Below are 57,671 nucleotides of genomic sequence, written 5' to 3'. Positions count from 1 at the left end.
AGTCACCAAAGACTGGTGCTTATACTTTTGTAGAGCGTATCATGGCTCCGGAAGATGTTAATGACTTTTTGAAAAAGTAGATTATATATTTTTAAAGAGATTCAAGTCGTTGTAGATATGCAACGACTTTTTTTTGTTTGAAATCAATAACTTAATCTTATATAATTCAATTTATTTAATAAATTTGCAACCAATTTCAATACTTGATTTTTAAGAATTTAAGTATCTAGTTATTTCTAAACGTATAAATACCTTTTAGTATGGGCTTGTTTAAAAAAATATTTTCAAAAAAGGAAAAACAAAAATTAGATGATGGTTTGGAAAAAACCAAATCCTCTTTTTTTGATAAATTAGGTAAGGCTGTAGCTGGTAAATCAAGCGTAGATGACGAAGTACTTGATGACTTGGAAGAAGTTTTAATTTCGAGTGATGTTGGTGTTGATACTACGATCAAAATAATCAATCGTATAGAAGCGCGTGTTGCTCGAGATAAATATTTAGGAGCAGACGAACTTAATGTTATTTTAAGAGAAGAAATTGCCGGTTTATTAAAAGCTTCTGAAAAAGAAAATCAAGTAGTTCAACCAAGCAACGAAGTTAAAACTCCTTTTGTTATTATAGTTGTTGGTGTTAATGGAGTAGGTAAGACCACTACTATAGGTAAGCTAGCTGCACAATTTAAAAAGGATGGAAAAAAAGTTGTTTTAGGAGCAGCTGATACATTTAGGGCTGCCGCTATTGACCAACTTCAAATTTGGGCTGAACGTGTAGATGTGCCCATTGTGAAACAGCAAATGGGAAGCGATCCTGCTTCTGTTGCTTTTGATACTGTTCAAAGTGCTGTTAAACAAGATGCCGATGTAGTTTTAATTGATACTGCCGGAAGGCTACACAACAAAGTTAATTTGATGAATGAATTAACTAAGATTAAGCGAGTTATGCAAAAAGTTATTCCTAATGCACCTCATGATGTGATGCTTGTTTTAGATGGTTCTACAGGACAAAACGCTTTTGAACAAGCCAAACAGTTTACTGCTGCTACAGAAGTAACATCCCTAGCCGTTACTAAATTAGATGGAACAGCAAAAGGAGGAGTAGTTATTGGAATTAGTGACCAATTTCAAATCCCTGTAAGATATATAGGTGTTGGCGAAGCAATAGACGATTTACAAACCTTTGACAAAATTGAGTTTGTAGATTCTTTTTTCAAACAATAGTTGTTTACTTTGTTGCATGGAAGATAAAAAACCACCCATCTTATCACAAAAATATGCCATTACGGGAACTAAAATTGTAGTTATCTTTTCTGCGATTTTTATTTTCATGAAATTCTTTGCTATCGTTGGTAAGGATTTATGGCTTATTCCTAATCTTTTGATTTGTCTTCCCTCACTTATTTTAGGTGCAATAGGAATAAATTTAATCCGAACACAAAAAACACATATTAGCTTTGTTATTTTTGCTCTACTTGTGTTTATTTTGGTGCGTATTTACGAAGAACAGCTTCAATTATTTTTTTATCAGATGTTTCAATCATAATCAAGTCAACCTTTTTTATTTTATCAATTGATAGCTTTTCGTTAAAGTCTGGCCATTTTTTAAATTTTTGTAAATTAATCATTCATATTTGACAAATGGTTAATCGCGAAATTATTGTTATAGGAGGAGGACTAGCTGGTTTAGTTACTGCTATTCATCTTCAGAACGAAGGAGTGAAGGTAACTTTAATTGAAAAAAAAGCTTACCCATTTCACCGTGTTTGTGGCGAATATGTTTCAAACGAAATAAAGTCTTACTTAGTCTCACTTGGTGTTCCTTTACATCATTTAGACTATAAGGAAATTTCTTTCTTTCAACTTACAGCATTAACTGGCAAACCTATTAAAAGCAAATTGCCTCTAGGAGGGTTTGGTGTTTCAAGATATGGTTTTGATGGGCTGCTCTATACCTACGCTAAGAACTTAGGCGTAGAATTTGTTTTTGATCAAGTCATGGACTATTCGTTTATTGATTCGCAGTTTGAAGTTACCACCAAGAACACCAAGTTTTTTTCTAAACTTCTTGTCTGTGCTTATGGAAAAAGATCAGTTTTAGATGGACAGCTACAACGTTCTTTTTTTAAAAATAAAACACCCTGGATGGGCGTAAAAGCTCATTATCAATTAGCTGAATTTCCAGATAATTTAGTTGAATTACACAACTTTGAGGGCGGATATTGTGGCCTTTCAAAAGTAGAAACAAACCACATCAATTGTTGTTATTTAATTCGTCTTCAGCAGTATCAAAAATTCAAAAACTTTGAAGACTTAGAAAAGAATGTGCTTAGCAAAAACGAATACCTTAAGCGTTTTTTTGAAAATGCAACATTGAGTTTTGAAAAACGCCTAGTTATTTCTCAGGTTTCATTTGAAAACAAAACCCGCATTGAAAAAAACGCTTTAATGATAGGTGATACCGCAGGTTTGATACACCCACTTTGTGGAAATGGAATGGCTATGGCAATTCATAGTGCAAAAATTGTTTCAGAATGTATTCTTGATTATCAAAGACACAAAAACAGATTAAAATTGAACTCAGACTTTGCCAAAAAATGGAAAATAAGTTTCAAGCGAAGGCTTTTTTTTGGAAATTTATTTCAGCACCTATTATTGCAACCAAAACTTACCAACTTCGCTTTACAATTGGTAGGAAACAATAAGTTCATTTTTCAACAATTAATTAAACAAACCCATGGAAAACCTTTGCAATGATTAGTACAAAATTTAGGTCTAAACTTCCTGAACTCATGGATGAATTTGATTTTCAAGGAAAAGAACTTGAAAAAGTGTTACGTTCAATAGACCGAGTAAACAATAATTTAGGTGGCTATAAAGTAACTATTCAAGGTATTTTGCAAATTTTTGACCAACAGTCGATTAGTGTTAAAAGGCCAATTAAGATTGTTGAGTTTGGCTGTGGAAGTGGAGCAAGTTTAAGAAAACTAGCTACCTATTTTAGCTCGTCTCCTTACCAAGTTGAATTAATTGGAGTTGATGCAAACCCACATATTGTTCAAATAGCAAAAAGTCAATCGGCTGATTATGAAAATATTAAATTCCTTGTGATGGATGTTTTTTCTGAAGACTTTAAACGCATCAATGCAGATGTTGTTTTTTCTTCGTTAACGATGCATCATTTTAAGGAAAAAGAAATCTTAAAACTCATTCGTGTTTTGTATGCAAACACTACATTTGGTATTGTTATCAATGATTTGCACAGAAGTGTTTTAGCCTATAGGTTATTTCAATTATACGCGCTTTTTTTTATTCAATCAAAAGTGGCTCACCAGGATGGATTGGTTTCTATTCTAAGAGGATTCAAAAAGCATGATTTCACTAATTTTGCTAAAAAACTACATTTACAAAATAAGCATCAAATCAGTTGGAAATGGGCTTTTAGATATCAATGGATAATACAACATTAAATGAAAGTAAAACTACAAGATGTACAAACAGTTCAACCTCCTTATTCCCGAAATACGGAAGACATTATTCCTTTAGTTGAATTTTGGTTAGCTAATGAAGATGAACGTTACCGAAGGAAGGCAGTTAAGATTTTTGAAGGTGCTCAAGTTAATAAGCGCTATTCTATTATGCCTCCAGAAACAGTATTTAGTGCGCTTTCTTTTGAAGAGCGAAATAAAATTTATACCAAGCAAGCCAAAATAATTGCGGCTAAAGCAATGAATAAAGCTTTGGCTAGTTCAAATTGGAAAGCTTCGTCATTAGATTATATAATTACGGTAAGTTGCACAGGAATAATGATTCCTTCTTTAGATGCTTTCTTAATTAACGAATTTGGCTTAAAACAATCAATAGTGCGTTTGCCAGTAACTGAAATGGGTTGTGTGGCAGGAGTTTCAGCAATGATCTATGCTTCAGAATTCCTTAAGGCTAACCCTGGTAAAAGAGCTGCAATTGTTGCTTTTGAAGCTCCCACAGCTACTTTTTTAATGGAAGACACCTCAATGACTAATATTGTTTCTTCGGCTATTTTTGGCGATGGATGCGCCTGTGTTTTGATGTCTTCTGAAGAAGAAGCTGTAGGACCAGAAATTTGTGGAAGTGAAATGTATCATTTTTATGACCAAACCCATATGATGGGATTCGATTTGACTAATCAAGGGCTTAAAATGGTACTTGATGAAGCTGTTCCTGAAACGATTACGGCTCATTTTCCTGCTATTCTTCATCCATTCTTAGAAAAATTTGGTTTAACTTTAGATGATTTGGAACATCTTATTTTTCATCCAGGAGGAAAAAAAATTGTTCAAACGGTAGAAACATTATTTAAGGATTTAGGAAAAGACATTAGCAGTACTAAAAAGGTGTTGCGAGAATTTGGTAATATGAGTAGCGCAACTGTATTGTACGTGTTGAAGGATGTTTTGGAGAAGCAACCTAAAGTAAATGATTATGGGCTTATGCTTAGTTTTGGTCCTGGTTTTACCGCGCAACGGCTCCTTTTAAAATGGTAATTACATGGAAATTAAAAAAGATTCGGTCTATAGTTTAGTATTGGGAGGTAGTCGAGGTTTAGGATGGGCAAGTGCTTGCAAATTAGCTTCATCAGGTAATTCGGTTATAATAATTTACCGGGATTCAAGGAGTTTTAGTGAAGAATTTCAGCAAAAGATTCAGCAAAAAAATGATGAAGGACTTGATTTAATGGCTTTCAATTTTGATGCCTTAAATGAAGAAAAAAGAGATGTATTTTTAGATCAGTTACTTGAAAAAAATTGTCAAATCAATCTGCTTTTGCATAGCGTTTCAAAAGGAACTTTGAAACCAATGCAAGGTAAGCATAAGTTGAGTTCAACTGATTTTAAAATTACCTTACAGGCAATGGGATATAATTTATACGAATGGGTAAGTGCTTTACACGTTAAAAAATTATTTGCTAAGCCTGCTAAAGTGCTAGCATTTACAAGTATAGGAAGCTCTAGGCCTTTACCCAATTATGCAGCAGTATCTGCTGCTAAAGCTGTTTTAGAGGCTACAAGTAGAAGTGTTGCTCTAGAATTTGCTCAATTTGGGATCACCTCTAATTGCATAGAAGCTGGTGTTTGTCTTACAGAATCTTTGAAACAAATTCCAAACATTGATCAATTGATTAAAGAAGTGCAAACAAAAAATCCTTTTCAACGGTTAACTACACCACAAGACGTAGCTAACGTAGTTTATTTACTTAGCCTTCCGGAGAGCAATTGGGTGAATGGAACTGTGATTAAAGTAGATGGCGGTGAAAGTTTGAATTAAGTTATCTAGTTTTTCAATATACTTTAATCTAGCATAGAACCTCCATTAAGGAATAATAGCTGCGTTTTTTACCCTAACATAAAAGATTAAGATCTGTTTAATTGTTCTATTTTTTTCTTTTCCATTCTTGCGTTCTATAAATAAAAGAGACATATCCTCTTACTTTTAGTATTGAAGCATCATCTTCATCTACCCAAATTTTTGAATCGTATGTTTTGTCGGCTTCAGGATCGGTAACTTTTCCATTTTCGTATTTGTCGCCTTTTTTTTCAAAACCGCTTAAGACTTCAAAGCCCATTAATTTTTTACCTTTCATACTTCCTTTGCAATGCTCACAGGTGTCGTCAGGTTGAGCTCCTTCTTCCAAAAATTCAATAATTTTACCATATAGTTTACCATCTTCTTTCTCGTAAATTTCAACTACCGACTTTTCTTTACCCGTATTATCATCAACTGTAATCCATTTTCCTACGATTTCTTGGGCATTAGCACTAATGCAGGTAAGCATTAAAAAAATAAACTGGTATTTCATTTCTTTTTCTTTCAAAAGTAAGTTTTTGATTTTTACTTTAACTTCTTTTAATAGCATTTTAAACTTTCGCTTTTAGATAGGGTCATCACCAAAAGATTTTTCCTATTTTTACTCCTAAAAAATGAGTGTATGCGTTTTATAATTCTTTCACTATTTAAACTATTTGTACTTTTATTTTTAATTTCTTGTGAAGAAAATAAACAAATAAAAACCAATGAAGCAGTAATAGAAAAAAAATCGTCTTCGGAGGTATCTTCTGAAAATGATGCTAAGAAGGGAAGTAAAGAAAATAGAGAATCTGATTTAACATCAACTTTATCTTCACATTTAATTCAATTTAAACTCAATATTGAAGTAGATGATTTCTATGTTAAGTTTAATGAATTGATGAATGCGAATCCTGGAATGATGGTAACAAATACCTTTGACCATCAAGAAAAGGCTGAATCTGTTGGTATGACCATTGATTTTTCCTCCTTTCATCACCTTTACACCAATCAATTAATCAATCCTTTAATCAACGAAAACCCTTTAGTAGCACTAGACCTTCCTTTGCGGATACATTTTTTTAAAGACGATAACAATGATTTTGCTCAATTTGTTGATGGTCATTATTTGATTAAAAGATATGGGTTAGAGGAGAGCATACAAACTGCGGAATCTAATTCAAGGGTATTGAATTCAATTGTGAAAAATCTTTCTAATCAGGAGAAGCCTTTTCAAAATTCAGATTTGAATTTCAAAGAATTAGAAGGTATTGAAATTCTTCAAAGTACATCTAATTTTGATGAAACAGCTAAAAGCATATTGCATGCAATTAAAAAAAATAAAGAAGTTGATTTGATTGCGGCTCATGACTTTCAAAGTTTTGCACAAGAAGCTAATTATTCAATAGGTAAATGTATCTTGCTGTTGTACGGTAATCCTGAAATGGGTTCAAGTTTAATGCAAGAACGCCCAAGTTTAGGAATTGATTTACCTCTTAAAATGTTATTATACGAAACTAAAGACGGAGTGACTCATGTAGCTTATAACAATATGGAATTTATATTTGGACTACATGATTACCAAAATACCGAAGCAGCAAATAAATTGAATCAGCTAACTGCAACCTTGATTACAGGTAAAAAATGAGTTTTCAACTCTCTTATTGGGAAAGAAAATAGTGGTTAAGAAATATCTTCTTTAAAATGGAGCGGAATTCTAGGAATAGAAGATAAAAAAGCCTATAGTAAAACAGCTTGTTAATCATTTATATCGTGGTGTTAGAATAGGAGGAATGGGCGTTGCTATTTTAGGTGCTGTAGGTTTTCAACTAGCTATTTAGTTACTTAACCTCAAGGCTAAAAGTCATTTCAAACTGTACTTCTCTTCCAAGTTTACTTTCTATTTGTTTTTTGATTAATGTAATATCTTCATCTCCTGGTTCATGTTTGGCTACCACTTGAATGGCTAGCTTCAAAGGGTTTTTGTTAATTACTTCTACTTGCTTTATCCTCATATCTTTCACCTCCATTCTGTTCACAGAATTAACAATTTTGTTTTCCTTTACTACTTGAAAAAAGCCGTAGCCAAGGGGTACACTAATAGAAAGTACAATAAGTAATGAAATAAATAAACCTTTTTTAGCTATTTTAAACGGGCTATATCCCATTAATAAAAAGGTAAAAGAGCCAGCTAGCACCATTCCTGTTAAGTTAGTGATAAGTAACAGAAAAGCACCAAGGAAAACTTTCCATTCTCCCCAACCTAGACCAATGGCAGAAACAGCTAAAGGAGGAACTAGCGCTACAGCAATAGCAACACCAGCTAAGGTTTTTGCGATGGCCGTGTTGGCATGCGCATAAGCACCTGCAATTCCAGAAATCACAGCAATTCCTAAATCAAGTAAATTAGGCTCTAAACGAGAACTGATTTCGCTATTAATGGCATATAAAGGTGTAATTAAAGTAAGGATGATAGCAGCTATATAAGAAAATAGAATACCTGAACCAATAGTTACCAAACTATCTTGCACGATTTTTTTTTCTTGTCTTAAAACTCCCATAGATAAAGATATTACAGGAGAAATTAGCGGTGCTAAAATCATCGCTCCAATAATTACAGGTGTTGAATCTGCAAAAAGCCCAAAGGTGGCTAAAAGCGTAGATAAAATCATCAAAATAAGGTAAGAGGATTTAGTTTTAGCATTATCTCTTAAAGTGGTAAAAAGCTCTTTATATTCTTCTGTTGAAGCGTGTTTAATAAGTGGTAATCGTTTACCAATCATTTCTGTCATAGCTTCACCCTTTGGTAGGTTTTCAGTTCGAAAGGTTTTTTTATTGTTTTTTTCTTCTTTGGTAAAAAGCAAACTTTTACTTGGAATAAGCTGAAAACTCTCTTGAATTTCAATAAGTAAATTCTCTGTTTCAAGAACTTCACCGTCTATACTATACTTTGTGCTTTGTTCAAATTTAAGCTTTAGTTGGTCGGTTTTGAGGTGGCCTAAAAAATGGAAAGCTTTAATCCCTTTAAATTGCCTTAAGCTAAATTTTGATTTGATAAAAGAAAAAATGACTTCAGAAAAACTTCTTGGTGCAAAGAGTAAAGCATGAAATAACCCATCATTAAGATAAGAATTTTCTAATATGAGCCTAGAAATAACCGAATTTTTCCCATGTTGAGTTATTAAAACCTCTGCCACAGCCGTACTAAAAGAGTCCTTTTTATCTGCGGTAATTTCAACTTTTTTAGGTTTTGTTTTGTTGTAATTTTTAAGTAATCCCCATAGTTGCTTGATAAAGGACACAAATCTATTTTGTGTTCTTTTTTTAGTAAACGTAGTAACTAAGCTTCCAATAATCAAATAATTAAAAACTACTTTCTCATTACAATAGAGTAAGTCTGAGTTGATTACTTTATCATTTTCTTTAAATTCTTCAAGGCAATTTGTTATACTTTCTGAAATTTGAAACCCATTTCTAGTTTCAAAATTTTGTTGATGAGGAAGAAAGCCTATTTTGAATTTTTTGTCTTTGGTTTTTTCAATAAACTCTTTGTTTTCCTTATCTGAAAGGAGGAGTATAACAAACGACTCTTCGGGGATGCTTGTTTTAAAATCCGATTCAAACTGATATTTCTGATAAAAAAAGTCATTTATGTTTTTCTCATCTACTGATGAGACTTGATTTAATTCTTCTAAATCATAAACTAAATAAAATCTTTTTTCATCCATAAGGTAAAAATACAATTCATTTGTTTTAAATTGTATTAAAACGAAAATTGTTTTCTTAAATTTGTACTAAAGATAAATTAGTTGTGGAGCATTTAAAACGAATTCTGAGATTAAATTACAATTCTTTTCAAATCCAAAATATTGATTATATTTGTATCTTAATGGATACAATTTTGAATGATAATAACTGAAAAAACATCAGAATTTGATAAGTGAATAAGAAAGCTGAAAGATATTCGGGCAAAATCCAAGATACTTTTCCGAATCCAAAAACTTGAAACGGATGAACATTTTGGAGATTGTAAACAGTAGGAGATGGGCCATGACTTATGAGACTATGATTTGGTAGTATTTTGTCGAGCGTGATTTGCTTTACAGCACCAAATCAGATTTGAGAAGACGATTTTTAAAGCCCGGGCCGTTTACCAAATTTTATCTCAAAATTGATAATGAAACGCCGCCAAGACTGGGGCAATATCTCGGGTGGCAAATCGTAAATGCTTATGCTGAGCGCCATCCGGAAAAGAGCATAGAAGAAATTATAAATACAGACGAACAAATCTTATTTTAGCAATCTAAATATAAACCTTAATGAATATGAAGAAGACCTCCGATATCATATTACGAGTAACAACCGATGAAAATAAAATCCCGGAAGCCATTAACTGGTCTGCCCAGGACGGTGGAGTTGAAAATGAAGAAGCCAAAGCCGCTTTTCTTTCGGTTTGGGATCATAAATCTAAAGAAAGCCTACGAATGAATAGACCTTTGGACCAAAGACATGCCGGTAGACGAAATGAAGCATTTTTTTCATCAGACTCTGGTCACGATGAGCGATACCTACTACCAAGCCACTCAAGATGAAAAAATGAGTGAAACCATGAAAGATTTTTGTGCCTATTTTGCTGAAAAATTAGAGTTGAATGATGACCACTAAAAGCGAAAAACCAAAATTAATTTTTGTTTACAACGCCGATTCGGGATTAAAAAATACTTTGATGGATTCTGCGCATAAAATGTTTAGTCCCAAAACCTATCCCTGTAAATTATGCGATTTGACTTATCATGCTTTAGGCGAAAAAAAAGCTTGGAAAAGATATCGAAAAAACGCCAAAGCAGAGATGAAGTTTTTACATGCCGACGAATTTCAACAATTGTATAAATCCAAATTTAGACCGGCTTTTGAGTTGCCGGTGGTTTTGGTTGAAGACCAATACAAGCTTGAACTATTATTAAGCAACAAAGCTCTTGATGACATCAATGATTTACAAACGCTTATCAACAGAATTGAAGGATATTTAGAGAAACATTCAACTTAATTTCAAAAATTTTCTATTTTTAAGCATTGAAAGAAAAAAAATCACATCCGGATGTTTGTAATGAAATAGTTTACAAAAAATTATTTTACAATATTGGTGAACAGCTGTTTCAGTTTTTGTTTTTGAAATATCAAAATACTGAAATTGCCAGAGAAGGGATGCAGGAAGCCTTCATTACACTTTGGAAAAATTGTAAAAAAGTGCCGGAGGCTAAAGCTAAAAATTATGTGTTTACGGTTGGCAGAAATCGGGTTGTTGATATTTTGAGAAAAAAGAACAAACACCTCAGCATCACCAACGAAGATTTTCTTAATGAAGACAAAACTGAAGAAGTTAGTGACCAGAAAAAGCAAAAAATGAATTATATTCTTTCAATTATGCCTGAGGCGAGTAAGGAAGCATTTTTGATGAATAGGGTACAGGGTCTGAAATATAAAGAGATTGCTGAAGAATTAGAAATTTCGGTAAAAGCCGTAGAAAAACGAATCAGCATAGCTTTACAGACCATTCGAAAAGAAATCGAAAAATAAGGTAGGGTTTTTTAAAGGCTGTGCGTTTAATATATAGATGAAGGATAAAAACATACATATCATCCACCAATACCTCAATAGAGAAATTGATATTGAAGAGGTAAAGCGTAAACTTTCTGAGGAAGAATTTCAGGCGTGGAAAAGCACACTGGAAGAAGTAGAAGATTTACCCAAACCAGATTTTGATGTTGAACAAGAATTTGAACGTCTTCAGCAGAAAAAGACCATATCCAAAAATAAATCAGAGTTTCCTTTTTTGAAAATAGCCGCTGTCTTAATCGTATTGTTATCAACTTCATTGTTTATATTAACCTATAACGGAACTGATCAAGACATGACCAGTATTACCAGTTCTGTGGCTAAAGAAGATTTTATAAAACTACCGGATGATAGCCAGGTCAGGTTAAATGCCATGTCTAATATTGCTTTCAATCAAGACAATTGGGAGGATGAAAGAATTGTTGCCCTTAAAGGTGAAGCCTACTTTGATGTAGAGGAAGGCAAAACCTTTACAGTAGAAACGCCTAATGGAAGGGTTCAGGTTTTAGGCACAACATTTAATGTAGCATCCAGGAATAGCCGATTTTCTGTGACTTGTTATACCGGAAAAGTCAAAGTCAATTTTTCAGATAGAGAAGTTGTTTTAGAGCCCGGACAGAGCATAGATAATGCAAAACAAAAAATTAGACTTGTCAATACTGCAAAGCCAAATTGGATAATGAAACGCTCAAGTTTTGAAAGTGCGCCACTGGCAGAAGTTATTGCTGACATTGAAAAGCAAAAAAATATCAAAATCAAGCTAAAACTTTCAGACAGCATAAATTTTACAGGTGCCTACAACCATGATATGGAAGCGGAAGATATTATAGATTTGGTCTGCCGTTCTCTTGACCTTAACTATAAAAAATTAAATAGTTCTACATTTGAAATCAGCTCAGCAAAAGACTAATGAAATTTCTAAGGTTCTTTTCTTTCGTCATATTCTTCTGCTGTTTCAATTTGTATTCCCAAAACATCCCTAATCAAATTTCCTGCACCACTATATTAACCAAGGCTGAAAATAAATACGGCGTTTCTTTCAATTATGCGTCTGAAGATTTAAAACAGCTGAATTGCACAGATAGTCTGCCCAAGACTTTCAGTCAATTCAGGAGACTGATAAAATTGACTAATGGGATAGACTTTAGTAAGTATTCCAACGGAATTTGGATTGTATCTAAAGCATATTCCCATAAAATAACACTTAAAACTTCTGCAAAAGAACCTATAGTCGGAGCTTATATAAAGCCTTATAATAAATCTACTAATGTTTATGGTCACTTGTTTTTAGATTTAAAACAGTTTCCTGCTCAATTTACTCTTTCTCATTTCAATCATGAAGATTATAAGTTGATAATTACTGAAGATTCCCCACAGCAAATCTCGGTAATAATGAATCCTAAGCAAATCAATTTAGAGGCTGTTAACCTGAAAGCCTTATACACCAATAGTATTTATATCAATCGGGATAATCATATTCAAGTTGATATCAAAAAAATGCCTCTATTGGCTGGTCAGACGCAACAGGATGCTTTTGTAAGCTTGTTAAATCTCCCTCAAATTTCAACTAACGTAGAATCCGTCGCCGAATTAAATATAAAAGGTGGAATCAATGATCAGAACCTGGTGCTCTGGAATGGCATAAGAATGTTTCAGAACTCCCACTTTTTTGGTTTGCTTTCAGCTTTTAATGAAAATTTAGTTCAAAAGATTAGCGTGATAGACAATGCCACTCCGGCAGAATTCGGGAATGCTCTAACCGGAACAATTAAACTAAACTTTGATGAGAAAATAGCTGATAATAATAGCTATGGTGTTGGAATAAATGCGCTTAGCAGTCAGGCTTTTACCCGTCTGGCTTTAGATGAAAATACCGAGTTTGCTTTTGCTATCCAAAGGTCGTTTACCGATGTTTTTGATTCACCTACGTTTCAATCTTACACCCAAAAAGCTTACAGAGATACTGATCTTGAGTTATCAGAAGATTCAGACCTGTCTGACAACATCACTCGCGAAGCTGATTTTTATTATCAGGATGCTCAATTTCAGATCAAACGAAAGTTCGGAGAAAAATTAAGAATTAATGTACAAGGCATCTGGTTTGAAAACAGGTTAGATTATAGAGAAAATATAAGTATTCAAGACACTAAAACAAGTGACTATAACAATCAAAATGCAGCTATTGGTTTAGACGCCACTTATTCCATAAATAAAAGTGAACGAGTTTTTTTGAAATCAAATTACTCCAGACATGCTTCTGAAGGCATGAACAATACGTTTTCGGGAAATTTAGACACGACTCAATCCAATACCGTTGAAAACTATGTCACTCAATTTATATGGCAAAAGCAAAACCCCAACAGTGTATTTAAAGTGGGTATAGACTTTGAAGGCAGCGTGGTTTTTAATCGTTTTAATAATACTGTTACCGAAGCTTTCCTCAATTTAGGACAGGTTAGTAATATTTATTCTGGTTTTGGTTCCTATAGCTTTCGTAAAGACAAATGGAAATTTTACACCGGCTTTAGGACTGCATATTTTCAGAGAGATGATAAATTGAGGATTGAACCACGATTTCAGGTCGATTACAACCTAAATAAAAATATAGGCGTAGTTCTTCGCGGTGAAGCTAAATCTCAAAACTTTAAGCAGATTATAGATTTAGATCAAAATTTTCTGGGCATTGAAAAGCGAAGATGGGTCGTAAGCGGAGATAGTATTTCACCTCCCTTGCAGCAAACCTATCAAGTTGAAGTCATGCTAAAATGGCGATTGAATAATGTTGGTGGTTACGCCAGTATCTATAATAGAGGGCTAAACGGTATTTCTACAAACGATCAGCGTTTTCAAAATGAAGATCAATTTGAAGATATACTTACAGGGGATTCAAGAATCTATGGGGTGTTGTTTCATATGTATTTTAAAAACAAATGGCTGAATACCTGGTTGAGTTACGCCCATACAGATGAACACCTGAGTTTTGGCAGTCAGGAATTCAGGGGTAATAATAATCTCAATCACCAAATCACTTGGGGTAATCATTTTAAATACAAAAACTGGAGCCTTTCCATAGCATTAAATTACCACACGGGTTTACCTTTTACGCCAACAAATACAAACTTGCCTTTAATAGAACTGTCTAATAGAAATCTAATTAATTTTGAACATGCCAATTCGGGTACACTTCCAGATTATTTTAGATTAGACTCATCGTTACAATATCGATTTAATACTGAAAGAGCGGGAAAATTTAAAATATCACTCGGTTTTATTAACCTCACCGATAAGCACAACTTATTAAGAAAGAACTTCAGGCTCAACAGAATAAATGAGCAAAACATTCAGCAAATCGATAATGTTGGTCTTGGATTTACAGCTAATTTGGGTATTTTATGGACTTTATGATTTTTTTAAGTTTTCTAAGTAGGGTATTTTAATCTTTAAACGCTTAAAGGGTGAATAATAACCTTAAAAATTAAAAATTATGTTAGGATTAAGAAGAATTACAAATTTAGTAGTATTTATTTTCATTTTAGCAACGACGTTTAGTTGCTCTGATGATAATGAAGTTTTAGAACAGCAAGACCCACAATCACAGATTTCTACCGAACTTTCGCAGAGGTTGGTTACAAATACAGGTGGCAATAGCGAGGAGGCAGAGGAATTTAATGATGACATCACATGGTATAAAAGCTCTGATATTGACCCCTCTTATTGCGGTGTTCAGGGAGCGCTCTTAGCATATGAATTGTTTGATGCTAATAATAACTCTTTAGATGGCATTCTAATTACTGGTTGGTCTTTGGAAAGCGGAATAAGCATAGAAGATACGGTTATCCTGTTAGAACAGATTGCTGAACAGGAATATGGGCAAGGAGTACAACTCATTTTTGTGGCTGCTGTGTTAGTAAAACCTATAGATGCAGATACTGCAGATGTTGCGCAAGTGTCTAACTATACCGTATTTGCCGATTATTTTAAAGATTGTCAGAGCTCCAACGTTATATTTGAAGAAGAAGATAATTCAATAGATGTTTCTTCGCTTATGCCTGAACCTGATCCGGTTGATTTTCCAGATGAGACTTTACCATGTGCCAGCTTAGAATTTCCAGTTGACATTATAATAGCAGATGAAAATGATGCTGCTGCTACGTCTCAAGTCACTGTTGATGAACAAGGTTTAATTAGCTATTTAACGGCTAATGTTTCTGGTCTTGTGTTTATTGACTTTGTTTATCCTGTAAATGTAAATCTTGCAGATGGTACGCAGGTTGCAGCCAATAGCGCAACTGAACTCGAACAAATATTTGACCAAAATTGTGACTAAAAAGTCCTGAGTATAAAAAAGCCGTGATCCACTCACGGCTTTTTTATTTTATTTTCTGAAGAAACAGTTTAATTTAAATTTAAAATCCTTTGCAAAACTACAAAGGATTTTGGTTGGTTTAAAATGGCTAAATGATTAGCACTTATTTGCTCTTGATGTTTTACTTTCAACTTGAGAAAGTTTATCTTTATTTTCAGCTAAGCATTCTTTGAGATTGGTTCTGTCTTTGGCGATACTTTCAGCTTAAAGAGCAGCAGATTCAGCTTCCCTGTAATCTGCGTTTTCTTCAAATGTCGGACCAAGCAGACCAAGCCTTTATAAAGCATTATCTGATGGAGCAAAGCCACAGTTTGGTACAATAATGAAAGTATTGAGGGCTATTGGTGGTCAAATCAACGTGAAACCAATGTCAGCGTAAAAAAACGCACCACAACAGCGGTTTGCAACAATGGCGGGGCTTTGGAGTTGAAACGAGAGGTTTAGGCTAATTTATTAACTTTGAGAATTGAAACGAAAGTGAATTGCTATTTTGCCCGCCACTATAGCAAGCCGCGAGACGTTTTAGTTAAATTCAAAAAAAGAAAAGCTAGAACTCCCGTACTTTCGTTTTTCTTTAAATCCATGTAATGAGTCCAGATTGGTGTGTTTTGAATGTTCTATAATTAACATGCCTTCTTCTTTTAGCAGTTTTCTTTCTTTAACTAGTTTTGTAATTTGTTCTACTTCTTCCACCTCAAAATTATAGGGCGGGTCGGCAAAAATTAAATCTGATATGATTGGAGTTTTGTTTAAAAAATCAAATACATCCGACTGAATTACTTGAATTGGGGCTTCAAGTTCCTCGGCTGTTTCCTTAATAAACTGGCAAGACCCAGAGTGGCTATCAACGGCTACTATTGTTTTTGTACCTCGCGAAGCAAATTCTAAAGAAATACTTCCAATTCCAGCAAATAAATCAATTACTTCTATGGTTGAAAAGAAGATTTGATTGTTGAGGATATTGAACAAGGCTTCCTTAGCAAAATCGGTAGTAGGTCTTGCGGGAATGTTTTTTGGAGCAGTTATTCTTCGGCCTTTATATTTTCCTGAGACTATGCGCATAATTTTTATCGAATAAAAGTTGAAATGATTTAAGCTGGATTTCAGTGAAGGTATATTCTATTTCACTAAATAAAAAATCTACGTGTTTGATGTAATTATACAAGTAGCTATAGGCCTTATTAGATTTTTCTAATTTGCCAAAAATTAATAGAATCATTTCCTCTCTATCTAATTTAGTTTGCTCTATACAAAAAAGAATATAGTAGGCTAAATCTTCTTGGGTTTGATAATTAAAGCTGTTTGCCATAATTAGTTTTTTTCCTTGAAACACACTAAGACTTATACAATTAGCTTCAACATAAACAAGCATCCGCTCTCTTTCTTGATCCAATTCTATATTGATTTTGATAAGCGGTTCTAGTAGGTGCTGGTAATCAAAAGTTCCTACAAGGTCAATAAAGTAGTTATTAATATTATTAAATGGTATGTAAGTAATTGTTAGGTTCGCTTCTTTAATTTCATCTGAAGCTAAATAGTCTCCAGGTAAAATTTTGGTGTTATATTTTATGATGTCTGAAGCTGATTTCTCATCAAAGTAGGTTGTAGGGCATAAGCTAAACAACGAATTATGGTAACATATATGAAGGTTTTCTATGGCATTAGCTTCAATGAAATCTTTGTCAATTTCTTGACTGATAAGCGAAAGAAGATTTTCAGGGGTTTTTGATTGATTTTCACCTAAATTAAAATGCAATAATTCTTCTCCATTTAAAGACTCTTTATAATTTAAAAAAGAAAATCCATCCTGACGAATCAGAATGGATAAATTGTTTTTTATGTGATTATGATTAATTTTGTTTTCCATAGGTTGTTGGCCAATTACCACTGGTGCTTATTTCGTCCATAGAACCAACAATAATAGACTCTCCGTTAATTCCATCAACAGATTTTGTTTGCATCTCTTGGTTTAATAAATCCTTGTCTTGGTCTGCTAAAATCCATTCTTTAGGAACTTCAACTTTAAAAACAGGTGTATTAACCCCTTTAATGTCTATTAAGCCTGCATTCATTTTCATTTGTTTTCCATCGGTAAACGGAACCTCCATCATAGTTTTATATCTATCTGATTTTCCGAATAAGGAATCCTTAACTTTTTTAAAGCCTAAAGTATCAACAACATAATCGTCTATATATTTATCAACCCCATAATTTTTAGCGTACTCTTTGTCAAGATAGGTAGTATCTCTTCGTTGTGTAATTACAAAATCAGCCGTATCTAAAAAGCGTAAAAGTTGATCAAAATTTTTGGCATAGCTACGGTTAATTTCTTGATGAGCCATTTGAACTTTTCGCACATCTCTCAATTTGTCAATAACTTCTGCATAACGTTTTTCTTTTACCTTGTTAAATTTTACAGGGCCGTAAATGGCTTTGTAATTCATATAAGCTAATACGCCAATTCCTACGATTAAAACAAAAGATAATATAGGTCTAAGTTTCTTGGGTAAGTAGTTGTCAATTACTTTAACTAATCCAAATACAATTAAAATACCTACTACAATGTAAATAGCAATTTCTAACATCAGTTTTGTTTGTTTGTTTCTTAATAAGACAAAACTACAATTTTTTTTGATTTAAGAAAGTTTCGCTTTGTAAATTCCACTTTAAATTTAATTTTTTTTTAAAAACCATTATTTAACTTGATCATTACCTATATTCTTAAGTCTTTTTTTTTGAATTAGTATAATAGGAGTTACTATTTTATCTTTATTCATTTTAAAAGATTAACTTTGAGTTTTTATCAATTTTATGGAAGAAAAGAAATTTTATCAACTTTTAAAACAAGATTTAGGTCATCCACCAACTTTAAAACAGGATTTAGGACTTCAGCTTTTAGCTAAATTTATTGTTCAAGAACACAACGATTATATTTATGTACTAAAAGGCTATGCCGGTACAGGAAAAACAACCATGATTGGAACTTTGGTGAAAAACATCGCTAAGGTCAAAAAAAAACTTGTTCTTACCGCTCCTACAGGTCGAGCAGCTAAAGTAATTTCAAATTATTCTAATCAGTCGGCTCAAACTATTCACAGAAGAATTTATTACCCCAAAAAAACAAGTGGTGGGGGAGTTAGTTTTGTGGCGCAACAAAATAAATTTAAAAACACTATTTTTATTGTTGATGAAGCTTCTATGATTCCAGATTTACCCACGGGAGACGAGCTTTTTAGTAAAGGTTCGCTGCTGGAAGATTTAGTTGAATATGTTTATGCTGGCGAAAACTGCCAACTAATTTTTATTGGTGATACTGCCCAATTACCTCCCGTAAAAGCTGAGTTAAGCCCGGCTTTAGATGAAAAATTACTAGCTATGCAGTTTCAAATGGAAGTAGTTGGTGTAGAGCTAGACGAAGTGGTAAGACAAGAATTGGAAAGCGATATATTATTAAACGCCACTAGAATTAGAGACGCTATTCAGGATGAAGTTTATGTTGATTTTCAATTTAAATTAACTGGAAAAGCCGATATGCAAAGATTGGTAGATGGCTATGAAATTATGGACGCCATTAATGATGCCTATCACAATAACGGGCATCAAGATACAGCTATTATTGTTCGCTCTAACAAACGAGCTAACTTATACAATCAACAAATTAGAGCGCGAATTTTATACCGTGAAGATGAAATTGCCCCAGGCGATTTTCTAATGGTGGTCAAGAATAACTACTTCTGGGTAAAACCAAATTCGGAAGCAGGTTTTATTGCTAATGGAGATATTATCGAAATTCTAGAGATTTTTAACTTTAAGGATTTGTATGGTTTTCGCTTTGCGGAAGTAAAAGTGCAAATGGTTGATTATCCTAAAATGCAAGCTTTTGAAACCGTATTAATTCTGGATACTTTAGACGCTAATGCACCTTCATTAACCTACGAGCAATCCAATCAACTTTACGAAGAAGTGATGAAAGATTACCAGAACGAACGATCAAAATACAAAAAATTCATGAAAGTGAAAGCGAATAAGTACTTTAATGCATTACAGGTAAAATTTAGTTACGCCATTACCTGTCATAAATCGCAAGGGGGCCAGTGGCCAACCGTTTTTGTAGAACAACCTTATTTACGTGATGGAGTAAATAAAGACTACTTAAGATGGCTTTATACCGCTATAACCCGAGCCCAAAATAAATTATACTTAATCGGTTTTAAAGACGATTTTTTTGAAGGTGAAGATTAAGAATTAAGTATAAAGAATTAAGAATTAAGAATTAAGAATTAAGATTTCTTGAACAGTAAACAAATTTCTCTGTGTGCTTTGCGTCTTTGCGGTGATTAAAGCGTAAAAAAAGAATTAAGTACAAAGAATTAAGAATTAAGAATTCTTGAACAGTAAACAAATTTTTCTGTGTGCTTTGCGTGAAATAAAGAATTAAGAATAAAGAAATTATAATGAAGAGGTTAGTAATTAGATATGAGAAATTTAGAATGAAGAGGTTAGAAGTTAGAAATAAGAAAACAGATAACCTACAACCGTCATCCGCCAACTGACAACTAAAATGCAAATAATATAAACAGATGAAACACGCATGTACAAATTTTCTACACACAAGAGGATGATTATACGTGTCGCATCTGACCATTGAAAAACAATAAAATAAACAGATGAAAATAATAGCAATGATTCCTGCCCGTTACGAAGCTTCAAGGTTTCCAGGGAAGCTAATGAAAGATTTAGAAGGTAAATCCGTTATAAGAAGAACTTATGAAGCTACATTAAAAACAAAACTTTTTGACCAAGTATTTGTAGTAACTGATTCAAAAGTAATTTATAAGGAGATCACAGCCCACGGCGGTAAAGCTATCATCAGTAAAAAAGAGCATGAATGTGGAAGTGACCGAATTGCAGAAGCTATAGAATCCATTGATGCCGATATTGTAATTAATGTTCAAGGCGACGAGCCTTTTACCAATAAAGAAGTGTTACAAGAACTTATTCAAGTTTTTGAGGCCGATTTCCAAAAAGAAATCGATTTAGCTTCAGTAAAAACCCCACTCACCACTAAAGAAGAAATCGAAAATCCAAACAATGTTAAAGTAATTACCGATTTAAATAATACTGCTTTGTATTTTTCAAGATCGCCAATTCCTTTTCCTAGAGAAAAAGGTTTGAAGGTAGATTACTATAAACACATCGGTATTTACGCTTTCAGAAAAAAAGCTTTGATGGAATTTTACCACCAAAATCAAACCCCGCTTGAAGCCACTGAAAAAATAGAATGTATCAGGTATTTAGAGCATGGTAAAAAAATAAAAATGATTACCACCACAACTCCTAATGTGGGTATTGATACGCCTGAAGACTTAGAAAAAGCAAAACAAATGCTTAACAAAAAAAAATGACTAAATCCTAACATCGATAAGAATGATTAACACCTTATCGCTAAGACTATCAAAACCTAACTCTCTTTTTGTTTATTTTGAATTTCTCATTTAAACCTATTAATACTATTAATCGAACTCAGGTTCGAAATAAATCAAATTTCTTAACCTGAGGTTAAATAGCGTAAAAAACTATCATTCAAATTTAATTGTTACAAAAAACAAACTAATTTAGAGCAAAATTTTTATTATGAACCAAAGATTTAGACTACTACTTACCTCATTAATAGTTTTTTTTGTTCAACTAGCTGTTGCTCAAGTAAATGTTGAAGAAAAATACAACAAGAAAGAAGTTCAGATTGAAATGCGTGATGGTGTAAAATTACACACCACCATTTACAGTCCTAAAGACACCTCTAAATCGTATCCCATTCTATTCCAAAGAACTCCCTACAGTTGCCGCCCCTACGGAGAAGATCAATTTCGCAAAAGCATTGGTCCCAATCCTTACTTAGCCGAAGAAGGAAACATCATTGTTTACCAAGATGTGCGCGGACGTTGGATGAGCGAGGGAACTTATGATAATATGCGCGCTTTCAATCCCAACAAAAAAGGAAAGGAAACCGATGAGGCTTCAGATACTTACGACACTATAGAATGGCTAGTAAACAATGTGCAAAATAATAATGGAAATGTTGGTACTTGGGGAATTTCTTATCCAGGCCATTATGCCGCTTTTTCTGTCCTTTCTGGACATCCTGCACTTAAAGCCGCTTCTCCTCAAGCACCTATAGGCGATTTCTACTTTGATGATTTTCACCACAATGGCGCATACTTGCTCAGTTATTGGATTGCAACATCGCTTTTTGGTTATGAAAAATCAGCGCCTACCAATCAGCCTTGGTATTCCATTCCAGATATCGGTACAAAAGATGCTTACCAATTTTTTTTAGACGTGGGACCTTTGTCTAATTTAGACCACTATTATGGAGAAGATAATGTGTTTTGGCAACAATTAAAAGATCATCCCGATTATGACGAATTTTGGCAATCGCGTGGATTAGTACAACACATGAAAAACGTTGAGCCAGCGGTAATGACCGTAGGTGGACTTTTTGATGCTGAAGACCTTTACGGCCCCTTCAATATCTACAAAAGCTTAGAAAAAAACAGTAATAATCACAATACCCTAGTTTTTGGCCCTTGGAGTCATGGCGATTGGGCTAGACAAAGCAAGCGACAAGCAGTTGGGAATATTTATTTTGGAGATGATATTTCTAAAAACTACCAAAAAGATATTGAAACTCCATTTTTTAATTATTTCTTAAAAGGAGAAGGCAAAAATAACTTACCCGAAGCTTATGTTTTTGATACAGGAAAAAAAGAATGGAATAGTTACGAGCAATGGCCTCCAAAAGCTATTGAAAAAGAAAGTTTTTACCTTAATGCAAATCAGACACTTTCCTCAACCGCAACCCAAGGTTTTGATGAATTTGTAAGCGATATCAACAAGCCAGTACCTTTTACCGAAGATATTAAAGTAACTTTTACACCAAGAAAGTTCATGACCGATGATCAGCGTTTTGCCGCTAGGCGACCCGATGTAATGATTTATGAAACAGAAGTTTTGGAAGAAGACCTCAAATTAAGCGGTGAAATTCTAGCCCAACTCAAAGTGGCAACTACCGGCACCGACGCCGATTGGATTGTAAAGGTAGTGGACGTGCATCCGCATGAGGCAGAAAATACAGGAGAAATGCAAGACCATCTACAAATGAGCAATTACCACATGATGGTGAGAAGTGAAGTGTTTAGAGGTCGTTACAGAGACGGATTTGACCAACCCAAAGCCTTTGAACCCAACACGAAAACCGAAGTAGATATCATACTTCAAGACATTAATCACACCTTCAAGAAAGGACACAAATTGCAAATTCAAGTCCAAAGTACCATGTTTCCTTACATTGACAGAAATCCACAGAATTTCGTAGATAATATTTTTAAAGCAAAAGCCTCCGATTACCAAACTCAAACCCACAAAATTTACCACGATTCTAAAATCACTTTCGACAAGATTTCTCAATAAAAGACAACTTGTTTTTAGAAGATTTTTTTGGCGTTTAAACGGGCTGTCCGCTAAAGTTGGTTCACAAAAATCAGTTTTTAGTCACCTTGCCAAGAGCTTCTATGGTCGCTTTGGCAATGCGCTAAAAACAAGCTTTTTGTTTCACCAAGCTACCGCTTCCATCCCTAACGCAAATAACATTTGGGTTTGTAACAGGTTTTGTTTTTAAACCTGAGTTCGGTTATTCTCCCTTTGTCAAAACTGTTTTAAATAGTAAGATACGAACTTTTTTAAGACGTAATAGCTGGATATTGCGGAGTAAAAAAGTAAAGTAGATTGCTGTTTAAAACTGATTACTCTATCTTATTCAATAAGAACATCCATTTACTGCGTTAATTTTAATCACGATAGCTAAGGCTATCCTTCAAAAAATTGCCTTGTAACTGAATATCCTTATTGATTTTGACTTTGTGATTATAATCGAACTCAGGTTTTAAATAATAAGGTAGGAATTTGAAAAACAAAAACCATTGTTTTTCTCCCGGCCCTAGGAGACTTGCATGTGTGGAGAAATTAGAAATCATTCTTCATCATCAACCCAGGGTAGTCGCATAATTTTTAACGTCTTGCGTATAACGAAAGTAGCGAGCTAAAACGCGCAAATTTTTCGGTTAAATTATAAGTTTCTAAAAACACACTACCAACGCTTCGGAATCGTTTCAGCAATAAATTCGCCACCTGCCTGACCGGCAAAGGCAGGTTTTTGCTATGCGCTGTTGGCAACTGGCTTTATTTCGTTCTTTTTATCTTCTCAGGAAACTGTCTTGTATCAAAAACATCCGCAACTCTGATTTCTGCATTTTTTTGATCTACAGAATAAATAATCTTGAAGCTTTTAAAAACCAAATAACGATATTCTATTTTTCTTTCTTTTAAAAGTGGTTCTTTTTGTCCAATAAAAGGACTTTTTCGAAGTATTTCAGGTTTGTTTAAAATGCCTTGAATAATTTCTATTGCAAGGCTTAAACTCGTTTCATTTTCGTAATATTCAAAATCTCGTCAAGTTGAAATTCAGAGAATTCTGACCAAATAACCTCATATTTCATTATTGATATTTTGTTAGAAGCTCAGAGGTCTTTTTAAATCGTTTGTTTTTAAAATCCGATTCAGATTTTTCAATTCTGTCATTTAAAACTTCTTTTGTCATCGGATTTTCAATAAGTTCATTAGATGACTTTTTCTCTTTTTTGAGTATTTTTTCGAATTTAGATATAAGCTCATCGTTTTGAAGTTTCAAAAACTCTTGAATAAATTTTATTTTTCTTGTTTGAATATCCATTTTCGTTATTTTTTGTCAAATATACGAATTAATCATTTTGATGTTTTTTTTGAGTTATTTTTTTAGCTTGTTGCCAACTCGTTTATGTCCAAAATATCACGACACCAGAGAAGTCGCATATTAGATTTATTATGACATTTCCACTATTTATTTCATTAGAAAAATAAATTTGAATTAATTTTACAGAGAGTTTAAGCTATAAAAATCGGATGTACATGAAATCAATAATAAAAGAATTTAAAGAGTTTGCCGTAAAAGGAAATGTATTCGACATGGCTGTCGGAATAATTATTGGAGGCGCTTTTAGTAAAGTAGTCTCTTCTTTGGTAAAAGATATCATCATGCCTCCCATAGGTTATTTTACGGGACAAGTAAATTTTTCAAGCTTTCAATGGGTTATTCAAGCTCCAAAAGTTGTGAAAGACACTTCAGTAAGAGAAGAAATCACCATCAATTACGGTACGTTTATAGAAAACTCATTCGATTTTTTCATTGTTGCGTTCTCTATGTTTTTGGTCATTCGATTGTTTAACAAGCTTAAAAAAGAATCTGAAGACGAATCAAATCCGAATGAAGTTACTCCAAAAGACATACTCTTACTTGCTGAAATCAGAGATTTACTTAAGGAGCAAAAAGAGCAAAAGTCTAATCAATAATAAAGCATAAAAAAAGCCCTCAAATTGAGGACTTTTTTTTATGAGATCAAGAGTAAAATTACATTCTTCTCTTTTCTTTAATACGAGCCTTCTTACCAGTAAGTTCTCTAAAGTAGTAAATTCTTGCTCTACGCACACTACCTTTTTTGTTTACTTCAATTTTTTGAAGTGCAGGTAAATTCATTGGGAAGATTCTTTCAACACCAACCGTACCACTCATTTTTCTAAGGGTAAAAGTTTTGGTAGCACCAGAACCTTTTACTTGAATCACAGTTCCTTTAAAAAACTGAGTTCTTGTTTTTTGCCCTTCCTTAATTTCGTAATAAGCAGTAATGGTATCACCCGCTTGAAATTCAGGAAAATCTTTCTTTTCTACAAATTCGTCTTGAACGTATTTAATTAAGTCCATTTCTAAAATATATTAATTGTTATCCTTAAAGCAACATTCACGGATTTCGCCAGAGGTTAATTTAAGCGTGTGCAAAATTACTTCTTTTTTTGATTCTAGCAAATTTAATCGAAATTATTCATTCTAAAACCGACCTCAGCGAGTTTGTATGTTTGTAGAAAAGCAGAAATTAACCTCCATCACGAACTTATCTAGGTTCAATAATTTAAAACAGATTTATGGGTGCGCAAAATTAGAAAGAGAAATCATTAACCAAATTCTTGTATCGTTTAGAAAAAAGAAAAACGTATTTTTGAGTAAAATAAAATTATGGTTGTTCAAGTTGATACAAATTTAATAAAAGACCTTAAAAATAAAGCAAAAGCAAGCCAACGAAAGCGTTATTTACATTCGCTTCATCCTAACCACGAGGCTTTTCTACATACCATGATTAATGTATTTTGCAAAGGGACGTATGTTGTTCCTCATCGGCATTATGTGAAAGATGAAAACCATCAAATCACCAAGAAAGGGGAGTCGTTTTTTGTACTCGAAGGAAAAGCTAAACTCATTACTTTTACAGACGAAGGTGAGGTTTTAGAAGTTTATCAAATGCATGCTAATCAGAAGCCTATGCTTTGGCTGTCTGAAGAAACTTGGCACACCATAGTCCCTACAACCGATTTCTTTGTTGTTTTTGAAAATAAAACAGGTCCTTGGAAAGCCTCAACCGATAAAGCTTTTCATCCAGGATTTCCAAAAGAAGGAGAGCAGGGGATTGATATGTTGATTAAAGAATGGGAGAAGCTTTAATGTTACTTAGTTAATATTAGTTATTATTTGAAATGAATGTAAAAGAAAATAGCCTGACCCGACCGTTTCGAGAAGGATTTTTTTCTTTATCTAAATTAGAAAAATCAAGCATAGCTATAGCTAGGGTTTATTTTTTTAACGACATCTATCAAAAAAGAGAGGATTTATTAGTTTCATTTTATGGTTTAATGGGTGTTATTTCTATAAAGACTAGAACTCCATAGATTCTTTTCAATTATAGAAACGCCTATTCCTCATCCAGCAAATCAGGCCTTCTTGTTTTTGTTCTTTGGTAGGATTGTTCGTCACGCCAATCTTCAATTTTGGTAAAATTTCCAGAGGTTAAAACTTCAGGAACTTTCCAGCCTTTGTATTCAGCGGGTCTGGTGTAGATAGGAGGGGCTAAAAGTTGATCCTGAAAAGAATCGGTTAAAGCAGAAGTTTCGTTGCCTAAAACCCCAGGAATTAAGCGGATGATGGAATCACACAAAACCGCCGCACCTAATTCGCCTCCCGATAGTACATAATCGCCTATCGATATTTCTTTAGTAATAAACTGTTCTCTTACGCGTTCATCTACGCCTTTATAATGACCACATAAAATGATAAGATTTTTCTTAAGCGATAAAGTATTTACTAATCCCTGTTTCATTTGTTCACCATCGGGAGTCATATAAATGATTTCATCATATTCACGTTCTGACTTCAATTGAGAAATACATTTATCAATTGGCTCAATCATTAAAACCATTCCCGCTCCACCTCCAAATTGATAATCATCTACTTGTTTGTAGCTATTGGAAGTATAATCTCTTAAATTATGTAAGTGAATTTCAACAAGGCCTTTATCAATAGCACGTTTTAAAATAGAAGCACTAAACGGACTTTCTAGAAGATTTGGAACAACGCTAATTATGTCTATGCGCATATTATTGTTTATTAGCTTTGAGTTTGTTAACCAAATTCTTCTGATCCTGCAATTCTCTTCCTAATTTTTGTTGTTTCTCTAGCGCCTTTCTTTTATAATCTTCAAACTCTTTTTCAACTGCTTCAAGTTGTTTTTTTGCATGGGTAGTAGTATTGCTATTCACTTTAAATCTAAGGATAATTAAAATTAAAATGACTACAAGAACACCAACAATTCCCCACATCGTAGCTTGATAAACACCCTTACTTAATGCTGAGCCAAAAAATAAAATTTGATTTTTTTGTGCTGTAATTTTTTCTAGATTAGTTTGCGATGTTTCGAGTTGGTTGTGTAAATCAACAATTTTTTTTTCTTTCTTTTTTAATTGATTGTCATGATTTTCTATCTCTTTCTCTAATTCATCTAACTTTTTAGATAAATTATTTCTAAAGTTGTTAAGCTGGGGTTTTTTGACCATTTTGTAGTCTTCCCAATTATTAGCCTTATCAATAATTTGATCATAGGTTTCAAGTAAATTTTGTGGGGTTTCTTCTTGCGCATTCAAGTTAAATTGAAATACGATTATACTAAAACCTAAAAAGAAAAAAATATTTTTCATTAGTAATAATTTTAATTTCAAAAGTAAAGATATTTTTTGAGGACATTGTTTAAAGTAGGTATTTTTACAAAATAAAATCCGCTTCAATAATTGAAACGGATTTTATTCAAACCTAACTCATTTAACTATCCTTATGCATATAGGATTGTTTGCCTAGCAACTCTTCTTCAGTTTCTTCGTGTTCTTCATCTGGAACACAACAATCAACTGGACAAACTGCTGCACATTGAGGTTCTTCATGGAAGCCCATGCATTCTGTACATTTATCTGCAACAATATAATATACTTCATCATCTATGGGTTCTTGCGCTTCATCAGCATTAGCCTTTTTTCCATTAGGCAAAACAATGTCGCCTTCTAAATCGGTTCCATCGGAATAACGCCAATCATCTGCACCCTCATATATTGCTGTATTGGGGCATTCTGGTTCACAGGCGCCACAATTTATACATTCATCTGTTATTTTAATAGCCATTTTTTCTGGTTTTATGTACTTTTACAAAATTAAAAAATTAAAGCCCAACAGACAACACAAATGGATTTACTTAACAGAAAAAATGCTTTTATTCAATTAGGAAATTTCTTCAATTCTTACCTTGATCTAAATGAAAGTGAAATATATTCATCTCAAAATCACGAGTTAATTAAATTTCATGACCTTTTATTGAATGCTAAACATCATAATGCTTGGTTTACTCTAGAACAACTGAAACATTCGCTTCAATCTTGGGCTTCTGTTTTAACCGAAGAACACTTTTCTAAGTGGTTAGAAAATTATGAATTTAATGAAGTTTCGCCTAAAAAAGTAGGTATTATAATGGCAGGAAATATACCTTTGGTAGGCTTTCACGATTTTATTTGTGTGAGTATAGTGGGGCATTATTTACGCATAAAACCTTCTTCTAATGATTCACTTTTACTCCCTTTTATTATTGATTTTTTAGCTGAAAAAGATGCTTATTTTAAGACCCATATTGAAATCAAAAAAGAGCGTTTAGATGATTTTGACGCTGTAATTGCCACGGGAAGCAACAATACGTCTAGGTATTTTGATTATTATTTTAGGAATTACCCTAGTATAATTCGAAAAAACAGAAATTCAATTGCCATTTTAGAAGGCAACGAAACTCCTGAAGAGCTTGAAAAATTAGGCGAAGACATGTTTAGGTATTTTGGACTTGGTTGCAGAAGTGTTTCAAAATTATACGTTCCAGAAGACTATGATTTTAAAGCTTTTTTTGAAGCAATATATGCTTATTCTTCGCTATTAAATCATCATAAATACGTAAATAATTACGATTATAATAAGGCGGTTTATTTAATGAGTCAAGTGGCATTATTAGATAACAACTTTGTTATTTTAAAAGAAGATACTTCATTGAGTTCCCCTATAGGCTGTATCTTTTATGAAAGGTATAAGAATAAGAAAAAATTATCTGAAAGACTTCAGTTGCAAAATGATGATATTCAGTGTATTGTGTCTAAAAATGAGATTTATTTTGGAGATGTAATTGAATTTGGGGAAACTCAACAGCCAAATCTTTGGGATTATGCAGATAATATTAATACTTTAGCATTTTTATTGAAAATATAATAGTTTTAAAAACCAAAAAAATGATGCAGCATAATTTTAGTGCGGGTCCTTGTATTCTCCCAAAATCAGTATTTAATAAAGCCTCTAAAGCAGTTATGGATCTTGATAATTCAGGATTGTCTATTTTAGAAATTTCGCATAGAAGTAAAGCTTTTGTTGAGATTATGGAAAAAGCTAGAACATTGGCTTTAGCTCACTTAAATCTTAATCCAAATGAATACACCGCTTTGTTTCTTCAAGGGGGAGCTAGTTATCAGTTTTTAATGACGGCTTACAATTTACTTGAATCTAAAGCCGCATATTTAGATACCGGCACTTGGTCGGCTAAAGCCATTAAAGAAGCTAAATTGTTAGGAGAAGTGGACGTTGTTGCTTCTTCAAAAGATAAAAATTACAATTATATTCCTAAGTCTTTTACGGTACCTTCAGATGCTAATTACCTTCATATCACTTCCAATAATACCATTTTTGGAACGCAAATTAAAGATTTTCCTCAAGTAGATGCTCCAGTGGTTTGCGACATGAGTAGTGATATATTTTCAAGAGCTATCGATTTTTCTTATTTCGATTTAATTTATGCCGGTGCACAAAAAAATATGGGCCCAGCAGGAGCAACTTTGGTAGTGGTTAAAAATGACATTCTAGGAAAAGTTTCAAGAGCTATTCCTTCTATGTTAGATTACCAAACCATGATTAGTAAAGATAGCATGTTCAATACGCCTCCTGTTTTTTCAGTCTATGTTTCTATGTTGACTTTGGAATGGTTAAAACAAGAAGGAGGTGTATCTGCTATTGAAAAGAAAAACAAAGAAAAGGCCGATTTAATTTATACTGAAATTGATCGAAATCCATTATTTGAAGGATTTGCAGTCAAGGAAGACCGATCTGCAATGAATGCAACTTTTACGCTAAAGGATGAAGCCTTAAAGTCGAAGTTTGATGAAATGGCTAAACAAGCTAACTTAAACGGAATTAATGGCCACCGAAGTGTAGGAGGTTACCGGGCTTCCATGTATAATGCACTTCCTCTAGAAAGTGTTCAGGTTTTAGTAGATGTTATGAAAGAATTAGAAAGAACAGCATAAGTCCCTTAAAAAATTATAAATATTAGAAAAATGAAAATTTTAGCAAACGACGGAGTTTCTCCAGAAGGAATTGAAGTACTAGAAAAAGCAGGTCATCAAGTAGAAACCGTAAAAGTAGCGCAAGAACAATTGGCTAATTACATGAATGAAAATGCTATTGATGTCATTTTAGTAAGGAGTGCTACCCAAGTAAGAAAAGAACTTATTGACCAAGTTTCTGGATTGAAAATTATTGGTAGAGGAGGAGTTGGCCTAGATAATATTGATGTGGATTACGCAAAATCTAAAGGAGTTGAGGTGATCAACACACCTGCAGCCTCTTCAGAAAGTGTGGCTGAGTTAGTGATGGCTCATATCCTTGGACTTTCAAGAAATTTGCATAATACTAACAGAGATATGCCTTTAGAAGGAGACCAGAAGTTTAAGCAGCTTAAAAAAGCTTGTGCCGGTGGTACAGAATTAGCAGGTAAAACCATGGGAATTATTGGCTTTGGAAGAATTGGACAAGCTGTTGCTAAAAAAGCTATTGGACTTGGGATGAAGCTAATGGCTCATGACCCTGTGGTTGAAAAAGCAAAAATAGAATTACAATTTTTTGATGGTCAAGAACTTTCTTTTGAAGTAAAAACTACTTCATTTGAAGATTTACTGAAACATTCAGATTATATTAGTTTGCACGTCCCTAAGCAGAAAGAATATGTCATTGGGAAAACTGAATTAGAAATGATGAAAAATTCTGCCGTTATTGTCAATACAGCAAGAGGCGGAGTAGTAGATGAAGTAGCTTTAGATGTAGCTTTAGGAAATGATGAAATTGCTTACGCTGCTTTAGATGTGTTTGAAAACGAACCCACTCCCCCTATTAAACTTTTAATGAATCCAAAACTTTCATTAAGTCCTCATATTGGAGGAGCAACGCTTGAGGCTCAAGCACGAATAGGAATTGAGTTAGCAGATCAAATTATTGCATTAGATAGAAAATAAAATTTATTCGCTAATTATTTAGAAAGAAACCTGTAATTTTGATAAGAATTCAAAAATGCAGGTTTTCAGTTTTAACCTACGAAATAATAACTAATGAAAAATAACATATTACTTCTTTTTATACTTTGTTCGATAGCTATTCAGGCTCAAGTTCAAAAAGGAAAAGCTTCTTATTATGATGATAAATTTGAAGGGAGAAAGACTTCAAGTGGAGAAATCTTTCAACAAGCTAAAGCTACGGCTGCTCATAGAACTTTAGCATTTGGTACTAAATTAAAGGTGACTAATCTCAAAAACATGAAACAAGCTGTGGTTATCATAAATGATCGTGGTCCTTTTATTAGAGGTAGAATTATTGATTTAAGTAAATCGGTAGCTAAAGAATTAGATTTTTTAGGTGAAGGCGTAACAGAAGTTGAAATTGAAGTGATTAATAAAGATACTGCAAGTTCTTCTTCCTTGAAGAATTCTAGCATAAAACAAGAAAAAAACGATGTTCTTGAAAAAGTTGAATCAAACAAAAAGGGAACGCTTGTTCAAGCAAAGAAAAATGAAAACAAACAACAGAGCCAGAAAAATTTTGAAACTGAAAAAACAACACCTGCTCAAACTTCAATTTATACTGGGGTAGAATTTTTTAGTATTGATACAAGGCAAATTGAACCAAATTTTTATGGAGTTCAAATTGGAAGTTTTAGAGAAATGATAAATTTGATGCGATTTACAGCTGAGTTAAAAACTACCTTTAAGGAAGATATTACCGTTCAGTCTAAATCAAATAATGCTGGTCGTGTTTATACAGTCATTTTAGGTCAGTTTTCTAATCGTGATTCAGCTGTGCGTTTTAAGAAAGAAGTTGAAATAACATACGAAGGAGCTTTTATAGTTGATATGACAAAATCTTAAATGATTTGCAGAACCAAAATAAAGTTTGACTATCAAAAGAGTTTTTAGACAATAGTCACAGTAAACTTTTCAACCTAAAAATTAAAAAATGATGGTCTATTCTTATGCAACTTATTTTTAAGCAAAAAAAAAGCGTCTTTGAAGACGCTTTTTTAAAAATTGTAACATTTTTTAATTAATTACTAGTTGAGAGTTTACTTTACCCCAAGTATTAACTTTTACAATCTTATTTTTTTTGTAATCTACTTCAGATAAAACTCCATCGTTCCAAAAAAACCATTTTCCAACTTTATTTCCTTTCTCATAAGTAGCTTTAACAAGTTTATTGCCTTCCTTGTCAAAAAATTTCCACTCTCCATGAGGTTTTTTGCTTTTAAAATATCCTATTTGTTGTATTTCACCACTATCATAAAAAATAGTCACTTTTTCTAAATCTCCAACTTTCTCTTTCTTCACATGGTTACTTTCGGACTGAGCAAAAAGTGTAAAACTCATTAAAAATACCATTACAAGCGTGCTAAATGTTTTCATATCTTTTTTATTTATAAGCAAATATAGTAAAAATTTACGTTTAAAAAACATTAGCTTAACATTAAATTTACATTGAGATTTTAATATATTGAAAATCAACATATTAAATATTAAACAACTTCATCTTTATTGTTGTCTAATTATGCACTTATAACTATTCAAAATCTATCTAACTTAAAAACTGAAGGTTTTTTAGCTACTCCATAATGATGTTAATGCTTTAGAGAAATAATTTTATCATTGAGTAAATAAATTTCGTTAAAATGAATATTAACCGAAATTGAAAATATTACTCTTGTTTTATAAGGCCAAAACGCCTATATATTAAATATCTTTCTTGTCAGTAGTCAATTTATAAATATGAACTGATATAAATTAATTTTTATAGCAGCTTAAAGGTGTAGCATAAATAAAATACTTACTTTTGTTGAACATTTATTAACTATGAATTTTTTTAAATTTATCTTCAGTAAAACATTTCTTGTGCAACTAATTTTAGCTTTAATAGCTATGGTTTTACTGGTTTTTCTAGGTTTGCAGTGGCTCAAGGTTTCTACCAATCATCAGGATTATATAGAAGTTCCTAACCTTAAAAAGTTTGATTTAGACATTGTAGATAAAAAATTAAAAGAAATGGATTTGCGTTATGAAGTTTTAGATTCAGCTAGTTATAATCCAGATTTCCCTCCGTATTCGGTTATAGACCATATTCCTAAAGTTGGCACTAAGGTAAAAAAACAACGGAAAATTTACTTAACACTAAATCCTGGCGATTATGCTAAAGTTCAAATTCCAGATCTTTTCATCAATAGAACATTGAGGCAAGTTGAACCCTCTTTAAAATCAATGGGATTAAAAGTAGGTGAAATTATTGAAACTCCTTATTTTGCTAAGGGGATTGTACTTCACTTACTTCATGAAGAAGATACTATTTCGCCTGGAGATTACATTACAAAAAATTCAGTTATTGATATACTTGTTTCTGATGGTTCTTTAGATTTTAATGAAAAAGTTGTTCCCGAAATAAAAGAGAATTTGAATGAAGATTTAAATAAAACTTTACAAAATCTTGAAGATACAGAAACTAATTAAATGAATTTAGAAGAACACAATAATCAACAGGAAGACCACCTTTTTGAACATCATCACTTTAATGCTGCTAAAGGTCAAGACCCTTTAAGAGTAGATAAGTTTTTAATGAATTTTATTGAAAATGCTACGCGGAATAAAATTCAAAATGCTGCTAAAGACGGAAATATTTATGTTAACGGAACTCCTGTTAAACAGAACCACAAGGTAAAGGCTGGTGATGAGGTAAAAGTTCTGTTATCATATCCACCTTATGAAAGTCAGCTTATACCTGAAGATATTCCACTAGACATTGTTTATGAGGATGATTCATTATTGGTAGTTAACAAACCTGCAGGTATGGTTGTTCATCCAGGACATGGTAATTACTCGGGAACGCTAATTAACGGATTAGTTCATCATTTTGAAAAACTTCCATTAAATTCTTCAGAACGTCCTGGCCTAGTTCATCGAATTGATAAAGATACCACTGGTTTGTTAGTAGTAGCTAAGACCGAACACGCAATGTCTCATTTGTCTAAACAGTTTTTCAATAAAACTAGTCAGCGTGAATATGTGGCTTTGGTTTGGGGAAGAGTAGAAGAGGAGGAAGGAAAAATTGAAGGGAATATTGGTAGAAACCCTAATAACCGCATGCAAAATATGGTTTATGAAGGCGAGGAAGCTGATTTAGGTAAACCTGCAGTAACCCATTACAAAGTATTAGAACGATTTACTTATGTTACTCTAGTTTCTTGTAAACTTGAAACTGGACGTACACATCAAATACGCGTTCATATGAAACATATTGGTCATACGCTTTTTAATGATGAACGATACGGAGGAAACAAAGTTTTAAAAGGAACTGCTTTTTCGAAGTACAAACAATTTGTTGAAAATTGTTTCAAGGTGTTACCTCGTCAAGCCTTGCATGCCAAAACATTAGGTTTTGAACATCCTGAAACAGGGAAATGGATGAGTTTTGAAACCCCTGTTCCAGAAGATATGCTTAGTTGTATGGAAAAATGGCGCAGATATGCCAAATCTAGCCAGCTGTAATTTTACAATCTGCAAAGCTACCTTATTGCTTTAACCATTAAGACAATAAGTAGTTCGTGATAAGTTTAGTCTAATTTATTGTTTTTAGAAAAATAAGAATACTATTTTTGTGTTTCTAATTTGTGTTTATGGATGAGTTTTTGAAATACTTTTTATACTTCTTACTTTTCTATTTTTTTATACGAATAATAGCCAAATGGCTTTGGCCAATTTTATTAAAATTGATGGCTACTAAATTTAGAAATAGTTTAGAAAAGCGATTTAATCAAGAATTCCAGAACAGGTACCGTGATCATTTTAATAAGTCAACAAACACCAGCCCATCACAAAAAAATGATACTAAATTAAAAACTAAAAAAAATCATCAAGTAGGAGAATATATTGATTACGAAGAGATTGATTAACTTATGAATTATAAAAAAGTCTTACCTCATACGCTTGTTCTTCTGTGCTTTATTGTACTTTCTATAGCTTATTTTTATCCCGTTTTACAAGGAAAAGTAATTGAGCAAAGTGATATAAAGCAACACGTTGGAATGTTTCAGCAGCAAAAAGAATTTATTAAAAGCACCAGCCAAGAACCTTATTGGATGGATAATGCTTTTGGGGGGATGCCAACTTATCAAGTAGGTGCTAATTATCCTCATAATTACATTAAAGAACTAGATCGTGTAATCCGCTTTTTACCACGTCCAGCCGATTACTTATTTATTTATTTCATCGGAATTTACATTTTGTTCTTAGTTTTAAAAATTGATCCGAAAACAGCTTTAATTGGAGCATTAGCTTTTGGTTTTTCTACTTATTTGATTGTTATACTTGGTGTTGGACATAATGCAAAAGCGCATGCTATTGCCTATATGCCCTTAGTTTTGGCAGGAATTATAAGTATTTTTAATAAAAATTATTTTTGGGGAAGTATTTTGCTTATAGTAGGTATGGGATTAGAATTAGTAGCTAATCACTTTCAAATGACCTTCTACTTGATGTTATTGTGTATTAGTTTAGGTCTAGCTTATGCTTATCATTTTTTTCAACTAAAAGAAATCCCTCACTTTTTTAAAAGCATTGGATTAATGGTTATTGCTGTAGTTGTGGCTTTGGGTTTAAATGCTACTAATTTAATGGCTACTGCAGAGTATGCAGAGCATTCTACTCGAGGGCCTGCAATTTTAAGTATTAATCAAGATGGCAAAGAAAAAAAGGCTAGTAGCTCGGGCCTTTCTTACGAATATATTACTGAGTATAGTTATGGAATTTTAGAATCTTTTAATTTACTTATTCCTAATTTTAAAGGAGGAAGTAGTAGCCAAGATTTAACTCAAAATAGTAACTTTTACGAAGAGTTAATTCAGCTTGGCGTACCTAATCATCAAGCTTTAGAATACATCAAAGGTTTACCTACCTATTGGGGGCCGCAAACTTATGTAGCTGCACCAGCTTATTTAGGTGCAAGCCTTTTGTTTTTGTTTGTTTTAGCTATTTTTCTAGTTAAGGGGCATCATAAATATTGGCTTTTAGGAGGTGCTGTTTTTAGTTTGTTGCTTTCTTGGGGAGATAATTTTGCTTGGCTTACCAAGTTTTTTATTGATTACTTTCCTTTATATAACAAATTTAGAGCTGTTTCATCGGTGCAGGTAATTGTAGAACTTTGTGTTCCTGTATTAGCTGTTCTAGGCCTAACAAAATTATTGTCCACTACTACATCTAATGAAGTTAAAACAAAAGCTCTAAAAAATTCAATTTTAATTCTTGGTGGATTAACACTTTTATTTGCTGTATTTGGTTCTCATTTGTTTACTTTTTCTGGAGCGCAAGATACTCAGTTAAATCAGTCTTTTGGGCCTCAACTTATGCGAGCTTTAAAAGAAGACAGGAAATCACTTTTTTTCAATGATGCTTTACGCTCTCTATTTTTTATTATTGCAACAGCCGCATTAGTTTACTTTTTCATAAAAAACAAATTGAAAAGTCAGTTTTTGTTAATAGGAATAGGTGTTTTAATTGCTGGCGACTTAATCTTTGTTAATCAGCGTTACATAAATGCTTCAGATTTTGTTCCTAAGCATAATATGGAAAGACCTTTTACAGCTAATGAAGCCGATTTACAAATTAAAAAAGATGAATCTCGTTACCGTGTTTTAGACTTAAGTACAAATCCATTCAATTCAGCTAGAGCCTCGTATTTTCATCATTCTTTAGGGGGGTATCATGCGGCAAAACCTCAACGCATCCAAGATGTTTTTGATTTTCATATAGTAAAAGGAAATCAAGAAGTCTTAAACATGCTCAACCTAAAATATGAAATCTACCCTGAAGATGATCAATTATTAGTTCAAGAGAATACTTATGCCAATGGAAACGCTTGGTTTGTTAATGATATTATTTGGGTAAACAATGCTAATGAAGAGATTTTAGCACTGAATGAATTCGATTCAAAAAACCAAGCTATAATTAATAAGGAGTTTAAAGATATGATTTCAACAGAATCATTTAAGGCTTCAGAAAAAGCTCAAATTGAGCTTGATACACATCAACCTAATCGTTTAACTTATTCCTATTCAGCAGACAAAAAACAAATTGCTGTATTTTCAGAATCCTATTACAAACCCGGGTGGCAAGTAAAAATCAATAACCAGGAAGTTAATCACTTTAGAGTAAACTACCTATTACGCGGTTTAGAGCTCCCTAAAGGAGAAGGAAAAATAGAGTTTACTTTTGTTCCGCAAGTAGTTCAAATAGGAAGTAAAATTACTTTAGCCTCAAGCCTTTTGGTTTTGATTTTAATTGGATTTGGCGTATTTCGAGTATGGAAGTCTTCTAAGGAAGAGTAGTTTAAATCTTTCAGATGAAAAAAAAAGTACTTATTGTAACTTATTATTGGCCACCTGCAGGAGGGCCGGGAGTTCAGCGTTGGCTAAAGTTTGTTAAATACCTACCTCAATTCAATATTCAACCCTTTGTTTTTATACCAGAAAACCCAAACTATCCAATTGAAGACTCTAGCTTGTTAAGAGAAGTTCCTAAGGAAATCAAAGTGTTTAAAAAGAAAATCCTTGAGCCTTATTCGTTAGCTAAGCTAGTTACAAAAAGTAAAACCAATAAGTTAAGTTCAGGAATAATTTCAGAAACAAAAAAGCAGACTAAGCTTGAACAAATAATGCTGTACGTTAGGGGAAATTTTTTTATTCCTGACGCACGAAAGTTTTGGGTGAAGCCTTCTATTAAGGAAATTAATCGCATTTTAAAAAACGAAAAAATTGATACCATAATAACTTCTGGTCCACCGCATAGTTTACATTTAATTGGTTTGGGTTTAAAAAAAGAACATCAATCTTTGCATTGGATTACAGATTTTAGAGACCCTTGGACGACCATAAGTTACCACGATGAGCTTAAATTAACAGAAGTTTCAAAAGAAAAACACAAAGCCTTAGAGGCAGATGTTCTTCACCACGCTAATCAAATTATTGTTACTAGCTCTATAACAAAAGAGGAATTTCAGAAGAAAACTTTGGTTCCTGTGCACTTAATTACCAATGGCTTTGATGATCGTCCTTACCAAGAGCAACCAGAGTTGGATGAACATTTTACATTTGCCCACATAGGTTCGTTAATGAGCGAACGAAACCCTATTGTTTTATGGAAAGTTTTTTCTGATTTAGTTGAAGAAAATCAAGATTTTGCTGCTTTTTTTGAATTAAATCTTATTGGTAAAACAGCAACTAATGTAATCGGTTCTATAGCTAAGCATGGATTACAAGAATTTCTTACAATCACTGATTATTTGCCTCATGAAGAAGCTCTTAAAAAGCAAGAACAAAAACAGGTTTTAGTGCTTATTGAAAAGAATCAACCCGAGACAAGAGGTATTATTCCTGCAAAACTTTTTGAGTATATGAGCGCAAAACGGCCTATTCTTGCAATTGGTCCAAAAAATTGGGAGGTAAGAAAAATTTTAGCCCACACCAATGCGGGGGTTTGTTTTGATTATGCCGATTACGACGGAATAAAAAATCACTTAAAAAAATTACTTTCCTTATTTTTGAAAGAAAAACTAGAAGTCGCTTCAACGCAAATTGAGGACTATAGCAGAAAACAATTAACCCAGAAATTAGCGGCCATTATTCCAAATACAAACTAATTTAAAATTCAAAGTTTATGAAAGTAAAAGATGTTTCAAGAATTATAGAAGAATTAGCACCACTATCCTTAGCCGAAGATTTTGATAATGTTGGGCTTTTGGTAGGCAAAGCTGAGGCTGAAGTAAATGGAATTTTAATCACTTTAGATTGCTTAGAAAGTGTTGTAGATGAAGCGATTAAGAAGAAATGTAATCTAATTCTTACTTTTCATCCCATTATTTTTTCTGGACTAAAAAAACTTACTGGGAAGAATTATGTAGAGCGAGTAGTGATTAAAGCTATTCAGCACCAGATAAATATTTATGCTATTCACACAGCCTTAGATAATGTGCATAAGGGGGTGAATCATGAAATTTGTAACCGAATAGGCCTGAAGAAACAACAGATTTTAATTCCTAAACATAAGCAAATAAAAAAATTGGTCATACATGTACCTAAAAGCCATACTTCACAATTACAAGAAGCTCTTTTTCAAGCAGGAGCTGGAACTATTGGCAATTATGATGAATGTAGCTTTAGTATAGAAGGACAAGGAAGTTTTAAAGGAAATAGCGATTCAAACCCTAACCTCGGAGAAAAAGGAAAGCGTGAAATAGTGCAAGAGCATCAATTAAACTTTACTTTTGAACCACATAAGCAACATCAAATTCTTCAAGCAATGAAGAAAGCTCATCCTTATGAAGAAGTTGCCTATGAAGTGAGTACCTTAGAAAACACTCATCCACAAAGAGGAATGGGAATGTTAGGAGAATTTGAAAAACCAATGAACGAACTAGATTTTTTAAATCACTTAAAAACAAGCTTTAATCTTCATGTTATTAGGCATTCAGGTTTGTTAGATAAACCAATAAAGCGCGTTGCTGTGCTTGGTGGAAGTGGAGCATTTGCCATAAATGATGCAATAAACCATAAAGCAGACGCTTATGTAAGCTCAGATTTTAAATATCATGATTTCTATAAATCAGAAAATCAAATACTTATGCTGGATATTGGTCATTATGAGAGTGAACAATACACAAAACCGCTTATAAGTGCTTATCTTACAAAAAAAATAATTAATTTTGCACCTGCCTTGGAAAATGCCAAGGTTTTAATTTCAGAAGTAAATACCAACCCGGTACAATATTTTTAAATATGGCAAAGAAAAAAGAGTTTACAGTAGAAGAAAAACTAAGAGCTTTATACGATTTACAGCTTGTTGATTCACGCATTGACGAAATTAGAAATATGCGCGGAGAATTGCCACTTGAGGTTGAAGACCTTGACGCAGAGGTAGAAGGTCTTAAAAAGAGAATTGATAAATTCAAAGATAACCTAGAAGAACTTCACAGTAAAATAGCTGATCGAAAGAATTTTATTGAAGAAGCTAAAAACAAAATAAAAAAATATAAAGAACAACAAGATAATGTTAGGAATAACAGAGAATTTGATTCTTTATCTAAAGAAGTTGAATACCAAGAACTAGAAATTGAGCTTGCTGAAAAGCACATTCGAGAATTTTCTGCGCAAATTGAACATAAAAGCGTAAAAATTGAAGAAGCACAACAAGTAATCGACGAAAAAGCAAAACATTTAGAGCACAAACGTCAAGAATTAGATGGTATTCTTCAAGAAACGGTAAAGGAAGAGGAAGCGCTTCAAAAGAAAGCAGAAGAGTTAAAGAAATCTATTGAAGAACGTCTAGTAAATGCTTACGATCGAATTCGTTCTAGTGTAAAAAACGGACTGGCTGTTGTAACCATTGAGCGTGGAGCGTCTGGAGGTTCCTTTTTTACTATTCCTCCTCAGGTTCAAGTTGAAATTGCAGCGCGAAGGAAAGTAATGACCGACGAGCACTCTGGAAGAATTCTTGTGGATCAAGAACTGGCTCAAGAAGAAGAAGACAAAATGGAGAAAATGTTTAGTAAGTTGACGAAATAGTACAACTTTATAATCATTCATTATAGGGCTAATCTGATAAAGATTAGCCCTATTTTGTTCTATAGGTAACTTATTTTAACCAATAAACTCAAGCGTTCCAGTTAATTATTCTAAGTTTTCATTAATTGTTCAATGTTATAAAATGATACTAATATAGCTGTTCAAATATTTTTATAAATCCGTTAAATTATCTATATTTGATACGAATTTATCAAGAAAAAGCCTGAAACTCTTAAAATATCATTTTAAGTATTGTTTTTTTTACAAATTCGTAAAAACACCCAAAAAAAAATATAAAGTAAATAATTAAAGAATTATGGCAGAGAATTTAAATCGAATAGTTTACACTAAAACAGATGAAGCACCAGCTTTAGCAACTTATTCATTATTACCTATAGTTAGAAGGTTTACAAAATCAGCAGGAATTGATGTTGTTTCTGAAGATATTTCATTAGCAGGTAGAATCTTAGCCACCTTTGCAGACCAACTACCCGCTAACCAACAAGTAAAGGACGCCCTTAATCAATTAGGTCAATTAGCTAAAACACCCGAAGCAAATATTATAAAATTACCAAACATTAGCGCTTCTATACCTCAATTAACTGCAGCAATTAAAGAGTTACAATCTAAAGGCTATAACCTGCCAGATTATCCATTACAAGCCAATACCGAGGAAGAAATAGCCTTGCAAAGAAAATACGCAAAAGTCCTTGGTTCTGCAGTGAATCCTGTTCTACGGGAAGGTAATTCTGATCGTAGAGTGGCTGGACCTGTTAAAGAGTATGCACAAAATAATCCACACTCAATGGGGCAATGGTCTAAAGACTCTAAAACTCATGTGGCTCATATGCAAGCAGGCGATTTTTACGAAAGTGAACAATCGGTAGAAATGCAACAACAAGATGATGTAAAAATTCAACACACTTCAATTAACGGTAAAGTAACTGTCTTAAAAGAAAGTACAACTTTAGAAGAAAAGGAAATTATTGATGCTTCTAAAATGAGTGCTGCCCATTTACAATCTTTCTTAAAAGAGCAAGTTGAAGATGCCAAAGCTAAAAATGTTCTTTTTTCTGTACACTTAAAAGCAACTATGATGAAGGTTTCAGACCCCATTATTTTTGGTCATGCAGTAAAAGCTTATTACCAAGAGATTTTCGATAAATATCAATCAGAATTTAGTGAAATCGGCGTTAATCCAAATAACGGTTTAGGTGATGTTTATAGTAAAATAAGAAAATTACCAGAAGGAAAAGCTAGACAAATTGAAGCTGACATACAAGCGCTTTACAATGAAAAGCCAGACATAGCCATGGTAGATTCAGATCGAGGAATAACCAATTTGCACGTTCCTAGTGATGTAATTATTGATGCTTCCATGCCTGCAGCAATTAGAACTTCAGGTAAAATGTGGGATAAAGACGGCCAACAACAAGATATGAAAGCTATAATTCCAGACCGAAGCTATGCAGGAATGTATCAAGAAATAATTAATTTTTGTAGAGAAAATGGAGCTTTCGACCCAAGTACTATGGGGAATGTTTCAAACGTTGGTTTAATGGCTAAAAAAGCTGAAGAATATGGCTCCCATGATAAAACTTTTGAAATTCCCTCTAATGGAAAAGTAGAGGTAATTAACAAAGCCGGTGAGGTCCTGATGAGTCACGAAGTTCAAAAAGGTGACATTTGGCGTATGTGTCAAACTAAAAATTTACCCATTCAAGATTGGGTAAAATTAGCTGTTAATAGAGCGAAAGCTACAGGAAGTCCAGCTGTTTTTTGGTTGGATGAAAACCGTGCTCACGATAGAAATCTTATAGAGAAAGTAAAGCTATACCTCAAAGACCATTCTACAAATGGACTTGAAATTCACATCATGAATCCTGTTGAAGCTATGCGTTTTTCTTGTCAACGAGTTAAGGAAGGTAAAGATACCATTTCCGTAACAGGTAATGTGTTACGTGATTACCTTACCGACTTATTTCCTATTCTAGAATTGGGTACTTCGGCAAAAATGTTATCGATTGTTCCTTTATTAGCTGGAGGAGGTTTATTTGAAACAGGAGCAGGAGGCTCAGCACCTAAACATGTTCAACAATTTGTAAAAGAAGGGCATTTGCGCTGGGATTCATTAGGAGAGTTTTTAGCGCTTGCTGTATCTATAGAAGATATGGCCGAAAAAAGTAATAATGATAAAGCTAAATTAATAGCAAAAGCACTTAATAAGGCTAACTCTGCTTATTTAAGTAATAATAATTCGCCTTCTAGAAAAGTAAACGAATTAGATAACCGTGGGGCGCATTTTTATCTAGCTTTATATTGGGCTGAAGCACTGGCTAACCAAGAGGATAATAATGATTTGAAAGAAGAATTTTCTAAGGTCTATGAATATTTGTCAACAAATAAGGATGTAATTTTAAACGAATTAATTGAAGCACAAGGAAATCCAGTTGATATTGATGGTTATTTCTTGCCTGATGAACATAAAGTTACTTTGCAAATGAGACCGAGTAAAACGCTTAACTCAATTATTGGTTAGTTGGTAGTTTACTCATTAAATTTCAAAACTGTCTTAGGATGTTATTCTTAAGACAGTTTTTTGTTTGTTGAAACTAAATTACCTACATTTATGAAAAGAATTTTTAATGAAGAATATCCTTTTAATTTTTGCTAGTTTTTTATTATTGGTTTCTTGTTCAACTAAGCCCGATAAACCCAACTTGAATTTATCAAAGGAATTTAAAGATTATTGGTATGCTGGCGAGGCAGAAATATCGTACTACGAGCTGTCGATGAGTCGGTATGGTGAAAATAGAGAAGGAGAGATGTATTTGATTTTTGTAACGGAAGATTTTAATAATGAATTACAAGTGAAAACAGAACGTGAAATAAATTCTGCAGAAAGCCACTTCAAATTAAATTGGCACCAAAACTTTACTACAGGAATTTATGATTATGCAGTCATGCAAAGCACTTTCAAATCTTTGGCGACTGATAAAAATGCTTCTAAAATAGCAAGTAGCATCCAAGAATGGTGTGGCCAGTCTTATTTACAACTAAATTTGAAAGAAAAAGATTACCATGTATCTCTTCATTCTTATTTTGAAGCTTTGAACGATGATTATTTTGTAATTAATGATCATTATACAGAAAATCAGTTGCTTTTAGATTTAAGAATTAGTCCTGAATTAACTACTCAGCCTTCTAAAGTAATTCCTAATCTTGCCTTTTTACAGCTAAATAAAAAGGAAATAAAAGCTTATGCGGTAGAAATTAAACAATCTAACAAAAATGAATCAATACTTACCGAGCTTTATTTTTCTGAATTAGATAGAAACGTTAAAATTGAACAAGAACAAAACTTTCCTTTTCGAATTTTAAGTTGGGAGGAAACAGTAAATCAAGATGGAAATTCACAAATATCAAAAGCAAAATTAATTAATTCAATGAATATAGATTATTGGAACAAAAACAAAGAAAAAGATTTAATTTTGCGTGATTCTTTAAAACTCAAATGATGTTGTTCGATTTTTTTAAAAATAATTCAGATCAACTAATAATTACGATATTTCTAGTGCTTCTTTTGGTGATTATAAAATTTGCTGTAAAGAAAAGCACAAATAAAGTTGCTGAACTATCTGGTTATAATGTAGGTAGAACACGATTAATGTTCAAATATATTAACTTTGTTATTTCTTTTTTTGCTTTTTTTGCTTTGCTTTTAACTTGGGGAGTAAATCCTAAAGACGTAGCTTGGTTGTTTTCTTCAACTTTTGCTGTAATTGGTGTGGCCTTATTTGCAATTTGGTCGGTATTGAGTAATGTAACTTCTGGTGTAATTATGTTTTTTTCTTTTCCATTCAAAATTGGAGATAAAATAGAAATCCATGACAAAGATTTTCCAATTGTTGCTATAATAGAAGATATAAGAGCATTTCAGATTCATTTGAGAAATGATAAAAACGAATTAATTACTTATCCTAATAATTTGATTTTGCAAAAATCAGTAAAACTGCTTAGCAAAGAAGCTGAATTACTTGAAGAAAATTCTGCTTAATATTTTATATGCTTAAAAAGCTCATTGGTTTTTTAAAGATGCAATCCACATTCGGTTTTAGGATTGTTGTTCCATCTTCCAGAGCGATCTTCTCCAGGTACTGTACAATGTTTTCATCCAATTGAATGATAGCCCTTTTTAACTAATGGATGAAAAGGTAATTGGTGTTGATTTATAAACGAATCTCGTTCTTCTTTACTTACATCTAATAGCGGATAAAATTTTAAAATATCTTTGCGCTGTTCAAATATGTTCAAACTTGAGCGATGATCACTCTGCCATTTCATTAAGCCAGAAACCCACACATTATAATTAGCTTTTATTTTGTCTAAAGGTTTTACTTTGTTGATTTTACAGCAATAATCTGGGTTTTTATTCCAGGTTTGGTCTTTAGTGGTATAGTCATGTTCACTAGAAACAGCCCGAACCGACTTTACATTTAGTCCATAGGTTTGGGTAAGTTGTTTTTTATAAGCTAATGTGTCATCAAAATGATAACCCGTATCAATAAAATAAACAATCTGACTTGGTTTTACTTCAGAAAATAGCTTTAGTAAAAAAGCGGAGGTAGCCGCAAAACTACTGGTTAGCATAATTTCACTTGCTTTAAAGTCTGAGTATAAAGCTGAAATTCTCGATTTCAAATCTAAGGATTTATATTTTTTATTTAATGCTTCAAGCCTAGACTTGTCCATGCTTTTGAAAGGTACTTTTTGCATAGGTTTAATGCCAATTTAGTAAAATAGCTAAAATAAAAATACCTTGTGAACTTCACAAGGTATTTTATAAAAGTTGGTAAGGGTTGATAATTTATTTAACTTTCTCTACAATAGCTGTAAATGCTGCTGGGTTATTAACAGCTAAATCGGCTAAAACCTTACGGTTTAAGTCAATATTATTAGCTTTAATTTTTCCAATAAACTGTGAATAAGACATACCATTCATACGAGCGGCAGCATTAATTCTCACAATCCAAAGTGAGCGAAAGTTTCTCTTTTTATTTCTACGGTCTCTATAAGCATATAATAATCCTTTTTCCACCGCATTTTTGGCTACTGTCCAAACGTTTTTTCTACGTCCAAAGTAACCTTTTGCTTGCTTCATTACCTTTTTTCTTCTGGCTCTTGAAGCTACTGAATTTGTTGATCTAGGCATAATTTTTGAATTTTTGTAACAGGCAGTTGAATGTCAACATTTTTGGAGCCCGTTCCAGGGTTAATACTAAATTTAACCATTAAACTTCAATTACTTTAAACGTAATTGTTGTTTAATATTTGGTTCATCTGATTTGTGCACTAAGGTAGTATGCGTTAATTTGAGTTTTCTCTTTTTTGACTTTTTAGTCAAGATGTGACTTTTAAACGCATGCTTACGCTTTATTTTACCGCTTCCAGTAAGTTTAAAACGTTTTTTAGCACTCGACTTTGTTTTCATTTTAGGCATTTGATCTCCTTTTTGATTACCAACTTTTATTTTTTATCTTTAATTGGAGACATTAACATAATCATACGTTTTCCCTCCAATTTAGGCATTTGTTCTACTTTTCCTAAGTGTTCTAAATCTTGTGCTAAACGAAGCAAAAGAATTTGGCCTTGGTCTTTAAATACTATTGAACGTCCTTTAAAAAACACAAAAGCTTTCAGTTTTGCACCATCTTTCAAGAACTTTTCAGCATTCTTTTTCTTAAATTCATAATCATGGTCATCTGTATTAGGGCCAAACCTAATTTCTTTGATAACCACTTTTTGAGCATTTGCTTTAATGGCTTTTTCACGTTTCTTTTGTTCATAAAGAAACTTCTTATAATCCATTACTTTGGCTACGGGTGGATCAGCTTTTGGCGAAATCACTACTAAATCAAGTCCTTGTTCTTCGGCCACTTTAAGGCATTCTTTAGTAGGGTAAACACCCATTTCCACATTGTCACCCACAAGTCTTAATTTGGGGGCCTTAATCTTGTCGTTAATTCTGTGTTGATCCTCCTTAATTACTCTAGGAGAATGCTTTTTACGTCTTCTTATAGCTATGACTCTTAAATTTTAAAAATTAAACTTTAAATTTATTCAATGATGAACTTACTTCATCTTTAATCATCTTCGAAAATTCTTCTACAGTCATTGAACCTAAATCTTCTCCTCCGTGCTTTCTTACTGAAATTGTATTGGTTTCCACCTCTTTTTCTCCAATAATCAGCATAAATGGTATTTTGTTCATTTCTGCTTCCCGAATTTTTTTGCCCATAGTTTCACTTCTATGGTCTATTGCGGTGCGAATTTCGTTATTTTTAAGCGAACTTAAAACTTTTTTAGAATAATTTTCATATTTCTCACTGATTGATAACAATATAGCTTGCTCCGGAATTAACCAAAGTGGGAAATTTCCTCCTGTATGCTCTAGCAATATAGCTACAAATCTTTCTAGACTTCCAAACGGAGCACGATGAATCATAATTGGCCTGTGCATTTCGTTATCACTTCCTTTATATTCTAATTCAAATCGCTCAGGTAAGTTATAATCAACTTGTATAGTTCCTAACTGCCAACTTCTTCCTAAGGCATCCTTTACCATAAAATCTAGTTTTGGGCCATAAAAAGCAGCTTCTCCTGTTTCTACTTTGTAATTTAATCCCTTTTCTTTAGCTGCATTTATAATGGCCTCTTCTGCTTTTACCCAGTTTTCTTCTTTGCCTATATATTTTTCTTTGTTTTCTGGGTCTCTCAAGGATACTTGCGCTGTAAAATCACCAAATCCTAATGAATTAAATACGTATAATACTAAGTCGATTACCTTTGTAAATTCTTCATTAAGCTGATCTGGTGTGCAAAAAATATGGGCGTCGTCTTGTGTAAAACCTCTTACTCGTGTTAAGCCATGCAATTCACCACTTTGCTCATACCGATACACAGTTCCAAATTCGGCAAACCTTACGGGTAAATCTTTATAGCTCCAAGACTGCGATTTATAGATTTCACAATGATGGGGACAGTTCATGGGTTTTAATAAAAACTCTTCGCCTTCAGCAGGGGTATTAATAGGTTGAAAGCTATCTTCTCCATATTTTTCGTAATGTCCAGAACATACGTACAAATCTTTATTCCCAATATGCGGAGTGACTACGGGGTCATAACCTGCTTCACGTTGAGCATCGCGCATAAAAGCTTCAAGGCGTTCTCTTAAGAGCGCTCCTTTTGGGAGCCAAAGGGGTAATCCTTGACCAACTCGTTGAGAAAAAGTAAATAATTTTAATTCCTTTCCAAGCTTTCTGTGATCTCTTTTTTTAGCTTCTTCAAGTAGTTCTAAATATTCTTTAAGCATCTTTTGCTTAGGAAAAGAAACTCCATACACTCGGGTAAGTTGTGTATTGTTTTCGTCTCCACGCCAGTAAGCACCTGCAACGCTCATTAATTTTACTGCCTTTATTAACCCTGTGTTTGGAATATGACCACCTCTACATAAATCAGTGAAGTCGTCATGATCACAAAAAGTAATCTCGCCATCTTCAAGGTTTTTAATTAATTCTACCTTATAAGGGTTTTTATTTTCTTGGTAATAATTTAAGGCTTCTTTTTTGCTTACTTCACGTAAATTAAATTCGTGTTTGCCTCTAGCTAATTCAAGCATTTTCTTTTCAATCTTAGGGAAGTCAGTTTCAGAAATTTTCTGCCCCTCAGGATCAATATCATAATAAAATCCATTATCTACTGCAGGCCCAATGGTAAGTTTAATACCAGGGAAAAGTTTTAGAATAGCTTGTGCCATGAGGTGAGCAGAACTATGCCAGAAGGCTTTTTTTCCTTCATCATCTGTAAAGGTGAGTAAAACTAAACTTCCGTTTGTGGTAAGTGGAGTTGTGGTTTCTACAGTTTCGTTATTGAACTTAGCCGAAATTACATTTCTTGCTAGTCCAGCGCTTATACTCAAAGCTACGTCCATAGGAGTTACTCCAGATTCAAATTCTTTAACACTTCCGTCAGGTAGAGTAATATTAATCATAGGTAAATTGCTATTGAAAAAAAATTTTGGCAAAGGTACTCATATATTTTAACCTAGCTACTTCAAATGGTGCACGATTTTTATATTACTGAACAAGTTCAGTTAATTCTATTTGATTCAACTCTTCTGGAAAATTCATGGAATATTCTCCTTTTTTGTAGTACTTTATTCTAGCTATTTTAACTTCACCTATAGCCTGGTCTAGATTTTCTGTTTTATTGGTGTCGAAAAAATTCCAGGTAAGAGAAACAGGTATTCTGTTTACAGTAATGTATCGATTAAAATAGACTAATTGTTGTTTTTCAGTAAGGCTAAAACTCATTTCAATTGCCTTGAGCATATCTGTTCTAGCATCGGTCCAGCTTTTTACTTCATTGGGGGCGTATTGAAAGTCTGAATTGATTTGATTGATGGTTAAAACTTTAAAATTAGTAGCTAAAGCTTCTTTTTCTTGTTTTTCTAGATAGTTGTTTTCTTCGTTAAAAATCTGACTAAAAGCACCAAAAATAAAAGCCATATCTAAATAGACTTTTGCTTCTTTGGCTTTTATTGAAACTTCATTTGCACTAAAAAATTCATTCCCCATGTAAAATAAATCTCCGTATTTTTTACTCGAAAATTGAATTTCAGAATAATTCGTGGCTTTTATTATTTTTACTTGGTCTTGAAAATCAGGAAGTTGTATGTCTAACTCAAAACCTACAAAGGCTTCTTCTTTATAAAGTAAAGTTTTGTGTATTTCAGCAACATGATTAGCATACCTTTGCTCACTAGATTTCCTTTTAACAATCTCACTGTGCTGCGATTCTTTTTCTTTCTTTTCGTTGTTTGCTTGTTCTTTGCACCCACTAGTTGTAAGCAGAAGGATTAAGCATAAAATGAAATAGTTGTATAAAGATTTTTGGTTCATTGCCTTATATTTTCTGTGGTAAAAATAGGTAAATAAATTTTGTTAGCAATTGTTCTATCTACTAAGTTGAATTAGTTGCTATTATTCAACTTAACTTTCTTCAATTTCATTTAACAACTCGGTAAACGCAAGTTCAACCAATTTTCTTTCTTTTACTCCAATTTTTACTTCATTTAATTTTTTATCAAAAACTTCTTTAGCTTGTAATTCTTCTAACTGCTGGCTTTTAGCTTCTGTATCTCCAAGTTGGTTTTGTACTTCCTCAAAATAAATGCGATGCTTTACAATTTCAAATTTTGGTTCATTAAAACCTTCAATTAATTCGTTTAATTTAAAAGTAAGCGAAGGTTGATAAGCTTTTTCAGTAAGTTCAATTTCTATTAAATTTTTTAGTTTTGAAGGTTCGGGTAAGGTTTTAAGCTGGTTTTTAACGCTTTCAAAACTACCCTTAATTTTAATTAATTTTCTAAATGAAGGTATTGGTATTGAAATAGGTTGAAAGCCTTGTTTAGTGTCTAACATCAATACACGTTTTTGGTCTTTCCTCTCACTAAAAGAAAGTTGAATGGGAGAGCCGCTGTAATAAATAGGGGTGTTTGACTTTACTTGTTGTGGTTGATGAATATGTCCTAAAGCAATATAATTAAAATAGTCGCCAAATTGACTAGCTTCAATGCCAGCTTGATTACCAATTTGGATATCGCGTTCACTTTCTGAAGTTGATACGCCTTTTGCAAATAAATGGCCCATAGCAATACAAGGAACAGAGGAGTATTTTTCTTTAGCTAATTTAGCTAAGTTATTAAAATGAAGGCTAATACCTTGTTTTAAGCGCTCTAATCGTTCTTCGTAATTTTTGGCTATTTCTTGGTGTTGGATATCTGTATTTCTTAGGTAAGGAACAGCAGCTACCACTAATTTTACATTACCTGTTTGGTCGGTAATAGGAATTAATGCTTCAATAGGATTTTCTGGCATGCCCCCAATTATATGGATATTCATTTCGGCAAGTAGTTTTTTTGGGGCGTTGAGCATTGAAGGTGAATCGTGATTTCCTCCGGTAATAATCAGTTGAATACCTAGTGATTTTAATTTGAGTAAACTTTGGTAATACTGTGTTTTTGCTTCATGCGAAGGATTGGCCAAATCAAACACATCTCCAGAAACTAAAACCAAGTCAATTTTGTTTTCTTGAATGCACTTAACTAACCAATCAATAAAATAATCAAAATCTGAAAATAAATCTTGTTTGTGAAGCTTTTTACCTATATGCCAATCGGCTGTGTGAAGTATTTTCATACGAAGATATTTGAAGCTAATTTAAGCATACTTAACCAGAAAAGCTACTTCAGTTTTTTGAATTTTTGAATTTTTTTCTTTAGATTGATTAAAATGGAACTTCATCGTCATTTTCTGAAGGCTTATTGGGTTCGCCAAACACTTCGTTTGCATCAGGAAATGGAGACGAATCGTCGTCATTGATAGAAGATCCAATCTCAAATGTATTATCAAAGGTGTCTAAGTTATCAAATCTACCTAGGTGACCAATAAATTTAAGTCGAATATTATCTAAGCCACCATTTCTGTGTTTAGCCACAATAAACTCTCCTTGACCTTCAGTAGGACTCCCTTCTTCATCATCCCATTCTTGGATGTCGTAATATTCTGGTCGGTAAATAAAAGACACAATATCGGCATCTTGTTCAATAGCTCCAGATTCACGTAAATCGCTTAAAAGAGGTCTTTTTGTCCCACCTCTTGTTTCAACTGCTCTTGAAAGCTGTGAAAGGGCAATTACAGGAACATTTAGTTCTTTAGCTAAAGCCTTTAAATTTCTTGAAATAGAAGAGATTTCTTGTTCTCTGTTTCCAGATTTATTACTTCCTCCACCTGTCATTAATTGCAAATAATCAATCACAATCAACTGAATTCCAAACTGAGAAGATAGTCGCCTTGCCTTTGCTCTTAAATCAAAAATAGACAAGGAAGGGGTATCGTCAATATAAAGAGGGGCTTGCTCTAGTGCTTTTACTTTCACATTAAGTTGTTCCCATTCGTGTTTTTCAAGATTACCTGTTCTAAGTTTTTCTGAAGATAAGCCTGTTTCAGAAGAGATAAGACGTGTAATTAATTGCACAGATGACATTTCAAGCGAAAAGAAAGCCACCGGTATGTTGTGTCCTACTGAAATATTTCTTGCCATGGATAGGGTAAGTGCCGTTTTACCCATACCTGGACGGGCTGCAACAATAATTAAGTCGGAAGGTTGCCAGCCAGAAGTTAATTCATCTAGTTTGTCAAATCCAGAGGGAATGCCACTTAATCCTTCTTTATTTGAGATCTCTTCAATCTGTTTTAAAGCTTGGGTAACCAAAGATTGAGCAGTTTCTGAAGATTTTTTGATGTTTCCTTGGGTAACTTCATAAAGTTTGGATTCGGCATGGTCAAGTAAATCAAAAACATCTGCTCCTTCATCGTAAGCTTCTTCAATAATTTCGTTAGAAATTTTAATGAGGCTTCGTTGTATAAATTTTTGTAAAATGATTCTACAATGAAATTCAATATGAGCTGAACTAGAGACCTTTTGGGTAAGTTGAATCAGGTAATATTCACCACCAACTAATTCTAATTTTTTTTCTTTCTTAAGCTGTGCTGCAACTGTTAACAAGTCAATAGGTTGACCATCTTGAAAAAGAAAGTGTATGGCTTCAAAAATATTTTTATGCGCATCTTTATAGAAGGCTTCTGGGCTTAAAATATCAATGGCTTCATCAATGCCTTTTTTGTCGATCATCATAGCGCCTAGAACAACTTCTTCAATATCAACAGCTTGAGGGGGTATTTTCCCTTTTTGAAGATTGATTACATTGCCTTGATTTGGGGTATTCTTTAATGTAGATTTTTGACTTTCCATGCGTGCGAAGGTATAAATAAGACTTGGATATTTGTGTTAAAAACACCTTTAGGCTTATTCACATTTCTGACTTAAATTTTGTTTATATTATGTTGATAACTTGTTTATAGTCTGTTGATTAAAATTAATAAATAGACTAGACTTAGTTATTCTTATTAGTTTTTATTTAAATTTATGGCCTTTGGGCTTATTCATTATATACACCCATTTCTGTGAATTTGTCCATACGTTGGTTAATAAGTTCTTTAGGAGAAAGAGCTTTTAGTTCTTCGTAGGTTTTAGCAATTGTTTTGCTTACGGTGTCAAAAGTTTTTTGACGGTCGGCGTGAGCGCCACCAACGGGTTCCTTAATAATTTTATCAATTAGTTTTTGTTTTTTCATGTCTTTAGCTGTAAGCTTAAGTGCGTCAGCAGCAATTTGTTTTTGCTCCCAGCTTCTCCATAAAATAGATGAACAGGATTCTGGTGAAATAACCGAATACCAAGTGTTTTCAAGCATGAATACACGATCACCAACCCCTATTCCTAGGGCTCCACCGCTAGCTCCTTCGCCAATAATCATTGTAATAATAGGCACCTTTACTTTAGCCATTTCGTAGATGTTTCTAGCAATAGCTTCTCCTTGTCCTCGCTCTTCGGCTTCCAATCCTGGGTAAGCACCAGGGGTGTCGATTAAGGTAACAATAGGAACACCGAATTTTTCAGCCATCTTCATCAACCGCAATGCTTTCCTGTAGCCTTCAGGACTCGCCATTCCAAAATTACGGTATTGCCTGGTTTTTGTGTTATAGCCTTTTTGCTGACCAATAAACATATAGCTTTGGTTGCCAATCTTACCTAAACCACCCACCATTGCTTTGTCATCACCAAAATTACGATCGCCATGTAACTCCAAAAAGGTGTCACCACAAATGGCATTAATATAATCCATGGTATAAGGACGATTGGGGTGTCTAGACATTTGCACCCGTTGCCAAGGGGTTAAATGGGTGTATATTTCCTTCCTTTTAGCTTCTAGCTTATCTTTAATTTGCTGGCAAGTTTCACTCACATCTACATCATTATCTTCGCCTAACTTACAAGCTTTATTGTATTGGTCTTGCAGTTCTTTTAATGGTAATTCAAACTCTAAATACTCCATTTTTTAAAAGGGGTTTGTTACAAATGAACTTACAAATATAAAAGTTAGATTTTAAGTTGAATTAAAAAGTAGGTTTTTATTTTAAATATTTTTTTCCTTCTTTCCTATTCAAAAAACAAATCTTTGGAATCAATTTTATAGATAAGCTTAACTTAGGTTCACTTTTTAAGTTTTCCTTTTTTGAAAGCTTTGATTAATTCAAAATCTTATAACATAAAAATAGAGTAGCTTTTAAACAGTAAGTTTTTTCAATTAATACCAGTTGTTATTTGAAATTACTGTAAAAGAAAATAGCCTGTCCCGACCGTTTCGAGAAAGATTTTTTTCTTAATGTAAATTAGAAAAATCAAGCATAGCTGTAGCTATGGTTTCTTTTTATAATGAAGGACAAAGGGAAAAAGGGTGTTTTATTGCGGTGATTTCAATTGATAAGTGGTATAATACAGCTCTTATCTCTAAACAGGTTTAGTTATCTAATAATACTGATAATTCATTCATTCATTCTTCTTCTTTGAAGTGCTTATTTCTACTAGAAATGCTTTATACTTTTTTTGAAAATTCGAAAAAAAGTATAAAGCAATCAGGTTTAAACTTTACCTTTTTAAAGTAAAATTAGATTTAAAAGTGTTTTTATTACCTGTTCTAGGACTAATGTATTCTACTTTGAACCAATAATCATTGCTAGTCATAGGTTTTCCGTTGTATGTTCCGTCCCAGCCTTCGCCAGATGGTTTGATTTGTTTTAATAACTTGCCGTAACGGTCAAAAATGTAAATATTGGCTTCAGGTTGATTTTCTAATCCAACCACATTCCAGGTATCGTTGAATCCATCATTATTTGGAGTGAAGAATTTAGGATAATCAATTAAGTTTACATTTCTTATTTCTTCTCCACATCCATTTCTGTCTCTACCAATAACGCTTATTTGACCAATTTCAAGTCCTGAAACAATAATTTGTTCTTGGTTGTTTTGAGGTATCCAAGCCCCACCATCTACAGCAAACTCATAATCTCCTGAACCTTGAATATTCACAATTTCTATAGTATGGTCTCCATCAAACGGAGAACTTAATGCATTAACTTCAAAAAGCGGTGCAGAGCTTTCAATTATTTCTGCTTGCGAGGTTTTAAAACAATCTGTTTTTAAACTGTAGGCAGTATCTGTAACTTCAACTTCATAAAGTCCTGGCATAAAAGCTATTAAAGAACTGCTTGTTTCATCATTTAATTCTTCACCATCTAAAAACCAAACAAACTCATAATCTACATCATCTAAGCCGGTATCTAAAATGGGTAAATTATCAGGGTCTGTTAATTCACCAGTTAATGGATCCACACAAATAGAGGCTCCATCCATATTACCAATAGCTGCTAGAGGCAATGGATGAACATGAAATTCAAACTCTACAAATGTAAATGAAGCACATCCGTTTGTTAAATCAACTACATCTGCAATTAAGAGTTGGGGGTTTTCAGTATTTTGGAAAGAAGTAGGGTCATTGATAAAGTTGCCCGCCAAGTAATCTTCTTCGCTTGCGTAATACCTTACTTCGGTAGTTGGGTCTCCAAAGTCAGGGTTAATTTCCTCATCTTTTTGTGTTAAATCGAAAGTAGCTACTTCGTTGTCTTGCTCTTGTGCATCACTTGGATCGGCACATACATATTCGTAGCTAGCCGTTAATTCAATATTAGGTCTAGGTTCCACGCTGATGGTGAAACTATTATTTTCAAGCGGGCTACATCTACCCTCAACCGACTCAATGCGTACAAAAATTTCTTGTGGGTTAGTGAAGTTGGTAAAGTTCTGTGGGACTGCAATTTGCTGAACTCCTGCTTCGGCATCTGCTGCGGTCAGATGGTAAGTAATTTCAACTTCGCTTGGATTCTGTTCACCAAGAATTAAAACTTCGTTTACTGTTAAATCAAATGCCGTAAATCCATTTGGAGAATCATCATCACAAGACACTATATCCTCTAAGTCAGTTACACTTGGACTTGGTTCAACAATTAAATCTAAAGGTCTAACCACAAAACAGTTGGTGTCTAATTGATTTGAATTTCCAGTATTTGAAGCCCGTACAAATAAAGTTTGGGTAAATGGATTTTCATTTTCGAACAAGACGCTGTTACCCGCATCATCAAAAATAGGTATTGGGTTGGTGTTGTTGATGGCTTGTTGTTCGGTTTCGTGGAAACTGATTTCAGCTTCAACTTCATTAGCTAAAATATCTTCTATTGCAGCAGCTAAATCAAATTGTGCAAAACCATTATCGCCTGGATCACATTCCACAAGGGGTTCTGGTTCTGGTATAGTAGGGTTAGGGCTAACTACTAAAGTTAAGTTTGTAGTTGTAGAACAAGCTGTTTGAGCCGATTCAATGGCGACAAAAACACTTTGTGGATTAACCGTATTGGTATAGTCTTCAGGATTTTCAATAGTATTTCCAGCTTCAAATTCATCTTCGTTTAAATAAAAGCTGACTTCTAAATTAGCATTGTTATTGGTGATTTCTGGAATTTTTGAATTCAGGTCAAAACTCGCAAACTGACCACTCACCCCAGAAGTATCATCTTTACAAACCGCTAGGAGGGTAGGAGGGGTGAAATCGGGTAAAGGATTTACACGCAAAGTGATGGCTTCAAGGCTAAAACAATCAATAGGACTTTCTGAATTAGTAACTCTCACATAAACCGTTTGCTCTAAATTATCTTGGTTGGTTTGACTTAAATACGAATCAGGATTGTTAATTAGGTTTGCAGTTGTTTCATTGATTGCGGAATCTTCATTGATGTAATAATCAATATTTATATTATCAGAGTCTGTAACATTCATTAAAAGTTGTTCTTCAGCTTCAGTAATATCAAAAACCTGCGCAAAATTAGTATCACTTATGGCACAAGCTTCAAGAACACTTACTTCTTGAGTTTGAGGCGTATCATAAGTTATTAATTCTACGGTGGTAAATTGAGTACATCCGGACTCAGCATCTTCTATTCTCACCCAAATGGTTTGTACGTCATCAGTAACATTTTGAAAAGGAGAGGCAAGTGGTGAATTGCCTGAGGCTGCATCTTCTTCAGTTAAATGGAAGCTAATTTCTACTTCTAAGTCTAAGAAATTAATAATTGGAATTAGCGCATCTAAATCAAATTCACTTGAGAAGTTATCGTTATTGGTATCACACTCTTCCAATGGGTCTAAGTCCAAGTTAACAGTAGCTGGTTGAACAGCTTCAATAGTAAATTGGTCTATTTCAAAACATTCTTGGTCAAAATCTAAAGCCGTTGGGTTGTCAATTCTAACCCAAATACTTTCGTCTTCCGCTTCATACTCAGAAGGTTCTGCGATAGGATTAACTCCGTTATTTGCGTCTTCTTCAGAGGTAAAATAAGCAATTGAATAATCTACAGTTTCTTGATTGCCACCTAAGATTAATCCATTTTGTTGGGTTAAATCAAAAGTAAAGGTTTCACTACCATCAGTTATACATTCTACCAAGTCGGGCAGTGGGTTAGCAATTTCAACATTAAATAGTCTAAGTTCAAAGGAGGATAAATTGATACATTCTTCTTCTTCCCCAATTAATTGAACTCGAACAAAAATTGTTTGTTGATCAATGCCGATGGGTAGCGAGTAATTAACGAGATCATTTAAAGGATTCTGGTTATTTATAGCTTCTTGTTCAGTCAAATGATAGGTTATGCTATCTATTTCATCTTCATCATTAAAATCAAAAATATTTAAGGTATTTGTGTTTAAGTTAAAATTCTGATTGAAAGTAAAATCACCACATTGATTTAAATCTTGAATACCTTCAAAATTAATACTTTCGTATAGAATTAAATCAAACTGAGCAACTTCATAGCAATCAGGATTTTCATTATTTTGAATTCT

Annotated in this window: 53 protein-coding genes and 3 pseudogenes (1 of these 56 running past the window's edge); 35 read left to right on the top strand and 21 right to left on the bottom strand. The window is 33.2% G+C overall.

Features of this window, described 5'->3' with window-relative positions:
* The 7 genes from G7034_RS03685 to G7034_RS03655 all read left to right on the top strand — a co-directional run.
* Positions 1-80, top strand: the 3' portion of a protein-coding gene (locus tag G7034_RS03685; RefSeq protein ID WP_166399611.1) for a DUF4295 domain-containing protein. Its footprint begins 70 nt before the window's first position; only the last 80 of its 150 coding nucleotides appear in the window; its start codon lies off the left edge, out of view; it ends in the stop codon at positions 78-80.
* Between the two features lie 180 nt (positions 81-260).
* A complete protein-coding gene (gene ftsY, locus G7034_RS03680) occupies positions 261-1,217 on the top strand; it encodes a signal recognition particle-docking protein FtsY (RefSeq protein WP_166399610.1) in 957 nt (318 codons plus the stop codon).
* Positions 1,218-1,233: 16 nt separating this feature from the next.
* On the top strand, positions 1,234-1,539 hold the full coding sequence (locus G7034_RS03675; protein WP_166399609.1) for a hypothetical protein: 306 nt from the start codon (positions 1,234-1,236) through the stop codon (positions 1,537-1,539).
* A 95-nt stretch (positions 1,540-1,634) separates the two neighbouring features.
* Positions 1,635-2,750: an NAD(P)/FAD-dependent oxidoreductase gene (locus G7034_RS03670; protein ID WP_166399608.1), complete on the top strand. Its 1,116-nt coding sequence runs from the start codon at positions 1,635-1,637 to the stop codon at positions 2,748-2,750.
* Complete coding sequence (locus tag G7034_RS03665) at positions 2,747-3,463, top strand: methyltransferase domain-containing protein (RefSeq protein WP_166399607.1); 717 nt, start codon at positions 2,747-2,749, stop codon at positions 3,461-3,463. The genes G7034_RS03670 and G7034_RS03665 overlap by 4 nt, the downstream gene beginning before the upstream one ends.
* Complete coding sequence (locus G7034_RS03660; RefSeq protein ID WP_166399606.1) at positions 3,464-4,516, top strand: type III polyketide synthase; 1,053 nt, start codon at positions 3,464-3,466, stop codon at positions 4,514-4,516.
* Between the two features lie 4 nt (positions 4,517-4,520).
* The gene (locus G7034_RS03655; protein ID WP_166399605.1) at positions 4,521-5,297 is read left to right on the top strand and encodes an SDR family oxidoreductase; all 777 of its coding nucleotides are present in this window, start codon (positions 4,521-4,523) and stop codon (positions 5,295-5,297) included.
* A 106-nt stretch (positions 5,298-5,403) separates the two neighbouring features.
* Here the strand turns inward: G7034_RS03655 and G7034_RS03650 are convergent, their stop codons facing one another.
* Entirely contained in the window at positions 5,404-5,844 is a 441-nt protein-coding gene (locus G7034_RS03650; protein ID WP_246166742.1) for a DUF2147 domain-containing protein, read from the bottom strand.
* Between the two features lie 114 nt (positions 5,845-5,958).
* Between G7034_RS03650 and G7034_RS03645 the strand changes: the two genes are divergently transcribed.
* Positions 5,959-6,963 (top strand): DUF302 domain-containing protein, encoded by a 1,005-nt coding sequence (locus tag G7034_RS03645; RefSeq protein WP_166399604.1) that lies wholly within the window; start codon positions 5,959-5,961, stop codon positions 6,961-6,963.
* Between the two features lie 193 nt (positions 6,964-7,156).
* On the opposite strand, the gene G7034_RS03640 is transcribed toward G7034_RS03645, so the two are convergent.
* Complete coding sequence (locus G7034_RS03640) at positions 7,157-9,058, bottom strand: DUF389 domain-containing protein (protein ID WP_166399603.1); 1,902 nt, start codon at positions 9,056-9,058, stop codon at positions 7,157-7,159.
* A gap of 346 nt (positions 9,059-9,404) precedes the next feature.
* Here G7034_RS03640 and G7034_RS12150 point away from each other — a divergent pair.
* The 8 genes and pseudogenes from G7034_RS12150 to G7034_RS12070 all read left to right on the top strand — a co-directional run.
* Positions 9,405-9,614, top strand: a pseudogene (locus G7034_RS12150) (gliding motility protein GldB-related protein); the annotation flags it as partial.
* 20 nt (positions 9,615-9,634) lie between these two features.
* A pseudogene (gene gldC / locus G7034_RS03635) lies at positions 9,635-9,980 on the top strand (gliding motility protein GldC).
* Positions 9,967-10,362: a GTPase gene (locus G7034_RS03630; protein WP_246166740.1), complete on the top strand. Its 396-nt coding sequence runs from the start codon at positions 9,967-9,969 to the stop codon at positions 10,360-10,362. Before gldC ends, G7034_RS03630 begins: the two are co-directional and overlap by 14 nt.
* A gap of 26 nt (positions 10,363-10,388) precedes the next feature.
* On the top strand, positions 10,389-10,892 hold the full coding sequence (locus tag G7034_RS03625) for an RNA polymerase sigma factor (RefSeq protein WP_166399602.1): 504 nt from the start codon (positions 10,389-10,391) through the stop codon (positions 10,890-10,892).
* Between the two features lie 37 nt (positions 10,893-10,929).
* On the top strand, positions 10,930-11,841 hold the full coding sequence (locus G7034_RS03620; RefSeq protein ID WP_166399601.1) for a FecR family protein: 912 nt from the start codon (positions 10,930-10,932) through the stop codon (positions 11,839-11,841).
* A gap of 215 nt (positions 11,842-12,056) precedes the next feature.
* Complete coding sequence (locus G7034_RS03615; RefSeq protein ID WP_166399600.1) at positions 12,057-14,336, top strand: TonB-dependent receptor plug domain-containing protein; 2,280 nt, start codon at positions 12,057-12,059, stop codon at positions 14,334-14,336.
* Between the two features lie 79 nt (positions 14,337-14,415).
* Entirely contained in the window at positions 14,416-15,258 is an 843-nt protein-coding gene (locus G7034_RS03610; protein ID WP_166399599.1) for a hypothetical protein, read from the top strand.
* A gap of 295 nt (positions 15,259-15,553) precedes the next feature.
* Positions 15,554-15,676: pseudogene (locus G7034_RS12070) on the top strand (helix-turn-helix domain-containing transcriptional regulator); the annotation flags it as partial.
* Between the two features lie 143 nt (positions 15,677-15,819).
* Here the strand turns inward: G7034_RS12070 and rsmD are convergent.
* The 3 genes from rsmD to G7034_RS03595 are packed head-to-tail and all read right to left on the bottom strand — an operon-like array spanning position 15,820 to position 17,882.
* Positions 15,820-16,359: a 16S rRNA (guanine(966)-N(2))-methyltransferase RsmD gene (gene rsmD / locus G7034_RS03605; RefSeq protein ID WP_166399598.1), complete on the bottom strand. Its 540-nt coding sequence runs from the start codon at positions 16,357-16,359 to the stop codon at positions 15,820-15,822.
* Entirely contained in the window at positions 16,334-17,164 is an 831-nt protein-coding gene (locus G7034_RS03600) for a DUF3822 family protein (RefSeq protein WP_166399597.1), read from the bottom strand. Before G7034_RS03600 ends, rsmD begins: the two co-directional genes overlap by 26 nt.
* Positions 17,148-17,882 (bottom strand): hypothetical protein, encoded by a 735-nt coding sequence (locus tag G7034_RS03595; protein WP_246166738.1) that lies wholly within the window; start codon positions 17,880-17,882, stop codon positions 17,148-17,150. Before G7034_RS03595 ends, G7034_RS03600 begins: the two co-directional genes overlap by 17 nt.
* Positions 17,883-18,108: 226 nt before the next feature.
* On the opposite strand from G7034_RS03595, the gene G7034_RS03590 reads away from it, so the two are divergent.
* The 3 genes from G7034_RS03590 to G7034_RS03580 all read left to right on the top strand — a co-directional run bounded on the left by G7034_RS03590 (position 18,109) and on the right by G7034_RS03580 (position 22,767).
* The gene (locus tag G7034_RS03590; protein ID WP_166399596.1) at positions 18,109-19,539 is read left to right on the top strand and encodes an ATP-dependent DNA helicase; all 1,431 of its coding nucleotides are present in this window, start codon (positions 18,109-18,111) and stop codon (positions 19,537-19,539) included.
* Positions 19,540-19,964: 425 nt separating this feature from the next.
* A complete protein-coding gene (kdsB, locus tag G7034_RS03585) occupies positions 19,965-20,702 on the top strand; it encodes a 3-deoxy-manno-octulosonate cytidylyltransferase (protein ID WP_166399595.1) in 738 nt (245 codons plus the stop codon).
* Between the two features lie 229 nt (positions 20,703-20,931).
* Positions 20,932-22,767 carry a CocE/NonD family hydrolase gene (locus tag G7034_RS03580; RefSeq protein ID WP_166399594.1) on the top strand — a complete coding sequence of 612 codons (1,836 nt, stop codon included), beginning with the start codon at positions 20,932-20,934 and terminating at the stop codon, positions 22,765-22,767.
* A gap of 1,084 nt (positions 22,768-23,851) precedes the next feature.
* Here the strand turns inward: G7034_RS03580 and G7034_RS03575 are convergent.
* Positions 23,852-24,085 (bottom strand): hypothetical protein, encoded by a 234-nt coding sequence (locus tag G7034_RS03575; protein ID WP_166399593.1) that lies wholly within the window; start codon positions 24,083-24,085, stop codon positions 23,852-23,854.
* 215 nt (positions 24,086-24,300) lie between these two features.
* Between G7034_RS03575 and mscL the strand changes: the two genes are divergently transcribed.
* Positions 24,301-24,741 carry a large-conductance mechanosensitive channel protein MscL gene (mscL, locus tag G7034_RS03570; RefSeq protein ID WP_187349857.1) on the top strand — a complete coding sequence of 147 codons (441 nt, stop codon included), beginning with the start codon at positions 24,301-24,303 and terminating at the stop codon, positions 24,739-24,741.
* Positions 24,742-24,799: 58 nt separating this feature from the next.
* Here the strand turns inward: mscL and rplS are convergent, their stop codons facing one another.
* A complete protein-coding gene (gene rplS, locus G7034_RS03565) occupies positions 24,800-25,150 on the bottom strand; it encodes a 50S ribosomal protein L19 (RefSeq protein WP_166399592.1) in 351 nt (116 codons plus the stop codon).
* A gap of 309 nt (positions 25,151-25,459) precedes the next feature.
* On the opposite strand from rplS, the gene G7034_RS03560 reads away from it, so the two are divergent.
* Complete coding sequence (locus tag G7034_RS03560; protein WP_166399591.1) at positions 25,460-25,942, top strand: WbuC family cupin fold metalloprotein; 483 nt, start codon at positions 25,460-25,462, stop codon at positions 25,940-25,942.
* A gap of 247 nt (positions 25,943-26,189) precedes the next feature.
* Here G7034_RS03560 and trmD read toward each other — a convergent pair whose 3' ends face one another.
* From trmD to G7034_RS03545, 3 genes are all read right to left on the bottom strand, one after another.
* Positions 26,190-26,870: a tRNA (guanosine(37)-N1)-methyltransferase TrmD gene (trmD, locus tag G7034_RS03555; protein ID WP_166399590.1), complete on the bottom strand. Its 681-nt coding sequence runs from the start codon at positions 26,868-26,870 to the stop codon at positions 26,190-26,192.
* Between the two features lies 1 nt (position 26,871).
* Positions 26,872-27,468 (bottom strand): coiled-coil domain-containing protein, encoded by a 597-nt coding sequence (locus G7034_RS03550; RefSeq protein WP_166399589.1) that lies wholly within the window; start codon positions 27,466-27,468, stop codon positions 26,872-26,874.
* Positions 27,469-27,589: 121 nt separating this feature from the next.
* The gene (locus G7034_RS03545; protein ID WP_166399588.1) at positions 27,590-27,943 is read right to left on the bottom strand and encodes a 4Fe-4S dicluster domain-containing protein; all 354 of its coding nucleotides are present in this window, start codon (positions 27,941-27,943) and stop codon (positions 27,590-27,592) included.
* Positions 27,944-28,003: 60 nt separating this feature from the next.
* Here G7034_RS03545 and G7034_RS03540 point away from each other — a divergent pair, with 60 nt between their 5' ends.
* The 4 genes from G7034_RS03540 (at position 28,004) to G7034_RS03525 (ending at position 32,037) form a co-directional block, all read left to right on the top strand.
* Complete coding sequence (locus G7034_RS03540; RefSeq protein WP_166399587.1) at positions 28,004-29,062, top strand: acyl-CoA reductase; 1,059 nt, start codon at positions 28,004-28,006, stop codon at positions 29,060-29,062.
* A 20-nt stretch (positions 29,063-29,082) separates the two neighbouring features.
* Positions 29,083-30,147 (top strand): 3-phosphoserine/phosphohydroxythreonine transaminase, encoded by a 1,065-nt coding sequence (gene serC / locus G7034_RS03535; RefSeq protein WP_166399586.1) that lies wholly within the window; start codon positions 29,083-29,085, stop codon positions 30,145-30,147.
* A 30-nt stretch (positions 30,148-30,177) separates the two neighbouring features.
* Positions 30,178-31,131: a D-2-hydroxyacid dehydrogenase gene (locus G7034_RS03530; RefSeq protein WP_166399585.1), complete on the top strand. Its 954-nt coding sequence runs from the start codon at positions 30,178-30,180 to the stop codon at positions 31,129-31,131.
* Positions 31,132-31,224: 93 nt separating this feature from the next.
* Complete coding sequence (locus G7034_RS03525; protein WP_166399584.1) at positions 31,225-32,037, top strand: septal ring lytic transglycosylase RlpA family protein; 813 nt, start codon at positions 31,225-31,227, stop codon at positions 32,035-32,037.
* Between the two features lie 171 nt (positions 32,038-32,208).
* Here the strand turns inward: G7034_RS03525 and G7034_RS03520 are convergent, their stop codons facing one another.
* Complete coding sequence (locus tag G7034_RS03520) at positions 32,209-32,568, bottom strand: toxin-antitoxin system YwqK family antitoxin (protein WP_166399583.1); 360 nt, start codon at positions 32,566-32,568, stop codon at positions 32,209-32,211.
* 483 nt (positions 32,569-33,051) lie between these two features.
* Here G7034_RS03520 and G7034_RS03515 point away from each other — a divergent pair, with 483 nt between their 5' ends.
* The 10 genes from G7034_RS03515 to G7034_RS03470 all read left to right on the top strand — a co-directional run bounded on the left by G7034_RS03515 (position 33,052) and on the right by G7034_RS03470 (position 44,817).
* Complete coding sequence (locus G7034_RS03515) at positions 33,052-33,660, top strand: PASTA domain-containing protein (RefSeq protein WP_317163723.1); 609 nt, start codon at positions 33,052-33,054, stop codon at positions 33,658-33,660.
* On the top strand, positions 33,661-34,695 hold the full coding sequence (locus tag G7034_RS03510) for an RluA family pseudouridine synthase (protein WP_166399581.1): 1,035 nt from the start codon (positions 33,661-33,663) through the stop codon (positions 34,693-34,695).
* Positions 34,696-34,823: 128 nt separating this feature from the next.
* A complete protein-coding gene (locus tag G7034_RS03505) occupies positions 34,824-35,099 on the top strand; it encodes a DUF4834 family protein (RefSeq protein ID WP_166399580.1) in 276 nt (91 codons plus the stop codon).
* A gap of 3 nt (positions 35,100-35,102) precedes the next feature.
* Positions 35,103-37,529: a YfhO family protein gene (locus G7034_RS03500; protein WP_166399579.1), complete on the top strand. Its 2,427-nt coding sequence runs from the start codon at positions 35,103-35,105 to the stop codon at positions 37,527-37,529.
* Positions 37,530-37,543: 14 nt separating this feature from the next.
* Positions 37,544-38,839 carry a glycosyltransferase family 4 protein gene (locus G7034_RS03495; protein ID WP_166399578.1) on the top strand — a complete coding sequence of 432 codons (1,296 nt, stop codon included), beginning with the start codon at positions 37,544-37,546 and terminating at the stop codon, positions 38,837-38,839.
* Positions 38,840-38,856: 17 nt separating this feature from the next.
* On the top strand, positions 38,857-39,972 hold the full coding sequence (locus G7034_RS03490) for a Nif3-like dinuclear metal center hexameric protein (protein WP_166399577.1): 1,116 nt from the start codon (positions 38,857-38,859) through the stop codon (positions 39,970-39,972).
* Between the two features lie 2 nt (positions 39,973-39,974).
* Positions 39,975-40,760, top strand: coding sequence for a zinc ribbon domain-containing protein (locus G7034_RS03485; protein WP_166399576.1), 786 nt, complete (start codon positions 39,975-39,977; stop codon positions 40,758-40,760).
* A gap of 316 nt (positions 40,761-41,076) precedes the next feature.
* Positions 41,077-43,299, top strand: coding sequence for an NADP-dependent isocitrate dehydrogenase (locus G7034_RS03480; protein ID WP_166399575.1), 2,223 nt, complete (start codon positions 41,077-41,079; stop codon positions 43,297-43,299).
* Positions 43,300-43,405: 106 nt separating this feature from the next.
* Positions 43,406-44,278 carry a septum formation inhibitor Maf gene (locus tag G7034_RS03475; protein WP_166399574.1) on the top strand — a complete coding sequence of 291 codons (873 nt, stop codon included), beginning with the start codon at positions 43,406-43,408 and terminating at the stop codon, positions 44,276-44,278.
* Positions 44,278-44,817, top strand: a complete 540-nt coding sequence (locus tag G7034_RS03470; protein WP_166399573.1) for a mechanosensitive ion channel domain-containing protein — start codon at positions 44,278-44,280, stop codon at positions 44,815-44,817. The genes G7034_RS03475 and G7034_RS03470 overlap by 1 nt, the downstream gene beginning before the upstream one ends.
* A 113-nt stretch (positions 44,818-44,930) precedes the next feature.
* On the opposite strand, the gene G7034_RS03465 is transcribed toward G7034_RS03470, so the two are convergent.
* From G7034_RS03465 to G7034_RS03420, 10 genes are all read right to left on the bottom strand, one after another.
* On the bottom strand, positions 44,931-45,536 hold the full coding sequence (locus tag G7034_RS03465; protein ID WP_246166736.1) for a phosphoadenylyl-sulfate reductase: 606 nt from the start codon (positions 45,534-45,536) through the stop codon (positions 44,931-44,933).
* 91 nt (positions 45,537-45,627) lie between these two features.
* Positions 45,628-45,972 carry a 50S ribosomal protein L20 gene (gene rplT, locus G7034_RS03460; RefSeq protein WP_166399572.1) on the bottom strand — a complete coding sequence of 115 codons (345 nt, stop codon included), beginning with the start codon at positions 45,970-45,972 and terminating at the stop codon, positions 45,628-45,630.
* Positions 45,973-46,062: 90 nt separating this feature from the next.
* Positions 46,063-46,260 (bottom strand): 50S ribosomal protein L35, encoded by a 198-nt coding sequence (rpmI, locus tag G7034_RS03455; RefSeq protein WP_166399571.1) that lies wholly within the window; start codon positions 46,258-46,260, stop codon positions 46,063-46,065.
* 26 nt (positions 46,261-46,286) lie between these two features.
* Positions 46,287-46,805: a translation initiation factor IF-3 gene (gene infC / locus G7034_RS03450; RefSeq protein WP_394351933.1), complete on the bottom strand. Its 519-nt coding sequence runs from the start codon at positions 46,803-46,805 to the stop codon at positions 46,287-46,289.
* A 58-nt stretch (positions 46,806-46,863) separates the two neighbouring features.
* Positions 46,864-48,810, bottom strand: coding sequence for a threonine--tRNA ligase (gene thrS, locus G7034_RS03445; RefSeq protein WP_166399570.1), 1,947 nt, complete (start codon positions 48,808-48,810; stop codon positions 46,864-46,866).
* Between the two features lie 85 nt (positions 48,811-48,895).
* Positions 48,896-49,720, bottom strand: a complete 825-nt coding sequence (locus G7034_RS03440; protein WP_166399569.1) for a hypothetical protein — start codon at positions 49,718-49,720, stop codon at positions 48,896-48,898.
* A 90-nt stretch (positions 49,721-49,810) separates the two neighbouring features.
* Positions 49,811-51,019, bottom strand: a complete 1,209-nt coding sequence (locus G7034_RS03435; protein ID WP_166399568.1) for an exonuclease SbcCD subunit D C-terminal domain-containing protein — start codon at positions 51,017-51,019, stop codon at positions 49,811-49,813.
* Between the two features lie 88 nt (positions 51,020-51,107).
* Entirely contained in the window at positions 51,108-52,634 is a 1,527-nt protein-coding gene (gene dnaB, locus G7034_RS03430; RefSeq protein ID WP_166399567.1) for a replicative DNA helicase, read from the bottom strand.
* Between the two features lie 187 nt (positions 52,635-52,821).
* Positions 52,822-53,775, bottom strand: coding sequence for an acetyl-CoA carboxylase carboxyltransferase subunit alpha (locus G7034_RS03425; RefSeq protein ID WP_166399566.1), 954 nt, complete (start codon positions 53,773-53,775; stop codon positions 52,822-52,824).
* A 593-nt stretch (positions 53,776-54,368) separates the two neighbouring features.
* A partial coding sequence (locus G7034_RS03420; RefSeq protein WP_166399565.1) for a T9SS type B sorting domain-containing protein occupies positions 54,369-57,671 on the bottom strand: 3,303 nt, incomplete at its 5' end.

The organism is Psychroflexus maritimus (assembly GCF_011089875.1).
GTDB lineage: Bacteria > Bacteroidota > Bacteroidia > Flavobacteriales > Flavobacteriaceae > Psychroflexus > Psychroflexus maritimus.
This window is presented reverse-complemented; position numbering and strand designations above follow the sequence as displayed.

Coding starts and splice junctions, on each gene's coding strand:
- G7034_RS03440 (WP_166399569.1), bottom strand. CDS start 49,720: ATGAACCAAAAATCTTTATACAACTATTTCATTTTATGCTTAATCCTT.
- G7034_RS03530 (WP_166399585.1), top strand. CDS start 30,178: ATGAAAATTTTAGCAAACGACGGAGTTTCTCCAGAAGGAATTGAAGTA.
- G7034_RS03485 (WP_166399576.1), top strand. CDS start 39,975: ATGGCAAAGAAAAAAGAGTTTACAGTAGAAGAAAAACTAAGAGCTTTA.
- G7034_RS03540 (WP_166399587.1), top strand. CDS start 28,004: ATGGATTTACTTAACAGAAAAAATGCTTTTATTCAATTAGGAAATTTC.
- rplS (WP_166399592.1), bottom strand. CDS start 25,150: ATGGACTTAATTAAATACGTTCAAGACGAATTTGTAGAAAAGAAAGAT.
- G7034_RS03500 (WP_166399579.1), top strand. CDS start 35,103: ATGAATTATAAAAAAGTCTTACCTCATACGCTTGTTCTTCTGTGCTTT.
- G7034_RS03490 (WP_166399577.1), top strand. CDS start 38,857: ATGAAAGTAAAAGATGTTTCAAGAATTATAGAAGAATTAGCACCACTA.
- G7034_RS03525 (WP_166399584.1), top strand. CDS start 31,225: ATGAAAAATAACATATTACTTCTTTTTATACTTTGTTCGATAGCTATT.
- G7034_RS03595 (WP_246166738.1), bottom strand. CDS start 17,882: ATGTTAGAAATTGCTATTTACATTGTAGTAGGTATTTTAATTGTATTT.
- G7034_RS03600 (WP_166399597.1), bottom strand. CDS start 17,164: ATGGAAAACAAAATTAATCATAATCACATAAAAAACAATTTATCCATT.
- trmD (WP_166399590.1), bottom strand. CDS start 26,870: ATGCGCATAGACATAATTAGCGTTGTTCCAAATCTTCTAGAAAGTCCG.
- mscL (WP_187349857.1), top strand. CDS start 24,301: ATGAAATCAATAATAAAAGAATTTAAAGAGTTTGCCGTAAAAGGAAAT.
- rpmI (WP_166399571.1), bottom strand. CDS start 46,260: ATGCCTAAAATGAAAACAAAGTCGAGTGCTAAAAAACGTTTTAAACTT.
- G7034_RS03510 (WP_166399581.1), top strand. CDS start 33,661: ATGAATTTAGAAGAACACAATAATCAACAGGAAGACCACCTTTTTGAA.
- G7034_RS03575 (WP_166399593.1), bottom strand. CDS start 24,085: ATGGATATTCAAACAAGAAAAATAAAATTTATTCAAGAGTTTTTGAAA.
- serC (WP_166399586.1), top strand. CDS start 29,083: ATGATGCAGCATAATTTTAGTGCGGGTCCTTGTATTCTCCCAAAATCA.
- G7034_RS03545 (WP_166399588.1), bottom strand. CDS start 27,943: ATGGCTATTAAAATAACAGATGAATGTATAAATTGTGGCGCCTGTGAA.
- G7034_RS03475 (WP_166399574.1), top strand. CDS start 43,406: ATGAAGAATATCCTTTTAATTTTTGCTAGTTTTTTATTATTGGTTTCT.
- rsmD (WP_166399598.1), bottom strand. CDS start 16,359: ATGCGCATAGTCTCAGGAAAATATAAAGGCCGAAGAATAACTGCTCCA.
- G7034_RS03645 (WP_166399604.1), top strand. CDS start 5,959: ATGCGTTTTATAATTCTTTCACTATTTAAACTATTTGTACTTTTATTT.
- G7034_RS03665 (WP_166399607.1), top strand. CDS start 2,747: ATGATTAGTACAAAATTTAGGTCTAAACTTCCTGAACTCATGGATGAA.
- G7034_RS03590 (WP_166399596.1), top strand. CDS start 18,109: ATGGAAGAAAAGAAATTTTATCAACTTTTAAAACAAGATTTAGGTCAT.
- G7034_RS03610 (WP_166399599.1), top strand. CDS start 14,416: ATGTTAGGATTAAGAAGAATTACAAATTTAGTAGTATTTATTTTCATT.
- G7034_RS03480 (WP_166399575.1), top strand. CDS start 41,077: ATGGCAGAGAATTTAAATCGAATAGTTTACACTAAAACAGATGAAGCA.
- G7034_RS03670 (WP_166399608.1), top strand. CDS start 1,635: ATGGTTAATCGCGAAATTATTGTTATAGGAGGAGGACTAGCTGGTTTA.
- G7034_RS03505 (WP_166399580.1), top strand. CDS start 34,824: ATGGATGAGTTTTTGAAATACTTTTTATACTTCTTACTTTTCTATTTT.
- G7034_RS03470 (WP_166399573.1), top strand. CDS start 44,278: ATGTTGTTCGATTTTTTTAAAAATAATTCAGATCAACTAATAATTACG.
- G7034_RS03495 (WP_166399578.1), top strand. CDS start 37,544: ATGAAAAAAAAAGTACTTATTGTAACTTATTATTGGCCACCTGCAGGA.
- G7034_RS03675 (WP_166399609.1), top strand. CDS start 1,234: ATGGAAGATAAAAAACCACCCATCTTATCACAAAAATATGCCATTACG.
- G7034_RS03550 (WP_166399589.1), bottom strand. CDS start 27,468: ATGAAAAATATTTTTTTCTTTTTAGGTTTTAGTATAATCGTATTTCAA.
- G7034_RS03580 (WP_166399594.1), top strand. CDS start 20,932: ATGAACCAAAGATTTAGACTACTACTTACCTCATTAATAGTTTTTTTT.
- G7034_RS03425 (WP_166399566.1), bottom strand. CDS start 53,775: ATGGAGTATTTAGAGTTTGAATTACCATTAAAAGAACTGCAAGACCAA.
- G7034_RS03660 (WP_166399606.1), top strand. CDS start 3,464: ATGAAAGTAAAACTACAAGATGTACAAACAGTTCAACCTCCTTATTCC.
- rplT (WP_166399572.1), bottom strand. CDS start 45,972: ATGCCTAGATCAACAAATTCAGTAGCTTCAAGAGCCAGAAGAAAAAAG.
- kdsB (WP_166399595.1), top strand. CDS start 19,965: ATGAAAATAATAGCAATGATTCCTGCCCGTTACGAAGCTTCAAGGTTT.
- thrS (WP_166399570.1), bottom strand. CDS start 48,810: ATGATTAATATTACTCTACCTGACGGAAGTGTTAAAGAATTTGAATCT.
- ftsY (WP_166399610.1), top strand. CDS start 261: ATGGGCTTGTTTAAAAAAATATTTTCAAAAAAGGAAAAACAAAAATTA.
- G7034_RS03520 (WP_166399583.1), bottom strand. CDS start 32,568: ATGAAAACATTTAGCACGCTTGTAATGGTATTTTTAATGAGTTTTACA.
- G7034_RS03465 (WP_246166736.1), bottom strand. CDS start 45,536: ATGCAAAAAGTACCTTTCAAAAGCATGGACAAGTCTAGGCTTGAAGCA.
- dnaB (WP_166399567.1), bottom strand. CDS start 52,634: ATGGAAAGTCAAAAATCTACATTAAAGAATACCCCAAATCAAGGCAAT.
- G7034_RS03655 (WP_166399605.1), top strand. CDS start 4,521: ATGGAAATTAAAAAAGATTCGGTCTATAGTTTAGTATTGGGAGGTAGT.
- G7034_RS03435 (WP_166399568.1), bottom strand. CDS start 51,019: ATGAAAATACTTCACACAGCCGATTGGCATATAGGTAAAAAGCTTCAC.
- G7034_RS03630 (WP_246166740.1), top strand. CDS start 9,967: ATGATGACCACTAAAAGCGAAAAACCAAAATTAATTTTTGTTTACAAC.
- G7034_RS03620 (WP_166399601.1), top strand. CDS start 10,930: ATGAAGGATAAAAACATACATATCATCCACCAATACCTCAATAGAGAA.
- G7034_RS03560 (WP_166399591.1), top strand. CDS start 25,460: ATGGTTGTTCAAGTTGATACAAATTTAATAAAAGACCTTAAAAATAAA.